The organism is Clostridium sp. JN-1 (genome assembly GCF_003718715.1).
Lineage (GTDB): Bacteria > Bacillota > Clostridia > Clostridiales > Clostridiaceae > Clostridium_AV.
Window position 1 is genome coordinate 1,557,131 of sequence record NZ_CP033465.1, and the last position, 57,671, is coordinate 1,614,801.

Annotated in this window: 47 protein-coding genes, 2 riboswitches and 1 other annotated feature (1 of these 50 cut by a window edge); of the genes, 11 read left to right on the forward strand and 36 right to left on the reverse strand. The window is 31.7% G+C overall.

Translation table 11 applies throughout. The features are described 5' to 3' along the window. Window positions 1-146, reverse strand: a riboswitch (Lysine riboswitch); it reaches 31 nt to the left of the window's first position. Window positions 147-238: 92 nt separating this feature from the next. Further along, window positions 239-3,445 carry a carbamoyl-phosphate synthase large subunit gene (gene carB / locus EBB51_RS07400; RefSeq protein WP_123053872.1) on the reverse strand — a complete coding sequence of 1,069 codons (3,207 nt, stop codon included), beginning with the start codon at window positions 3,443-3,445 and terminating at the stop codon, window positions 239-241. Window positions 3,446-3,471: 26 nt separating this feature from the next. Beyond that, complete coding sequence (locus tag EBB51_RS07405; RefSeq protein WP_123053873.1) at window positions 3,472-4,521, reverse strand: carbamoyl phosphate synthase small subunit; 1,050 nt, start codon at window positions 4,519-4,521, stop codon at window positions 3,472-3,474. 470 nt (window positions 4,522-4,991) lie between these two features. Here EBB51_RS07405 and EBB51_RS07410 point away from each other — a divergent pair, with 470 nt between their 5' ends. Both EBB51_RS07410 and EBB51_RS07415 read left to right on the forward strand, forming a co-directional pair. Further along, a complete protein-coding gene (locus EBB51_RS07410; RefSeq protein WP_123053874.1) occupies window positions 4,992-7,157 on the forward strand; it encodes a YhgE/Pip domain-containing protein in 2,166 nt (721 codons plus the stop codon). A gap of 11 nt (window positions 7,158-7,168) precedes the next feature. Continuing rightward, window positions 7,169-9,328, forward strand: coding sequence for a YhgE/Pip domain-containing protein (locus EBB51_RS07415; RefSeq protein WP_123053875.1), 2,160 nt, complete (start codon window positions 7,169-7,171; stop codon window positions 9,326-9,328). A 57-nt stretch (window positions 9,329-9,385) separates the two neighbouring features. Here the strand turns inward: EBB51_RS07415 and EBB51_RS07420 are convergent, their stop codons facing one another. Beyond that, window positions 9,386-10,123, reverse strand: a complete 738-nt coding sequence (locus EBB51_RS07420) for an alpha/beta fold hydrolase (RefSeq protein ID WP_190285244.1) — start codon at window positions 10,121-10,123, stop codon at window positions 9,386-9,388. 269 nt (window positions 10,124-10,392) lie between these two features. Between EBB51_RS07420 and EBB51_RS07425 the strand changes: the two genes are divergently transcribed. Then, window positions 10,393-12,372, forward strand: coding sequence for a methyl-accepting chemotaxis protein (locus EBB51_RS07425; protein ID WP_123053877.1), 1,980 nt, complete (start codon window positions 10,393-10,395; stop codon window positions 12,370-12,372). A gap of 65 nt (window positions 12,373-12,437) precedes the next feature. On the opposite strand, the gene EBB51_RS07430 is transcribed toward EBB51_RS07425, so the two are convergent. The 3 genes from EBB51_RS07430 to gap all read right to left on the reverse strand — a co-directional run bounded on the left by EBB51_RS07430 (window position 12,438) and on the right by gap (window position 15,750). Continuing rightward, on the reverse strand, window positions 12,438-12,710 hold the full coding sequence (locus EBB51_RS07430) for a hypothetical protein (RefSeq protein WP_123053878.1): 273 nt from the start codon (window positions 12,708-12,710) through the stop codon (window positions 12,438-12,440). A gap of 38 nt (window positions 12,711-12,748) precedes the next feature. Beyond that, window positions 12,749-14,422, reverse strand: coding sequence for a glutamine--tRNA ligase/YqeY domain fusion protein (locus tag EBB51_RS07435; protein ID WP_123053879.1), 1,674 nt, complete (start codon window positions 14,420-14,422; stop codon window positions 12,749-12,751). A 275-nt stretch (window positions 14,423-14,697) separates the two neighbouring features. Continuing rightward, window positions 14,698-15,750, reverse strand: coding sequence for a type I glyceraldehyde-3-phosphate dehydrogenase (gene gap, locus EBB51_RS07440; protein ID WP_123053880.1), 1,053 nt, complete (start codon window positions 15,748-15,750; stop codon window positions 14,698-14,700). A gap of 337 nt (window positions 15,751-16,087) precedes the next feature. Between gap and gltX the strand changes: the two genes are divergently transcribed. After that, the gene (gltX, locus tag EBB51_RS07445; protein WP_123053881.1) at window positions 16,088-17,548 is read left to right on the forward strand and encodes a glutamate--tRNA ligase; all 1,461 of its coding nucleotides are present in this window, start codon (window positions 16,088-16,090) and stop codon (window positions 17,546-17,548) included. A gap of 139 nt (window positions 17,549-17,687) precedes the next feature. Here the strand turns inward: gltX and EBB51_RS07450 are convergent, their stop codons facing one another. The 8 genes from EBB51_RS07450 to EBB51_RS07485 form a co-directional block, all read right to left on the reverse strand. Next, a complete protein-coding gene (locus EBB51_RS07450; protein ID WP_123055013.1) occupies window positions 17,688-19,094 on the reverse strand; it encodes an FAD-linked oxidase C-terminal domain-containing protein in 1,407 nt (468 codons plus the stop codon). 41 nt (window positions 19,095-19,135) lie between these two features. After that, complete coding sequence (locus tag EBB51_RS07455) at window positions 19,136-20,335, reverse strand: electron transfer flavoprotein subunit alpha/FixB family protein (protein ID WP_123053882.1); 1,200 nt, start codon at window positions 20,333-20,335, stop codon at window positions 19,136-19,138. A 13-nt stretch (window positions 20,336-20,348) separates the two neighbouring features. Then, window positions 20,349-21,137: an electron transfer flavoprotein subunit beta/FixA family protein gene (locus EBB51_RS07460; RefSeq protein ID WP_123053883.1), complete on the reverse strand. Its 789-nt coding sequence runs from the start codon at window positions 21,135-21,137 to the stop codon at window positions 20,349-20,351. Window positions 21,138-21,184: 47 nt separating this feature from the next. After that, complete coding sequence (gene larA / locus EBB51_RS07465) at window positions 21,185-22,459, reverse strand: nickel-dependent lactate racemase (protein ID WP_123053884.1); 1,275 nt, start codon at window positions 22,457-22,459, stop codon at window positions 21,185-21,187. A 31-nt stretch (window positions 22,460-22,490) separates the two neighbouring features. Then, window positions 22,491-24,020, reverse strand: a complete 1,530-nt coding sequence (locus tag EBB51_RS07470; protein WP_123053885.1) for an L-lactate permease — start codon at window positions 24,018-24,020, stop codon at window positions 22,491-22,493. Between the two features lie 433 nt (window positions 24,021-24,453). Beyond that, window positions 24,454-25,149: a FadR/GntR family transcriptional regulator gene (locus EBB51_RS07475; protein ID WP_123053886.1), complete on the reverse strand. Its 696-nt coding sequence runs from the start codon at window positions 25,147-25,149 to the stop codon at window positions 24,454-24,456. 54 nt (window positions 25,150-25,203) lie between these two features. Further along, on the reverse strand, window positions 25,204-25,866 hold the full coding sequence (locus EBB51_RS07480; RefSeq protein ID WP_123053887.1) for a ribonuclease H-like domain-containing protein: 663 nt from the start codon (window positions 25,864-25,866) through the stop codon (window positions 25,204-25,206). A gap of 88 nt (window positions 25,867-25,954) precedes the next feature. Further along, window positions 25,955-26,677, reverse strand: coding sequence for an HAD-IB family hydrolase (locus EBB51_RS07485; RefSeq protein ID WP_123053888.1), 723 nt, complete (start codon window positions 26,675-26,677; stop codon window positions 25,955-25,957). Window positions 26,678-26,883: 206 nt separating this feature from the next. Between EBB51_RS07485 and EBB51_RS07490 the strand changes: the two genes are divergently transcribed. Together EBB51_RS07490 and feoB are read left to right on the forward strand one after the other, a co-directional pair. Continuing rightward, the gene (locus EBB51_RS07490; protein WP_123053889.1) at window positions 26,884-27,111 is read left to right on the forward strand and encodes a ferrous iron transport protein A; all 228 of its coding nucleotides are present in this window, start codon (window positions 26,884-26,886) and stop codon (window positions 27,109-27,111) included. A 23-nt stretch (window positions 27,112-27,134) separates the two neighbouring features. Then, window positions 27,135-29,048 carry a ferrous iron transport protein B gene (feoB, locus tag EBB51_RS07495; RefSeq protein ID WP_123053890.1) on the forward strand — a complete coding sequence of 638 codons (1,914 nt, stop codon included), beginning with the start codon at window positions 27,135-27,137 and terminating at the stop codon, window positions 29,046-29,048. A 92-nt stretch (window positions 29,049-29,140) separates the two neighbouring features. Here the strand turns inward: feoB and EBB51_RS07500 are convergent, their stop codons facing one another. The 13 genes from EBB51_RS07500 to EBB51_RS07560 all read right to left on the reverse strand — a co-directional run bounded on the left by EBB51_RS07500 (window position 29,141) and on the right by EBB51_RS07560 (window position 42,743). Beyond that, entirely contained in the window at window positions 29,141-29,518 is a 378-nt protein-coding gene (locus EBB51_RS07500) for a CBS domain-containing protein (RefSeq protein WP_123053891.1), read from the reverse strand. Between the two features lie 88 nt (window positions 29,519-29,606). Further along, window positions 29,607-31,298, reverse strand: coding sequence for an arginine--tRNA ligase (gene argS / locus EBB51_RS07505; RefSeq protein ID WP_123053892.1), 1,692 nt, complete (start codon window positions 31,296-31,298; stop codon window positions 29,607-29,609). Window positions 31,299-31,362: 64 nt separating this feature from the next. Beyond that, window positions 31,363-31,576 (reverse strand) — a binding site (T-box leader). Between the two features lie 62 nt (window positions 31,577-31,638). Further along, window positions 31,639-33,666 (reverse strand): thioredoxin domain-containing protein, encoded by a 2,028-nt coding sequence (locus EBB51_RS07510; protein WP_123053893.1) that lies wholly within the window; start codon window positions 33,664-33,666, stop codon window positions 31,639-31,641. Between the two features lie 171 nt (window positions 33,667-33,837). Further along, window positions 33,838-34,839, reverse strand: a complete 1,002-nt coding sequence (locus EBB51_RS07515) for an electron transfer flavoprotein subunit alpha/FixB family protein (protein WP_123053894.1) — start codon at window positions 34,837-34,839, stop codon at window positions 33,838-33,840. Between the two features lie 13 nt (window positions 34,840-34,852). After that, the gene (locus EBB51_RS07520; RefSeq protein ID WP_123053895.1) at window positions 34,853-35,641 is read right to left on the reverse strand and encodes an electron transfer flavoprotein subunit beta/FixA family protein; all 789 of its coding nucleotides are present in this window, start codon (window positions 35,639-35,641) and stop codon (window positions 34,853-34,855) included. A gap of 13 nt (window positions 35,642-35,654) precedes the next feature. Then, complete coding sequence (locus tag EBB51_RS07525) at window positions 35,655-36,791, reverse strand: acyl-CoA dehydrogenase (protein WP_123053896.1); 1,137 nt, start codon at window positions 36,789-36,791, stop codon at window positions 35,655-35,657. Between the two features lie 125 nt (window positions 36,792-36,916). Next, window positions 36,917-37,702 carry an enoyl-CoA hydratase-related protein gene (locus EBB51_RS07530; protein ID WP_123053897.1) on the reverse strand — a complete coding sequence of 262 codons (786 nt, stop codon included), beginning with the start codon at window positions 37,700-37,702 and terminating at the stop codon, window positions 36,917-36,919. A gap of 175 nt (window positions 37,703-37,877) precedes the next feature. Then, on the reverse strand, window positions 37,878-38,102 hold the full coding sequence (locus tag EBB51_RS07535) for an OB-fold domain-containing protein (RefSeq protein ID WP_123053898.1): 225 nt from the start codon (window positions 38,100-38,102) through the stop codon (window positions 37,878-37,880). A 3-nt stretch (window positions 38,103-38,105) separates the two neighbouring features. Next, on the reverse strand, window positions 38,106-39,269 hold the full coding sequence (locus EBB51_RS07540) for a thiolase domain-containing protein (RefSeq protein WP_123053899.1): 1,164 nt from the start codon (window positions 39,267-39,269) through the stop codon (window positions 38,106-38,108). An 18-nt stretch (window positions 39,270-39,287) separates the two neighbouring features. Continuing rightward, a complete protein-coding gene (locus tag EBB51_RS07545) occupies window positions 39,288-40,055 on the reverse strand; it encodes a 3-hydroxyacyl-CoA dehydrogenase (protein WP_123053900.1) in 768 nt (255 codons plus the stop codon). 85 nt (window positions 40,056-40,140) lie between these two features. Beyond that, window positions 40,141-40,926 carry an enoyl-CoA hydratase-related protein gene (locus tag EBB51_RS07550; protein WP_123053901.1) on the reverse strand — a complete coding sequence of 262 codons (786 nt, stop codon included), beginning with the start codon at window positions 40,924-40,926 and terminating at the stop codon, window positions 40,141-40,143. A 14-nt stretch (window positions 40,927-40,940) separates the two neighbouring features. Continuing rightward, the gene (locus EBB51_RS07555; protein ID WP_123053902.1) at window positions 40,941-41,906 is read right to left on the reverse strand and encodes a CoA-transferase; all 966 of its coding nucleotides are present in this window, start codon (window positions 41,904-41,906) and stop codon (window positions 40,941-40,943) included. Between the two features lie 24 nt (window positions 41,907-41,930). Further along, window positions 41,931-42,743, reverse strand: coding sequence for a CoA-transferase (locus EBB51_RS07560; RefSeq protein ID WP_123053903.1), 813 nt, complete (start codon window positions 42,741-42,743; stop codon window positions 41,931-41,933). A gap of 387 nt (window positions 42,744-43,130) precedes the next feature. Here EBB51_RS07560 and EBB51_RS07565 point away from each other — a divergent pair, with 387 nt between their 5' ends. Further along, window positions 43,131-44,036, forward strand: coding sequence for a LysR family transcriptional regulator (locus EBB51_RS07565; RefSeq protein WP_123053904.1), 906 nt, complete (start codon window positions 43,131-43,133; stop codon window positions 44,034-44,036). 138 nt (window positions 44,037-44,174) lie between these two features. Here EBB51_RS07565 and EBB51_RS07570 read toward each other — a convergent pair whose 3' ends face one another. Next, window positions 44,175-44,981 (reverse strand): LysR family transcriptional regulator, encoded by an 807-nt coding sequence (locus EBB51_RS07570; RefSeq protein ID WP_123053905.1) that lies wholly within the window; start codon window positions 44,979-44,981, stop codon window positions 44,175-44,177. Between the two features lie 165 nt (window positions 44,982-45,146). Between EBB51_RS07570 and EBB51_RS07575 the strand changes: the two genes are divergently transcribed. After that, window positions 45,147-46,127, forward strand: coding sequence for a D-isomer specific 2-hydroxyacid dehydrogenase family protein (locus EBB51_RS07575; RefSeq protein WP_123053906.1), 981 nt, complete (start codon window positions 45,147-45,149; stop codon window positions 46,125-46,127). Window positions 46,128-46,186: 59 nt separating this feature from the next. Continuing rightward, a complete protein-coding gene (locus tag EBB51_RS13665) occupies window positions 46,187-46,342 on the forward strand; it encodes a hypothetical protein (protein WP_190285245.1) in 156 nt (51 codons plus the stop codon). Window positions 46,343-46,613: 271 nt separating this feature from the next. On the opposite strand, the gene EBB51_RS07580 is transcribed toward EBB51_RS13665, so the two are convergent. Beyond that, complete coding sequence (locus EBB51_RS07580; RefSeq protein ID WP_123055014.1) at window positions 46,614-47,561, reverse strand: L-lactate dehydrogenase; 948 nt, start codon at window positions 47,559-47,561, stop codon at window positions 46,614-46,616. Between the two features lie 401 nt (window positions 47,562-47,962). Between EBB51_RS07580 and EBB51_RS07585 the strand changes: the two genes are divergently transcribed. Beyond that, window positions 47,963-49,102: a hypothetical protein gene (locus tag EBB51_RS07585; protein ID WP_123053907.1), complete on the forward strand. Its 1,140-nt coding sequence runs from the start codon at window positions 47,963-47,965 to the stop codon at window positions 49,100-49,102. Window positions 49,103-49,308: 206 nt separating this feature from the next. Here EBB51_RS07585 and EBB51_RS07595 read toward each other — a convergent pair whose 3' ends face one another. Further along, a complete protein-coding gene (locus tag EBB51_RS07595) occupies window positions 49,309-49,452 on the reverse strand; it encodes a DUF5050 domain-containing protein (RefSeq protein WP_123053909.1) in 144 nt (47 codons plus the stop codon). Between the two features lie 156 nt (window positions 49,453-49,608). On the opposite strand from EBB51_RS07595, the gene EBB51_RS07600 reads away from it, so the two are divergent. Then, a complete protein-coding gene (locus EBB51_RS07600) occupies window positions 49,609-51,027 on the forward strand; it encodes a LysM peptidoglycan-binding domain-containing protein (protein ID WP_123053910.1) in 1,419 nt (472 codons plus the stop codon). Window positions 51,028-51,136: 109 nt separating this feature from the next. On the opposite strand, the gene EBB51_RS07605 is transcribed toward EBB51_RS07600, so the two are convergent. The 6 genes from EBB51_RS07605 to EBB51_RS07630 all read right to left on the reverse strand — a co-directional run bounded on the left by EBB51_RS07605 (window position 51,137) and on the right by EBB51_RS07630 (window position 56,982). After that, window positions 51,137-51,487, reverse strand: coding sequence for a PqqD family protein (locus EBB51_RS07605; protein ID WP_123053911.1), 351 nt, complete (start codon window positions 51,485-51,487; stop codon window positions 51,137-51,139). Then, a complete protein-coding gene (locus EBB51_RS07610) occupies window positions 51,477-53,414 on the reverse strand; it encodes an oligopeptide transporter, OPT family (RefSeq protein WP_123053912.1) in 1,938 nt (645 codons plus the stop codon). The genes EBB51_RS07605 and EBB51_RS07610 overlap by 11 nt, the downstream gene beginning before the upstream one ends. A 407-nt stretch (window positions 53,415-53,821) precedes the next feature. Further along, window positions 53,822-53,903, forward strand: a riboswitch (glycine riboswitch). Beyond that, window positions 53,884-54,654 (reverse strand): DUF559 domain-containing protein, encoded by a 771-nt coding sequence (locus EBB51_RS07615; RefSeq protein WP_150131722.1) that lies wholly within the window; start codon window positions 54,652-54,654, stop codon window positions 53,884-53,886. Its footprint overlaps the riboswitch before it by 20 nt. Further along, window positions 54,645-55,430: a hypothetical protein gene (locus EBB51_RS07620; protein WP_123053913.1), complete on the reverse strand. Its 786-nt coding sequence runs from the start codon at window positions 55,428-55,430 to the stop codon at window positions 54,645-54,647. The genes EBB51_RS07615 and EBB51_RS07620 overlap by 10 nt, the downstream gene beginning before the upstream one ends. Before the next feature lie 6 nt (window positions 55,431-55,436). After that, entirely contained in the window at window positions 55,437-55,745 is a 309-nt protein-coding gene (locus EBB51_RS07625) for a hypothetical protein (RefSeq protein ID WP_123053914.1), read from the reverse strand. Between the two features lie 77 nt (window positions 55,746-55,822). Further along, window positions 55,823-56,982 (reverse strand): IS3 family transposase gene (locus EBB51_RS07630; RefSeq protein ID WP_123053915.1). Its coding sequence is split into 2 segments (ribosomal slippage): window positions 55,823-56,724 and window positions 56,724-56,982, totalling 1,161 coding nucleotides; the frame shifts between segments, so codons are not numbered across the junction. Window positions 56,983-57,671: the final 689 nt, after the last annotated feature.

Sequence of the window (57,671 nt, forward strand, 5' to 3'; positions counted from 1 at the left end):
GTGACAGTTTTACAAATATTCTCTGTAAACCCAGCTGTATGACATTAAAGCATTTGTCGTACGCTTCGGCAAAATTTCCTTTCGAATTGTCTCATAGTGCTTACCTCAACAATTCTACTATTAAATTCTGCACCTCTATCCCAGCTATTCACTTATAATTTAGTATTATACACTAAAATTTTAAATTAGTAAAGATGTAATCTTAAATTTATTTATGTCTTAAGAGTACACTTTAACCTTAATTTGCTAGATCAAAAACATTTAACTTTTGTTCATCTATATTTCTTATTCTTACATTTACCATGGCATTAAATGTATCTAATGCAGTTATTACTCCTATATTTCTCTCAATAGCAGCTCTCCTTATAATAAAACCATCTCTCTTTGAATCATTTCCTTTGGTTGGAGTATTTACTACTAAATCAACTCTTCCATCTTGAATTACATCTATTATATTTGGATGTGGTTCTTTAAGTTTTCTAACTTCTTCAACTTCTATATTGTTATTTCTTAAAAGTTCTGCCGTTTTTGAAGTTGCCATAAATTTAAAACCTGTTTTACTTAAGTTTTTAGCCATAGGTAAAAATTCTTCCTTATCATGATCATTTATAGTTGCAAGTATAGTTCCCTTATCTTTCTTTATGAACATACCTGCAGCCGTAAATCCTTTATATAATGCCTCATATATATCTTTTCCAACACCGAGTACTTCTCCGGTTGATTTCATTTCAGGTCCTAAACAAATTTCAACGTTTGGAAGCTTTTGAGTAGAAAACACAGGTACCTTTACCGACACTAAATCTGGTGTCTTGTATACACCTACACCATAACCTAAATCCTTAAGCTTTTGTCCAAGCATAACCTTTGTTGATATATCAACTATTGGGACTTTACTTACTTTGCTTATATACGGCACAGTTCTTGAAGCCCTTGGATTTACTTCTATAACATAAAGCTGTCCTTCAAATTCTATAAATTGAATATTTATCATTCCCTTTATGCCTATAGCTAGTGCAAGTTTTCTAGTATATTCAAGAACTTTATCCTTTATAACTGAACTTATATTTTGACTTGGATACATGGTTATACTATCTCCAGAATGTACACCTGCCCTTTCCAAATGTTCCATTATTCCAGGTATCAATACATCTTCTCCATCGGATATAGCATCAACTTCTATTTCTCTTCCCATAAGATATTTATCTATAAGTATAGGATTTTTCTTGTCATTTTTAAATGCATTAGTTAAATAATAAACTAATTCTTCTTCATCGTAGGTTATCTCCATTCCACGTCCGCCTAAAACATATGAAGGCCTTACAAGTACAGGAAATCCTAATTTTCTAGCTTCATCAAGTCCTTCTTCTACAGTCCATACTCCGCGTCCTTTTGGTCTCGATATATTTAACTTTTCAAGCAGTTCATCAAATTTTTCCCTATCTTCTGCCATATCTATTTGGTCAGCTGTAGTTCCTAATGTAGGTATATTTTTTTCTTTCAAAAATTTAGCAAGTTTGATTGCAGTTTGACCTCCAAATTGTAGAATTACACCATCAGGTTTTTCTTTATTAATTATATTTAATACTTCCTCTTCAGTTAGAGGCTCAAAATACAACTTATCTGATATATCAAAATCAGTACTTACAGTTTCAGGATTATTATTTATTATTATAGTTTCTATTCCTAGTTTTCTAAGAGCTTTTACACAGTGTACAGAAGCATAGTCAAATTCTACTCCTTGGCCTATTCTTATTGGTCCAGAACCTATTACCACAACTTTCTTTTTATCTGATACCTCTACTTCATCATAATCATCATAAGTAGAGTAATAGTATGGCGATAGTGCTTCAAATTCTCCACCACATGTATCTACCATTTTATATACTGGTTGTATGTCCCATATATTTCTAAGTTTATATACATCATCAGGTGAAATTTTAAGTATATCTGCTATACCCTTATCGGAAAATCCTTTTTTCTTTAACTTGTAAAGCCAATCTTTATCTAATTTATCTACCTTACTCAATTTTAATCTTTGCTCTTCTTCAACTATCCATTTGAACTTTTCAACAAAGAACTTATCTATACCTGTTATCTCAACAATTTTGTCTACTAGGTAATCTCTTCTAAGCATCTCTGCAAGTGCAAACATTCTCTCATCATCAGGTGACATTACTATCTTCTTCAAGTTAGAAGTACTTAATTCCTTAAACTTCTTATCTTCAAGAGAATATTTTCCAATTTCTAAAGATCTTATACCCTTTAAAAATGCTTCTTCAAAATTGCTTCCTATGGCCATAACTTCTCCTGTTGCCATCATTTTTGTTCCAAGAGATCTATCTGCATCCTGGAACTTGTCAAAAGGCCATTTAGGTATTTTTACTACTACATAATCAAGAGATGGTTCAAAACAAGCATATGTCTTTTGAGTTACTGCATTTTTTATTTCATCCAAGCCATATCCTAGAGCTATTTTAGCTGCAACTTTTGCTATTGGATACCCAGTTGCCTTTGAAGCTAAAGCTGAAGAACGACTAACTCTTGGATTTATCTCTATAACTGCATATTCAAATGAATTCGGATTTAATGCAAATTGTACATTGCATCCTCCTTCTATTTTAACTGCATTTATTATATCTATGGATGCAGTTCTCAGCATTTGATATTCCTTATCTGAAAGTGTTTGACTTGGTGCAGTTACAATACTATCTCCAGTATGGATTCCAACAGGATCTATATTTTCCATGTTACAAACAGTTATACAGTTTCCAAAGCTGTCCCTCATTACTTCATATTCTATTTCTTTCCAGCCCTTTACACTTTTCTCAACAAGCACTTGTCCAATTGAGCTAAGCTGAATTCCAAGTGTAAGAATTTTTTCAAGTTCTTCTTCCGTTTCTGCTATTCCACCGCCAGTTCCACCTAAAGTATATGCTGGTCTTACTATAACAGGATATCCTATTTGTTTTGCAAATTCTTTTCCACTTTCAACATCGGTTATTATTTCACTTTGTATTACAGGCTGGTGAATTTCATTCATCATATTCCTAAAGAGTTCTCTGTCTTCTCCTTTTTTTATTGATTCTATTGAAGTTCCTATGACATTTACATTGTATTTATCTAATATTCCCCTGTCATAAAGTTCAACTGCTAAATTTAATCCGGTTTGACCGCCCATTCCAGCCAGAAGACTATCCGGTCTTTCCTTTTTTATAATCTTTTCTGCAAATTCTAAGGTTAAAGGCTCCAAATAAATTTTATCTGCTACTTCTTTATCAGTCATTATTGTTGCTGGATTGCTGTTTATTAGTACAACTTCGACTCCTTCTTTTCTAAGGCTTTCACAAGCTTGAGTTCCTGAATAATCAAATTCAGCTGCCTGACCTATAACTATTGGCCCCGATCCTATAACTAAAACTTTTTTTATATCTTTATTCAATGGCATATTGATTACCTCCTATTATTATGCTTTTAAAGTGAATACTTCATAAATTCATCAAAAATATAATTACTATCTTTAGGTCCTGGACATGCTTCTGGATGAAACTGCACAGAAAATATAGGTAAATCCTTGTGTTCCATTCCCTCTATTGTTCCATCATTTAAATTAACATGGGTTTCTATCATATTTTCAGGTAAATCACTTACATAGTATCCATGATTTTGAGAAGTTATATACACTCTGTTTTTTCTAATGTCTTTTACAGGATGGTTGCATCCTCTATGCCCAAATTTTAACTTTGCAGTTTTTCCTCCAAGGGTTAGTGCTAAAAGTTGATGTCCTAAGCATATACCAACTATTGGGACCTTTCCTACAAGCTGCTTTATATTCTGTACAACTTCTGGCAAATCTTCTGGATTTCCAGGTCCATTTGATAAAAATATTAAATCTGGTTTGACATCTAGTACTTCTTTTGCACTTGTATATGCAGGGAAAATAGTTACTTTACATTTTCTCCTTAAAAATGAATCTATTATATTTTGTTTTATTCCAAAATCCATAATTGCAACATGCTTTCCTATACCTTTAATTACTCTTTTTTCTTTAATTGTAACTTCCTTGACAGCATCTTTATTAGAATAATCTTTTAATTGTTCTTTTATTTCTTCATAAGATATGTCTTCTAAAGTTATTATTCCCTTCATTGTTCCATTTTTTCTTAAAATCTTCGTAAGAGCTCTAGTATCAATACCTTCCATTCCTATTACTTTATTTTGTTTTAGGTAATCATCAAGTTCAATTTCTGCTCTAAAGTTACTTGGTATATTGCATTTTTCCCTAACTATAAAGCCTTTAACTTTTGTTGAATTTGACTGCATATCATCTAAGTTTATGCCATAGTTACCTATTAAAGGATAAGTCATAGTAACAATTTGTCCATAATATGATGGATCTGTAATTACTTCTTGATATCCTGTCATTCCAGTATTAAATACAACTTCACCTATACTATCTTTAAGGTACCCAAATGCCTCTCCACTGAATGTCATTCCATTTTCCAATATAAGATTTGCTTTCATAAAAAGACCTCCTTTAAGTTTTCTGAGTAAAAATACACTTCTTTTATTGAAGGTCTAAATTTAAAAAAGGTAATAGTTAGGCTGCTAAAATAAGAGTCTATCCATTACCTTTTTATCTTCAATATTAAAATATAATTCAACAATAGTATTTATAAATAATGATTTCATAAACATCATACCTCTTTCTGGCCTCTCTGGACCAAATTAAAGTGTATTTTTTTACATCAGTTCTATCTAGTAACTAATTATAGTATGTTCTTTTGAATATGTCAATATAATTAAAATTTCTGAAATTTGTATTACCGAAAGTTTTTATATAATAAATTAATATAAACTATTGACATGCAATACAAAAAATGTTTCAATAATACTGACCAGTCAGTTAGCAAATAAAATTATATGCAATACAAATCAAAGATTTAAATTCTGCAAACAAATACAAGTATTTACAATAGGGAGGGGAGCTATATATGCTTAGAAATGTTAAAAAAGTTTTTAAAAGAGATATGAAAAGTATTTTTAAAAATCAAATAACAATGTTAATTGCTGGAGGTGTATGCATTCTTCCAGCTCTGTATGCATGGGTGAATATAAATGCGTGCTGGGATCCTTACGGAAAGACAAGTAATATTCCTATAGCCATTGTTAATGAAGATAAAGGCACAAATCTTGGAGGAGAATATTTAAATGCAGGAAACGAAGTTGTAGAAAATTTAAAAGATAATCATAAAATGGGATGGAAATTTGTAAATGCAAAAAATGCAGATATGGGTATTATAGATGGTACATACTACGCATCGATAAAAATTCCAGAAGATTTCTCAAAGGATCTTACAAGTATAAAATCAGACAACCCTAAAAAAGCCCAAATCGTTTATAAATTAAATACTAAAAATAGTCCTGTAGCCCTTAAAATAGCTGATGTAGCAGAAGGTACTCTGGCAGAAGAGATAAAATCAAATTTTACATATACAGTAAATAAGACTATATTTTCTTATTTAAACGTCATCGGTAAAGATGCAGGTGAAAACAAGCAAAACATTATAAATTTAAAAGATGCAATAATAATGTTAAGTGATAACATGGATATTATCACAGATGTTCTTTCCAATACAGGTAGTGCTTCAAATGATTTGAATTCAATGCTTTCCCAAGTTAAGTCAGGCATTCCCATGATAAATTCACGAATAGACACTCTAGAAAGTGGTAATGAAAGCAATAATTCATCTATATCATCACTTCAGTCTTCAATGAACAATACCTTTGACAACATTGGAATTGATTTAGGTACTTCAAAAGCTGATATATGTAAAATTCAAGGTCTAATATTAAGTTTAAATTCAGCAGCTTCAAATGCTAAGTATTATGATATAAACAGCACTGTAAGTAAAATCAATTATGAAATAGACTTAATAGATAATAAACTTAATTCCATCATTAAATTTCTTAGAAAAGTTGATGATTTTAAGAGAGATGACAATACATCTGAACTCATAAATTCATTAGAAAATACTAGAAACTCGTTAAGTGCAGAAAAAAGCAAAATAAACGATATTCAAAAACAACTTAACAATTCAAATAAGGTAAATGAAGAATTAATAAATTCAATAGCAAATGATACTGCAAATTTAAATCAGCAGTTAATAGATGAAACCAATAAATACAATGAACAAGTAAGAAAAAGCTTGAATTCTATATCAGCTGAACTTATTGAGTCTACAAAAGAAGCTTCTTCTGTTTTAAGCTCTGTGCAGAATCTTAATTCACAAGGAAGTAATTCTATAGATGTGCTCATAAATGGAAATAAACTAGCAGCAAATTCATCAAATAAATTGAATAATAGATTGCTTGAATTCAAAAGCTCTATTGATGATCTGGCAGATAAACTTAAACTAGTAAGTGATGATGACATAATACAGATAATTACTATATTGCAAGGTGATCCTAGCCTCATAGCAGGTTTTACATCGAGTCCATTTAATATTAAAACACAAGACATATATACTATTTCAAGTTTTGGCTCGGCTATGGCTCCAACCTATACTACGCTTGCAATATGGATCGGTTCTATTATACTTGTATCTATTTTTAAAACAGATGCAGATAGATTTGAAGGGGATAAAGGTTTAACAGCAAGGGAAAGATATCTTGGCAAAATGAGTACATTCATAGCTTTTGGATTAGTACAAGGATTCATAATTGCTGTTGGTGATAAACTTTTGGTAAATGTCCAAATGGCAAGTACATTCTTGATGATAATGGTGGCATTAGTTTCATCTTTAACTTTTACTATAATAACATATACCCTGGTTTCCATGTTTGGAAATGCAGGAAAGGCCATATCCATCATTTTACTTATAACTCAGATAGCTGGAAGTGGAGCTATTTATCCAATACAACTTTATTCTCTTGTTTTTAGAATAATACAACCTTTGTTTCCATTTACCTATTCGATAAGCGGTTTCAGGGAAGCTATTGCAGGACCTCTTACAAGTACTGTAGTTTTAGATTTTGTATGTATGCTTTTGTTTTCAGTAGGTTTTGTACTACTTGGGATGTTTTTAAAGAAACCTTTGCAGGATAGAACCTATAAATTTAGAATGAAACTTAAAGAATCTGGCATAGGAGAATTTTAGGAGGTAACATTTTGAAAATAATATTTAAACTATTAAAAAGAGATTTTAAAAATATAATAAAAGCTCCATCTGTACTTGCTTTAATTTTATTATTGTGTTTTCTGCCATCTCCTTATGCTTGGATTAGCATTAATGCTGCATGGGATCCTTATTCCAAGATAGATAACCTGCCAATAGGTGTAGTAAACAATGACACCGGTGCAAATTTCAACGGGAAAAATATAAATGTTGGAAATGAAATAGTTAAAAACCTGAAGAAAGACAATTCCATACACTGGATTTTCGTAGATGATTGGCAGGGAAATTATAATCTTAATTCGGGAAAATATTATTCCCTTATAGAAATACCTACTGATTTTTCTAGTAAACTTTTAACCTTAGTTACGTCATCACCTGAAAAACCTAATATAATCTTTAGGTCCAATGAAAAGTTAAATGGTATAGCCACTAAAATTACAGATTCGGTTAGGGATTCCCTATCAAATAATATAAGAAGCTCTTTTGTAAAATCAGCCAATGAAGAATCCTTAAAAGTACTGAATTCTACAGGTAAGAAAATTGAAATAAACAAGCCTGTGATTTTACAGATGAAGGATACATTACCTGAAGCTATATCCACTATAAGTGATATAAAAAATCATCTATCAGAAGAAAATTCTAACTCAAAAGATTTTCAGGATTGTCTAAGTAAAATTCAAACTGATTTACCTAAGTTATCCAAGAAGATAGGTAATCTTCAAAATATTGTAGGAGAAAGCAGAACACTCACTTTATCCACTAAACAATCTGTAAGTTCTATGCAAAATGATTTAAATAAGGATATAAGTGAAATTGAATCAAAAGAAAATCAGGTTCAACTTTTACTCAATAATTTGGAAAATATAAATAATGAAGATGTCGGTAAAAGTTCAGCTAGCAATACTATAGACAATATTACTAAATTAAATAATTCTTTAATAGACAAGCTTGATACTGATATTAGGATTTTAAATAGGTTAAACGAAATTATACATACTAATATAAAAAATCAGCTTATAGATTCGCTGCAGTCATTAAAAGATTCAATAAATACTGAAAACAATTATTTAGCTGAATTAAAAACCTTAGTGAATAACAATTCTTCGCAAAATAACATTAATGAAGTTATAGATAAACTAATAACATTAAGTAGTGAAATATCTACAGATATGATTGATGTATCAGATAACTTTTATTCAGGAGTATATCAATCCATGAATTTATTATCAGATAAATCGAACTCTGATTTAGATAGTATTGATTCAATACTTAATGCAACACAACAATTGGTACCTGAACTAAATCTTATAGCAAGTTCAAAAATATCAAATGATAAAAATTTGGATAAGCAAAGAGATAAATTAAATAAAAAATTAACAGATATTCAAAATGACCTAAACAAATTAGTCGATAAAACGAAAGGCTTAAGTGCTCAAAACTTAAACTCAATAATAAACTTAATGGAAAAGGACCCTAATGAAATATCAGAATTTATATCATCACCTATTGATGTAAAAAGATCTGAATTATATAATTCAAATCTTTTTGGATATGGAATAACACCTTTTTATACTACTCTTGCAATATGGGTGGGAGTTTTGTTGTTATGCTCCATGCTGACAGTTAAATGCAAGGATCTTGAAAGCGGTGAAAAAGTAAAATTATGGCATGAATATTTTGCTAAGTTAATTTTCTTTTTGATAATATCACTTATACAAACTATAATTATAACTTTAGGTGATATATATATAGTAGGAATAAAACCTGTAAATCCGCAGCTCATGATTGGATTTGCACTTATCTGCAGCGCTGTCTTCACTATTATTATAGTCACACTAGTATCTGTGCTTGGAAATGTTGGAAAAGGAGCTGCAGTAGTAGTTTTGGTCTTCCAAATTGCAGGTGCAGGAGGATTTTATCCTGTAAATATCCTGCCAAAAATATTTGGAGTACTTGAACCACTTTGGCCTTTTACATATGCTATAAATGGATTCAGAGAAGCCATAGCAGGACCTATTTGGAGTAATGTTTTTAAAGATATTTTTGCCTTAATGTGCTTTGCAGGTGCATTTTTAATTATTGCTGTTTTAAAAAAGCCTTTTCACAAATTAATTAGTTGGTCAGAGAGCGAATTTAGAAAATCTGGCTTATAGCATAAAAGGGGTATTTTAAAACTAACTACTTAGTTTTAAAATACCCCTTTTATAAAATCAAACATATAAATTCATCCACTCAATCGATGATTTAAGCATTCCAATTGTAACATAATGATTCAATCTTGGTATTTCATCAAATTTTAAAATTTGCGGTGATTTTTTATATAATGGTGAAACTTTTTCATAAAAATACTTTTGTATGGAAATTGGAACTATCTCATCAGATGCTCCATGTAAAATAAATATAGGTCTTAAATCATCTTGTTTTACTAGCTTTGCAAGTGGATCATATTTTTTTATTTTATAATCATCTTCCTTTGAAATTTTATAATCCTTGTCTGGTTTACTAAGTTCCTCTACTGCCTTTTCATATGATGTTCCACCATTAAAACAAATCATTGTCTTTATCTTTTTATGTTCTGCAAATATACCCGATGATATAAATCCCCCCATTGAATGACCCATAACAGCCATTTTTTCAGTATTTATATTAAATTTGTCCTGCACTCCTTTAAGAATTTTAGGGAATTCATCTATAGAATTAAATATCGTTTCAAAAAAGTACTCTTCTCCAATGTTAAAGTCGTCATAATCTAAGCTTCCTCGTTCACCATGATGTATAGAGTCAGGAATTATAACCCTATATCCAAACTTTGAAAGTATTTCACCTGTAAAAGAATGATTATCTTTACAAGAACTCCAACCATGGTATAAAAAGACAGTTGGTGTATTTGTATCTTCTTTACTTGGCGAAAATACAATACATGGTATATTATTAAGTAATATTCTCATTATATTCCTCCTATAATTTATCATAATTCTTTTTAAGACAATCTTATCATACTTTTACAGTATATATTTTGGCGTCTTTACTAATTTTACATATCATTAATAATTTCAAATTAGCTTTTAACATTATATTACCATATATGTAATTTACTTATATTTATAGATTTATATGAGCATCTATGCTAAAATTATATATAATTATATTTTGATTATATCTTTTATCATACAAAATAATTATATAATATCTTAATTTAAGGGAGGTAATATTGTTTATGAAAATAAAAAACATATCATTAAAAACCAAGTTAATAACAATACTTATGTTATTTATTATCGTACCACTCTTAGTAATATCATTTTCTTCTTCTCATGCTGCATTAAAACTAGTAAATAATAAGGCAAACGAAATAACTCTTCAAATATCAAATGAAAAAGCTTCGTACATAGATGTGTATAGCAATTCTTTAAAACATGAACTTGAATCATTATCAATGAATAATGATGTACTTGGAGGAAATAACGATAGTGTTATCAATTCATTAAAGAGTATAACAGATACAAATAAGGATATAATGCACTCATACTTATCAGATGAAACTAAACAAATAATTTTATATCCTGAAGTACAACTTCCAAAAGGATATGATCCAACTGAAAGACAATGGTATAAAGATACTATGAATGCAAATGGTAAAATAATTATAACAAAACCTTATAAGGATGCAATCACAGGTAAAATGGTTATAACCCTTTCAAAAAAAGTAAGACTCGACAGTGGTAAAATTGGAGATGTATGTTTCGATGTTGATTTATCAACATTGCAAAACAAATTGACAACAACTAAAATATCAAAAACAGGATATGCTTTATTGATCTTGCCAGATGGAACTATAATTGCTGATCCTGATAAAAGTAACTTACTTCTCAATATAAAAAAAGAAATACCTTCAGGACAGACAATTTTAGATGAGAAAAATGGTAACTTAACTTATGGAAGTGGAAAATCTAAAAATATAGTTGGTTTTTCTCAATCAAAACAAACTGGGTGGATAGTTGTAACTATACTTCCAAGAAGTGATTATGTAATGGAACTCAACACAAGTAAAGTTGTACTTTATATTATATTGGTTGTTATGATAATACTTGCATTTATATGCGGCTCACTTATCACAAGATACATAGTTAAACCATTGTTTAAAATTGAAAACTTTGCAAAAGGATTATCAAATTATGATTTTAGTACTCCTATACAATTAAATAGAACTGACGAATTTGGACAAACTGCTGATTTACTTAACACTGCACAGAAAAATGTAAAATCATTAATTAAAACTATAATTGAAAACTCCAAAAATATGAGTTCTTCAAGTGAAGAGCTTTCTGCAACGGTCCAAGAAATAACATTAAAATTTGAAAATATAAATGATTCTATACGAAATATAGTAAGCGGCTCCCAAGAAACAACTGCTTCAGCAGAAGAAGTGACAGCCTCCGTAGAAGAAATAGATTCAAATATAAATGAACTTTCAAATAAAACTATAGTCGGGAATGAAAATGCTTCTAAATCAAAAAAAAGAGCTCTTTCTGTCCAGGAAAATGCACAAAGTGCAATAAAAGAGTGTAAGGATATTTATAAAAATGAAGAAGAAAAAGTACTAGAAGCTATATCCAACGGTAAAGTTGTTTCGGAAATAAAGAAGATGGCAGATATAATTGCAAGTATTGCAGAACAAACTAATCTTCTTGCATTAAATGCAGCTATAGAAGCTGCAAGAGCTGGAGAACATGGAAGAGGATTTGCCGTGGTTGCAGATGAAGTAAGAACTTTAGCAGAACAATCTTCTGAAACAGTTTCAACAATTCAAAACACTGTTATAAAAGTACAAGATGCCTTTAAAAATCTTTCAGATACAAGCCACGAATTATTAAAATTTATTAATGAAAATGTAAATATGCAATTAGATAATTATTCGCAAACTGGAGAAAAATATTATGTATATTCTGAATTTACATCAAATACTTCAAATGAACTTGCTGCAATGGCAAGTGAAGTAGCGGATACAGTAAACGAGGTAACTAAGGCAATTAGCAGTATGGCTCAAATAGCTAATTCATCTTCAGAAAATACCAATAAAATTCAAAGTATTATGCAGGATACAACACAGAGTATGCTGCAAATTAATAAAACTTCTCAAAATCAAGCAGAACTCGCACAAAAGCTCAACGAAACAATTCAAAAATTTAAAATTTAATGTAAGGAAAGCTGCTCCAAATATAAATTTTGAAGCAGCTCTTTATTATAAAGATCTATCTATATTCATTTTTTTTCATCATGTAATTCTTCTATTACAAATTTATCAAATTTTATTTTTTCAATAAAATTATTTTGGTTGAATATAGTTTTATGTCTTCTATTATACTCTTCTACATTATATGGGAGCCAATATGGTTTTTCTATATCAAATTTATTACACAAATCCGCAATACAAGACTTTAGATTTTCTTGATAACTATCGTCTAAATCAGATACAATTACATCATCTTCTAAAATTTTATTATTTTTAACGATTTTACCCCATATTCTAAGCATTTTATTCTCCTCAAATCATAATTATTTAAATCAACATTTTATTTCTTATCAATTTTAAAAGAACTCTTTAAAGGTACTATTCTATTAAATACAAGTTTATCTTCTTTAGTATATTTAGGATCTACATTGAAAAATCCAATTCTAACAAACTGAAATTTATCTTGCGGCTTTGCATCCTTTACGTATGGTTCAACAAATCCATGAAGTACTTTAATAGAATTTGGATTAACAAAGTCAAGGAATGATTTACCCTCATCTTGTGATTCCTGTAATTCTTCATCCAATATCAAAGGTTCATATAATCTAAATTCTGCTGGTACAGCATGAGATGCTTCTACCCACTGAATTGTTCCTTTAACTTTTCTTCCTTTAAATCCAGATCCGCTCTTAGTTTCTGGATCATAAGTGCAGTGCAATTCTACTATATTTCCATCTTTATCCTTAATAACATCATTACATTTAACAAAATAAGCATTTTTTAATCTAACTTCGTTACCTTTATACAATCTATAATACTTTTTAGGAGGGTTTTCCATAAAATCATCGCTGTCAATATATATTTCTCTTGAAAATGGTATCTCACGTACTCCTGCATTTGGGTTATCAAGATTATTTTCTGCCGTAAGCATTTCAGTTTGACCTTCAGGATAATTTGTTATAACAACTTTTATTGGTTTTAAAACAGCCATGGTTCTTGGAACTTTAGGGAGCAAGTCTTCTCTTACAAAATGCTCTAACATTCTTTCATCAACTATACTGCTTGCCTTTGCAACACCAATTTCCCTGCAGAAATTTTTTATTGACTCTGAAGTATATCCTTTCCTTCTCAATCCTGCAATAGTTGGCATACGCGGATCATCCCATCCATCTACATAATTTTCATCAACTAATGCTTTTAGTTTTCTCTTGCTCATAACCGTATTTGTCAAGTTTAGTCTTGCAAATTCATACTGATGAGGTTTATTTTCCATTTCACATTCACTTATCATCCAATCATACAGTGGTCTATGGTCCTCAAATTCCAATGTACATATTGAATGAGTAACACCTTCTATGGCATCCTCTATTGGATGTGCGAAATCATACATAGGATATATACACCATTTGTCTTTAGTATTATGATGCAGTATGTGTGATATACGATATATAATAGGATCTCTCATATTTATATTTGGAGATGCCATATCAATTTTTGCTCTGAGAACTTTTTCTCCATCTTTAAACTCACCTTGCTGCATACGATTAAATAAGTCTAAGTTTTCATCTATTGATCTATTTCTATAAGGACTTTCCTTACCCGGCTCAGTAAGTGTTCCTCTATATTCTCTGATTTGTTCCGATGTTAAATCACATACATAAGCTTTTCCTTTTTTTATTAAAAGTACTGCTCTTTTGTACATTTCATCAAAATAATTTGAAGCAAAACACATATTATCCCAATTATATCCCAGCCACTTTACATCTTCTTTAATAGCTCTAACGTATTCATTACTTTCTTTTAATGGATTTGTATCATCAAAACGTAAATTAGTTTTCCCATTAAATTCATCTGCCAATTCAAAGTTTAATATTATAGATTTTGCATGACCTATATGTAAATAACCATTTGGCTCTGGTGGAAAACGAGTTACTACTTGCTGACATCTTCCTTCCTTCAAATCGTCTATAACAATATTTTTTATAAAATTCGTTCTACCTTGTTTGTTTTCCATTCTTGTCCTCTCCCTTTATATTTAAGTTATTTATATTTTCCAACTCTATTGAAATAAATATATCATAAAACAACAACTTTTTCTATAAGCTGCATTTTAAGTCGATAATACCTTGTTATATTTATTTCCAATATATTTAATATTAATTCTAAAAATCTTCCAATTTACAACTATTATTATATCACATAAAAATGCGATATAACTAAATTTAAGTTATATCGCATAAGTCTTAATATTTTTAAAATTACATTGTAAGTTTACATATAATCCATGTTTTAAGCAATATTCATATCTTTTTTTCTACATTTATAATTAACTTTCATCAAATTAGCTGTATAATTTACTAAATCAACGGTTCTGCAGGAATATCCCCATTCATTGTCATACCATGAAATAACCTTAACCATATTATCACTTATGACCATGGTTGATAGTCCATCTACTATTGATGACCTTTCATCTCCCCTGTAGTCTATCGATACCAAAGGTTCCTCTGAATATCCTAGTATTCCCTTCATATATCCTTCTGATGCTTCTTTAAAAGCATCATTTACTTCATCTCGAGTTACATTTTTGGATAATTCACATACTAAATCTGTAAGTGAAACAGTTGGAGTAGGAATTCTAACCGAGAATCCATTTAATTTTCCCTTAAGTTCTGGAATAACCTTTGCAATAGCTTTTGCAGCTCCTGTAGTTGTAGGTATAATAGATTCTCCTGCCGCCCTTGCTCTTCTCAAATCCTTATGGGTTTTATCTAAAATTCTCTGGTCATTAGTATAGGAATGTATTGTTGTCATAAGACCTTTAACTATTCCAAATTTATCATTTAATACTTTAGTAAAAGGTGCCAGGCAATTTGTAGTACATGATGCATTTGAAATTATATTATGCTTTTCAACATCCAAACTATCCTCATTGACACCCATAACTATTGTTACATCCTCACCTTTTGCTGGTGCAGTCAATATAACTTTTTTAGCTCCTGCCTTTATATGTTTATTTAAACCTTGTCTACTTTTAAATTTCCCTGTAGATTCTATAACTATATCTACCCCAAGTTCATTCCATGGTAACATTTCTGGATCATTTTCTCTATAAACTCTTATTTTATTTCCATTTATTATAAGATGGTCATCGTCTGCATCCACACTGCCGTCAAATTTACCATAGCAAGAATCATACTTAAATAGATGTGCTAAAGTTTCATTATCTGCTCTAGCATTTATAGCCACAATTTCACAATCTTTATCTAATTTATTTTGTGCTATTCTAAGCACTGTTCTCCCTATTCTTCCAAAACCATTAATAGCAACTTTTATAGACATACTTTATTACCCCCACATTAAATATTATATAACATTTACTTATTTATCACTCATATATGCATCATTTTTGATATATATGCTACACTATTTATAACAATAATAATCATACATGTCAATTTTATTTAAAACTATTAAAAGTAGAATAGCCTTATTTTTCATCGTATATCTTTAATTTTCAATAGCATACATAAACATATTGAATTCATGGGAAAATATTCAGATTTGCCTTGACATAGATTACCCATTATTATATTATTTAATAGGAATATAATTTTGTATTTATACCTTTCATCAATAGATGAGAGGTTTTTATTTTAAAACAATAGGGGTGAACAATATGACTAAAGTTAGAACTAGATTTGCACCAAGTCCAACTGGATATATGCATGTTGGAAATTTGAGAACAGCTTTATACACTTATTTAATAGCAAAACATAATGATGGTGACTTTATACTTAGAATTGAAGATACAGACCAAGGTAGATTTGTAAAGGATGCTTTGGATCTTATTTATGATACTTTAAAGATTACTGGACTTAAACACGATGAAGGTCCTGATATAGGAGGTCCAGTAGGTCCTTATGTTCAAAGTGAAAGAAATGCAAAGGGAATATACCTTGAATATGCAAAAAAGCTTATAGAAAAGGGAGAAGCTTATTATTGTTTTTGTTCTAAAGAAAGATTGGATGAACTAAAGAGTGAATCTGAATCATCTGATAAAGTTTATAAATATGATAAACATTGTTTAAGTTTATCAAAAGAAGAAGTTGAAGAAAAATTAGCTTCTGGAATTCCATGTGTAATAAGGCAAAATAATCCTGAAACTGGAACTACAACTTTTAAAGATGAGATTTATGGAGATATAACAGTAGACAATTCTGAATTAGATGATATGATACTCATAAAATCAGATGGATTCCCTACATATAATTTTGCAAATGTTGTAGACGATCACTTAATGGGTATAACTCATGTTGTTCGAGGAAGCGAATATCTTTCATCAGCACCAAAATACAACAGACTATATAATGCTTTTGGTTGGGACATTCCAGTATATGTTCACTGTCCTCCAATAATGAAGGATACACATCATAAATTGAGTAAGCGAAATGGAGATGCTTCTTTTGAAGATCTTATGAAAAAAGGTTACTTAAAAGATGCAATATTAAATTACATAGCTTTGCTTGGATGGAATCCTGGAACTGAAAAAGAAATATTTAATTTGGATGAATTAGTTGAAATATTTAATTACAAAAACATAAATAAGTCACCTGCTATATTTGACAATGTAAAATTAAAGTGGATGAATGGAGAATATATAAAAAAGTTATCCCTTGAAGAATTTAATGAACTTGCAATCCCATACTATAAACAAGTTATAAAAAAGGATCTTGACTTTTTAAAGATAAGTGAATTACTTCACACAAGAGTTGAAGTATTAAGTGAAATACCTGAAATTGCAGCTTTCTTTGAAAAGCTGCCTGAATACTCAGCTGACTTATACGTTCATAAAAAGATGAAGACAAAATTTGAAAATTCACTAGAAAGTCTTGAAAAAATACTTCCAAAATTTGAGGCTATTAAGGACTGGTCATTTAAAAATATAGAAAGTGCTTGTATGGAGTTAGTTGCAGAGCTTGGTGTCAAAAATGGAATAGTTTTATGGCCTGTACGAACTGCTGTATCAGGTGAAAAAGTATCCCCAGGGGGAGCTTTTGAAATAGCTGAAATACTTGGAAAAGAAGAAACTTTAAATAGAATAAAAATTGGAATAAAAAAATTAAGATCAGCTCAATAAAATTATATTAAAATAACCCCTAATGTTATAGATATCATTAGGGGTTATTTGACTTTATATATTACTCTTTTCTAAATATTTATCAATTTTACTTCCCATAATAAAATAAAATTGCCGCCTATCTAATTATAATTATACTTTATTCACATACCTTTCCTGGATTCAATATATTCTTAGGATCAAATGCAAGCTTTATCCTATTCATAAGTTCTTTTTGATTTTCACCTATAGATTCAAATAAATATGATTTTTTAGCATATCCTATTCCATGTTCTCCAGATACTTTTCCACCTAGTTCTATAGATTTTTTATACATACAATTAAATACTTCAGATAATTTTTTATTCCACTCTTTTTTTGAAAGTTGATCTCTTAGAACGTAAATGTGTAAATTTCCATCCCCAGCATGGCCAAAATTTTTAATTCTTACTTTAAACTTGTCCTGCAATTCATAAGTGTAGTTTATAAATTTAGCAACATCATTTCTAGGTACACATACATCACATTCATCTATTTCAGTTGTAGATGCTTTTACAGCTTCAAGGAATGCACCTCTAGCTGACCAAATACCTTCTTTTCTTTCATCAGTATCAGCTATGAGTATATCAACAGCGCCTCCTTCAAGACAAATTTTAGCAACACTTTCATAATCCTTTTCTATATCTTCTTTACTATTGCCATCAAATGTAAGAAGTAAATATGCATCAGCTGAGTTATCAGGAAACTTTTTGCCTAAAAATTCCTCTGCTGCAAGTATAACATCTCTTTCCATAAATTCTATGGATGTTGGTATTGATTTTGATTTTATAATCTTAGGTACAGTTTCAATAGCTTTATCAAGATTTTCAAATGGTATTAAAAGACTTATTGATTTCTTTGGCAGCGGCAGTAATTTTAATATTGCCTTTGTAACAATTCCCAATGTTCCTTCTGAACCACAAATTAAATCTTTTAAGCTGTATCCAGAACTACTTTTAACTGTCTTTCCACCCAATTCTAATATACTTCCATCAGATAAAACTACTTCAAGTCCTCTTATATAATCCCTTGTAACACCATATTTTACAGCTCTCATACCGCCAGCATTAGTACTTATGTTTCCACCTATTGTTGCTGATTTTTCGCCTGGATCTGGCGGATAAAATAAATCATGTTCTTCTACAAACTTTCCTATTTCCATTAAAAGTACACCTGGTTCTAATGTTAAAGTTAAGTTTTCTTCGTCAATTTCTAATATTCTATTCATTTTGCATAAGTTTATCATTATTCCACCATATATTGGAACAGACGCACCAACCAATCCTGTTCCTGAGCCTCTGGCAACTACCGGTATATTATTTTCATAAGCATACTTCATTATCTTAGAAACTTCTTCCGCTGACAAAACTTCTAGAACAATATCAGGCATTTTGTTTACTCCACCTAATTCGTCATGGCTAAAATCCTCACTTATATCTTGTCCTGTAAAAGCTCTTTCTTTACCTACTATTGAAGTCAAATAATCTATATCATTTGCATCTATCTTTTTATACTTTACATCGCACATGCAAGCCATTTTTTTTACCCCCTAATACAATAAAAATTTAATTACAAAATGTTTTTACCAGACTTTATATTTTCAATCATCATTGGCACTATTTCGTATATATCTCCAACCACAGCATAATGTGAAACATTGAATATTGAAGCATTTTCATCTTTATTTATTGAGATTATACAATCAGAACCATTCATTCCAGCTGCATATTGAACAGCACCAGAAATTCCAAGATTGATTATTATCTTTGGTTTAACAGTTCTTCCAGACAAACCTATTTGTCTCTTTGGATCTATCCAGCCAGCTTCAATCATAGGTCTTGTGCCTGCAATTTGTGCTCCAAGTAAATCTGCAAGCTCACGTACCATTTCCATATCTTTTTCAGATTTTAATCCTCTTCCTACAGATACTATAACTTCAGCATCTGAAATACTAACTTCCTTCTTCTTTTTTGTAATTTCAAGAACTTTTATATTTGAATTTAATTTTTCTTTACCTATATTACATAAAGTAACTTTTCCACTTGTTTCACCGTTTCTTTCAGGTGCAGAAAATATTTTATATCTTACAGTACAAAATTGAGGTCTGTTATTTGGTGTAACTATCCTTGCCATAATATTTCCGCCAAATGCCGGTCTTATCTGAACTAAGTCAGTATTTTCCTTCATATCAAGTATAGTACAATCTGCTGTTAGTCCTGTTTTAAATCTTGCAGCTACCCTAGGTGCAAGTGATCTTCCAATAGTAGTTGCACCAACTAAAATTGAAGATGGTTTAACTTTGTTAATAAAATCTTCAAAAACTGCAGTATAAGGTTCTATTCTAAACTCCTCTAACTCTTTATCACTATATACAAATACTTCATCTACACCATAGTGTAAAAGTTCTTCAGCCTTATCCTTTATATTATTTCCTATAAATAGTGCATATACTGGATGATTTATTTTTTTAGCCAATTCTTTTGCCTTTCCAATCAACTCAAAAGTTACAGGGTGTATTTTCCCCTCTACATGGTCGACATATACTGTTACACCTACCCATTTACTCTTATCAATGCTTTTCTTCTCACCTTCTACAAACTCCACAACTCCTGAAGGACCTTTTTTAACACATAATTTACACATTTTACATCCTGCATTTGTTTCAAGTTTGCCGTTTCTTTCTTCCATAGCCCCAAATGGACAGATATCAACCAATTGTTTTATATATTCTTTTGTCAATTTTTCTTGATGTATCAATAGCTTACCCATATTCGATTACCTCCTACACAAATTTCAATTCTTTAAGTTTGTTTACAACTTTATCTGCTAATTCCTTAGATGATCCCTTCCAAACTTCTTTATCATTATTGGCTTCAGGAGGGAATATCTTTTCAACTTGAGTAGCTGAACCATTTAAACCATAATTATTTTCATCTTTATCTTCAAAGTCTTTAAGTGAAAAAGCTTTAATTTCCTTGTCTTGAGTTGTTATTTTACGCTTATAAGATGGAAGCCTTGGAGTAAATATATCCTTTTCAACAGTTATTAGACAAGGATACTTTATTTCTTGTACTTCAACTGTCTCTGCCATATCCATAACAACTACAATTGAGTTTTCTTTTAATTCTTTTATTTCCATAACATTTGCAACATGTGGTATTCCAAGATATTCAGCCATTTCTGGTCCTACCTGTGCCGTATCACCATCAGTAGTTTGTTTACCGCATATTATAAGATCCGGATTACCAATCATCTTAACTCCCTGAGAAATTGTATATGATGTTGCAAGCACATCAGCTCCAGCAAATTTTCTATCTGAAAGTAATCCACCATCATCAGCACCCATCATATACGCTTCTTTTACTATTTCAGCAGCCTGAGGCGGTCCCATAGTTATAACCTTGACTTCAGCACCCTTTTTCTCTTTGATTTTAAAAGCTGTTTCAAGTGCAAATAAATCATATGGATTCATTTTAGAATCTATTCCATCTCTCTTTAAAACCCCTGTAACAGGATCTACTTCAACCTTTGAAGTTCCTGGTACCTGTTTTATACATACTAATATCTCCATTTATGCTACCTCCAAATTTTTATATGAATTTAAATATTTTAAATGAATTAGCTTACGATAACTGAAACTCCATCAGGAATAACGGCTACCTTTGCATCCTTTCCCATAATGGCATAGGCTTTAGTTAATGCTTCAGAAACAGTTGAAGCATGCTGCATATGAATGTTTTTTATCATTTGGGGATCACACATGTCTGTAACCATTATTACAGTACGTGTACTTAATATTCTGGCAAGTATTTGAGATTCCCACTGATCAGGTGCTGTTTCTCCCCTAGGCACTTTTGAGACTTTGTCCAAAAACTCTTGTGGAGAATTTACACTTACCAAACTATTATAAAATCCTTCTCCACCGTGACCATCATTGCAGGCAGCTACCATTATTATTACACCGCCTTCTTTACAAGTGGCTTCAGCTGCAGTCATACCTTTAACTGATTGATATATATTTTGGTCTAGTGGATATCCCCCATTTGTTGAAATAGCAATATCAGCCTGAACTTTATCTACTTTAGATAAATCCATTACAAATTTGCATCCCTCTTCATGGGCAATTTTACTGTCTCCCGCAAAAGCATTTATTATCTTCTTATCTCCATCTATGACTACATTTATTATAAATGCAAGCTTTGCTTTCTCTGCAGCATACAACATGTCTTTGTGTATAGGATTACTATTAAGCTTGCCTGTCCTTGCGTAAGGACTCGCTATGAATTCAGAACAATGGTTTGCCATTATAGTTTTTGCTGAAGCTATTCCAGGTAAAACACTCTTTCTTCCCCCTGAAAATCCTGCGAAAAAGTGAGATTCTATAAAACCCTCTGCAATTAAAAGTTCAGTTTCCGCAGCAATTTTGTTTATTATAAGATCACCACCAGAAGGAAGTGTTCCAATTTTAACAAGATTCTTTTCATCCCTGGAATCGTGTACTACTATATCTTCTTTTTCAACTATTTCCTTACCAAATTTATCTATGAGCTCCTCTTTAGTTGTAAGTCTGTGAAATCCCGTTGCAATTAGTATCTTTATATTAATGTCTGGATTGACCTTTCTTATCCTTTTCAAAAGTATTGGTGTTATTATTTTACTTGGTACAGGCCTCGTATGGTCGCTGGTTATTATAACCATATCCTTTTTATTCTTTACTAACTCTTCCAGCTTAGGTGAAGCAATTGGATTGTCAAGTGCCCTCTCAACTATTTCTGACTCCCCAAACTGGGGCTTGTAATCTTCTGCTTTTGATGACAAAACTCCTGCTAAGTTTTTATCATCTATTTCAACTTCAATTGTTCTTTTATTATAAGGTAAACCTATTTTAGCCATAATCAAATTCCCCTTTCTTAAAGTTACAAATCTAAATAAATCCAAACATTGGTCCTACAAAATAAGCTATTAATCCTAAAACGATTACATACACTATGCAAAATTTTAATGTAGCATTTAATATTTTACCTTCCGCTCCAGCAAGTCCAGTTGCCGCTGTTGCTACAGCTATACTTTGAGGTGAGATCATCTTTCCTGCTGTTGCTCCACAAGTGTTAGCTGCTGCAAGCCAATATGGATTTAATCCAAGTGATTTAGCAGCCTCAACTTGAAGTCCTCCAAAGAGTATATTTGCAGAAGTATCACTACCTGTTACAAATGTTCCAAGTGCACCTATTATAGGCGCTATTATAGGATAAAAATGTCCAGTTATTGCAACTAATACAACTGCTATAGCTTTTATCATTCCTGCATATCCCATAACCTTAGCAAGTGCTACTATTGAAAGTATTGTAATTGCAGATTTACTCATCTGTTTTATAGTATTTAAAAGTACCAACGCTATTTCTTTGAATTTTGCACCTTGAATTAATCCTCCAATAAACGCTGCTATTATAATAAGCGTACCAGGGTTGCCAATCCAAGCAAATGATATAGGCTTTGCACCTTTTCCTGTGTAAATTTGAACTGAGGTTTGTATTTTAGCAAGACTGCTGTTTATAACTGGGAATAATGAACTTGTACATATTATAAATACAAACACTAATATAAAAGGAATCCATGCCAAGAACAGCTTATTAAATGGTATTTTTTCTGCATCCTTAGCTGCTGTATCCTTATAAAATACTTTTGCCATAAATATAGTAACTGCTAAACAAATAACTGAACCAAGTATTGCTGGAAGTTCTGCTCCCATATATTTAGCTGCTAAAACTTCAGGTATTGCAAAAGAAAGTCCAGATGCAAGTGATATTCCAAATACACCTTTTATCGATTTTACACTTTTTCCAGTAAGCATAACTAGGATTATTGGAACAATAACTATCAAAACTGCCAATTGTAATCCTACTGCATAACTTAATGTAGTTACATTTATCCCTGTAACTTTAGCAAGTGTTGAAACTGGAAGTCCTATAGCTCCAAATGCTGTAGGAGTTGTATTTGCTATCAAGCATATGATTGCAGCAAATATAGGATCAAATCCAAGTCCAGCCATTATACTAGCAGGTATTGCTACAGCTGTTCCAAATCCTGCAATAGCCTCAAGAAATCCTCCAAACCCCCATGCAAGTATGAGAACTAGTATTCTCTGGTCTGTTGTAATACCAGTCATCATCTTCTTAATGACATCCATACTCTTAGTATGAATTGAGAGATTATAAGTAAATACCGCGGCAACGATTACAAGCATTATCGGCCAAATTGCCATCGCTGCACCTTCAAGCGATGCTGTTATTGCTTGTCCTAAAGGCATTTTCCATACTGCAATAGCTAAGATTATTGTGATAACAAGTGCTGCCGGACACGTTTTATGTCCCGCTATTTTGAGTACGCCTAAAGAAACCATTAACCATACAATTGGTATAAGTGCAATAAAGAAAAGTAAATACGTATTATTCATAAACACTCCCCCTAATTATCATACATATAGTGGTATGACCAATTTATGATTTTATGTTATCATAGTTCCTTCAATATTTCTATAATAATTATTATTTTAACAACTTCTATAATTCATAAAATATATAAAGAACATTTATACAGCGGCGCTTACAGCGAAAACCTTTTCATTAAAATTATTTTATTTATTACTTTACCTTTTATTATATTTAGATATTTGGTTACTTTTTTAACACAAAACTCAGATAGGTTAAATTTTAAAATATTCCACTGGTAATATGGTATGACCAGTTGTTGCATTTATTATAACATATAATTTCAAAAAATTCCAGCATTGTTATTAATTATTCTTTATATTTGTCAAAATATAAAGGTCAGTAATTTTTAATATTGTATAAAAAAAATTACTGACTATATAATAAAATAAATCTCATTTAATCTTCCATCATATATTTACCTGCAAAATCCAAGTGTTTTTCCATGGCCTGTGATGCTTTTACAGGGTCTTTTTCCTTTAAAGCCATATATATATCTTTATGCTGCTTTACAAGTACATCAACATTTTCCTTATCTGCAAGTATTTTTCTTCTAGCATCCTTTATAAAGGAATCTATTAATGATGATACAGCATTTAATATACTAACTATTAAAAAGTTTTTAGAAGCATGTGCTATAGTATAATGAAATTTTTTATCTGCTTTAACCCTCTCTTCTTCATTTTCAGAATCTTTTAAGACATCTATTAAAAATTTCATATTATTTAGTTCTTCTTCATTCACTTTTTTTGCTGCTATCGATGCTGTCTCAATTTCTATAATCTTTCTAAGCTCTATTATTTCGCTTGTATCACTTTTTTGAAGCATAAACATTATAGATAATGGCTCAAATAAATTATTTTCAAAGCTCTGCTTTATAAAATTACCTTCACCTTGCCTACACTCAACTAGTCCTATTACTTGAAGTGCTCTTAATGCCTCCCTTATGGAAGTTCTACTCACTTGCAGGTGTTCAGCTAATTCCCTTTCAGATGGAAGTTTATCCCCTTTTTTTAATGTTCCATCTATAATCATATTTTTAACTTGTTCTATTACTTGTTCGTAGACTTTAGTACTTTTTATTGGGCTAAACATTAAATCAAACTCCTTTTTATGCATTTTCTATATGCTGCTTATAAAATAACCAATTTACATAACCTCGTCCTTTTTCATAACGGAATTCCATTGTATAAATATATAAAACAAACTCACTACATCCTGCTGATTATACAGTAATATCTTATCTTTTTTTTCATAAGGCATCCTATCTATATATGTACTATCCTTTACTATTTTACTAAATGTCTTTGCCAAGTTGGATCCACTTATGACTTCTGTATCACGAACTATATTAAATTCCCTTTCTAGAGCCTTTAGTCCTATACATATATTTTTTTCACCTTCATACTCTTTTTGTATATCTATATGCTTAAAATATTGTTCAAAGTCAAACTCTATATTATTTTGTTTAAATAAATAGTCAATTACAGTAAAATCATTATTTCCAGAAAAAGTTACTATATATTTCTTTTTATGATTTTTAGAAACTTCCTCAAAATACTCTTTAGCCATAAAAACTATATCTTTAGCATCCTTTTTATTTTCTATCATATACTGGGTTACTTTAAGCTTGCTATCCTTATTATCCAGATAACAACATCCAAAAACTCCTATACATATTGGTTTTTTATATATATAATGTTCTAAATCAAAAAATATTGCATCTTTGAATAAATCACCTTTTCCATCAATAATCAATGAATTTTCTTGAGATATATCACATATATTCAAGTTAGTATGCTTTTCTATCACTCTCTATCACTCTTTTCCACAAACTATACACCATTCATAACATTATTATATCACTTTTAAATTAATATAAGAAATACACAACATAAGTTTATATATCGTTTATACATTCAGGAGTCAAATTATAAATCACATCTTTCCTTTCTACAATTATCTTTATCTTATTTCTAATCTCTTTATCTTCCATAACTTTTTTTAAAATTTCTTTAGTCGGATTAACACAGATTGGATTTTCCACCATCTTAAACATAGAAAAATCTCCTGCAGTATCACCATAAGCATAACTTTCTTTAAGATCTATATCATATTTTTGGGTTAGTTCATAAATAGCATTTTTTTTACTTTCACTATCCCACATTGGTATAACTTCACCTGTATATATATCGTTTTTTAAAGTATATACTGCCCCTTTGTAATCATCGAATCCATACTTTAAAGACATTTCTCTGACAAGTTCAACTGGACTTCCTGATACTGTTATTATTTTATATCCATTTTCCTTATGCCACTTTATTCTATCTCTTGTATAAGTATAAACCCTGTCACCTTTTTGTGTTATAACATTTTTAGCTATAAACTCCACTTGGTATCTATGTAATCCTTTTATTGCTTCAATATATATGTCAGCCATTTTCAATAAATAGTTATCATAATTTCCCTGACGTTTATCCCATTTCTCATATTCAGGTTTTACTTCCTTATACCATCTCTCTGGTGGAATTATTTCATACTTAACTAGTTTTTTAAATACTTCAGTAATTAGTCCTTCACGATACAGCGTACCATCAATGTCAAAAAACGCAGCTTTATTCAATATTTGTCCTCCTCATCTATCTTTATATTATCAAATATTATCATATTTAAGATTATATTTTATTATTAACTTAAGTTAATTATATCATGAAATTAAATTACTATTACATCCAAAAAAACTTTGATAATTTTATTGACACTTTTGCTATAAGATAGTATTATTAATATATAGTAAATGATAATGATTTTCATTGTGAGGTGATATTAATGAGCATTTGCGATTTAAAGATTGGTCAAAGAGCTCTTATAGACAACTTATCTGGAGATAAAAAATTAGTAAAAAGACTTTTAGCACTAGGATGTACAGAAGGTACTGAGGTATCATTAAAAACATCTGCTCCTTTAGGTGATCCTATAATTATAAGTTTAAGAGGTTTCAATTTAGCTATTAGGAAAAAAGATGCAGAAAATATTTTTATTAAAAATGTATTATAAACTTTCATAAAAGGAGAATAATTATGATCACAGCAGCTTTATTAGGAAATCCTAATGTAGGAAAGACTTCACTTTTCAATCTTCTTACTGGTTCAAATCAATATGTTGGAAACTGGGCCGGAGTAACTGTAGATAGAAAAGAGGGTTATCTTAATGACCAAGTAAAAATTGTAGACTTACCTGGAATATATGCTATGGATACTTATTCAAATGAAGAAAAAGTATCAAAAGAATTTCTACTTACAGGTAATCCTGATGTAATAATAAACATAGTTGATGCTTCAAGTTTGGATAGAAATTTGTATCTTACTTTACAGCTAAAACAATTTAATAAGCCAATAATTTTAGTGTTAAACATGATTGATACAGCAAAAGCAAAAGGTATAAATATAGATTTATCAGTTTTATCACAAGAATTAAATATTAAGGTTTTACCCATTGTAGCCTCAAAAGGCATAGGCATTGACAAGCTCAGAAGTATCCTTTTAGAAGGCAATTTTTCATCATATAATTGTGATAATGAATATCAATTTCACGACGAAAAAGAAACTTATTCATATATTAATACAGTTTTATCAAAAGCAGTTAGTGTAGACTCAGAGAAAGCAGCCTTTAAAAGTGAAAAAATAGATAAAATAGTTTTAAATAAATTTTTAGCCTATCCAATATTTTTTGGAATACTATTTATTATATTTAAATTTACATTTAGTTGGGTAGGACAGCCATTGTCTGATTTGCTTCGTAACTTAATAGATTTTGACTTGATTCCACTGCTCCAAAAGTTCTTATCAACTTCAAGTCCATGGTTTAAATCCTTACTAATAAATGGTATCGTAGGAGGCGTAGGTTCAGTTATAGTATTTTTACCAGTAATTATGTCGTTATTCCTAGGTATATCATTTCTTGAGGACAGCGGCTATATGGCAAGAACAGCATTTATAATGGATAAACTAATGAGAAAGTTAGGTTTATCTGGTAAGGCATTTATTCCACTTATAATAGGTTTTGGCTGCTCTGTACCTGCAATAATGTCTGCTAAGACTCTAGAAAGTGAAAAAGATAGGAAACTTACAGCTTTACTTGTACCGCTTATGTCATGTAATGCAAAATTACCTGTATATGCTATGTTTACATCAATATTTTTTCACAGCAATGCAACTACTATCATATTTTCATTGTATTTATTAGGAATTATTATGTCATTTATAATAGGTATATTATTTAAAAATACTATATTTAAAAAGGATGAAGAACCATTTATTATAGAACTTCCAGAATATAAAATGCCAGAATTCAAAAACTTAATTTTACATACTTGGGATAAAGGCAAAGGATTCTTAAAGAAAGCAGGAACTATAATATTTTCAATATCAATAATAGTATGGTTTTTATCCAACTTTAACTTTGGCGGAATGACTGACATAAATAATAGTATTTTATCCTATATAGGAAGAGCTATAAATGTTATATTTGTACCTTTAGGATTTGGTTCATGGCAAAATTCAGTTTCATTACTTACAGGACTTATGGCAAAGGAAGTAGTAATTGGTACTATGGGAGTACTCTATGCAGGAAGTTTAAAAGCATCATTATTAAGTCATTTTACACCAGCTTCAGCATACTCCTTCTTGGTATTTGTTCTGCTTTATCCTCCTTGTATTTCTGCAATTGCCACAATGAAAAAAGAATATGGAAAGAATATGGCATTAGCCTCTATAGTATATCAATCTTGTCTAGCTTGGATTGTATCATTTATAGTTTTTAATTTAATCAAAATATTTAATTACAAAGGTGTGATATATATGTTAGAGATATCTATTACTATTATTTTAGCAGCACTAGCAGTTTATATACTTTATAAAAACCTAAAAAAGCAGGCATCTGGTAAATGCAATTGTGAGTGCTGTTCTAATCATTGTGAAAATTATAAAAAGTAAGCTTGTTATTTTTAGCAAGCTTACTTTTTATAATTTTATGTTCTAAATTAATAAAAGTACTTGATGCAATTATTACTCTAAAATAATTTACATTAAATGTTTTTACTTACATAATGTTTCAACACTTCTTCAATAGAAGCTAATCCTACAACTAAATCACCATCAACTACAGGAATTGCAACTATCTCATTATCTATCAACTTCTGAGCAACTGAATCTATTGTTTCAGACTTAGAAGCAGTTATAACATTCTTAGTCATAACCCAGTCAACAGGACAAGTATCATAATGACCATCTTCCATTAAAAACCTATATATATCTGCTTTAACAAGCATACCAACTAATTTATCATTTTCACCAACTACAGGAGCACCATTTATTTTATTACTGTCCATAATGGACAGAGCTTTTTTTAAATCTTCCTCAGGTTTAAGTTTTATTACATCGCAAAGCATTATATCTGAAATCATAAAGTAACACCCCCATACAATTATATAACAAATTATAAAAAAAGTCTAAATATTGTCATCTGCGCAGATTTTCATATAAATAGTTATCTTACATTTTTTCTACAACTTCTATTCCAAGTAAACCAAGTCCATTTTTCAAAACTTGACATGTACTTTTAACTAGCTTAACCCTTGCAGCTTTCAGTCCTTCATCTTCTTCATTTATTATACTGTGTGAATTATAAAATTTATTAAAAGCCTTAGCTGCTTCTATCACATATCTTGTTACTATATAAGGTTCTAATTTATTTATAGCATTCATTATGGACTTATTAAATCCTTCTAGAGTCTTTACGAGTTCAAACTCTTCTTTTGAATTCAACTTACCGTAATCAGCATCTGCTTTTGCGCCGCCTACTTTTCTTAAAATACTCTTTCCTCTTGCATAACTATATTGAACATATGGACCAGTCTCACCGTCAAAGCTTAACATATCCTTCCAATTAAATACAATGTCTTTTTCCCTATTATTTTTCAAATATGTAAATATAACAGCTCCTATTCCAATCTTCTTAGCTACTTCTTCTTTGTTTTCTAAATTTGGATTTTTTTCATTTATTATTTCTAAAGTTTTTTCTGTAGATTCATTTAATAAATCATCAAGGAATATGACATCACCTTTTCTTGTTGAGAGCTTTTTATCTGCAAATCTAACAAGCCCAAATCCAACATGTATACAATCATCAGCCCATTTATTTCCCATTAGTTTTAAAGTCGTAAATACTTGCCTGAAATGCAGAGATTGATCCATTCCAACAACATATATGCTCTTGTAAAAATCATAAGTATTTTTTCTATAAGTAGCAGCTGCTAAATCTCTAGTAGCATATATTGTTGCTCCATCTGATTTTTTTATTATGCATGGAGGCATATTGTACTCATCAAGCATTACAACTTTTGCACCATTACTTTCAACAAGTAATCCCTTTTTATCTATATCATCTATTATTGCATCCATTTTATCACTGTAAAAACTTTCACCAGCATATGAATCAAATTCTACATTTAATAATTTATATAACTTTTTAAATTCTTTAAGGCTCAAATTTTTAAATTCCTGCCAAAGTTCAGTTTCTTCCTTACATCCATCTTCTAGCTTTTTAAAATACATTCTTCCTTCATCTTCTAGTGCTGGATCTTTTTCTGCCTCTTCATGAAACTTTACATATATCCTAAGCAGCTCTTTTATTGGTTCTTTTTGCAGCGCTTCTTTATCACACCATCTTTTATAAGCTGATATGAGCTTACCAAATTGAGTCCCCCAATCACCAAGATGATTTATTCTAACACAACTGTAGCCTTCAAAAGATAGTATCTTGTATAGTGAATTACCTATTGAAGTACTAAACAAATGTCCTACGTGGAAAGGCTTTGCTATGTTAGGTGATGAATACTCAACACATATATTTTTGCCTTCACCGATTTTTGACGAACCATAGTTATCTTTTTCATTAAGTATCTTTTCTATTGTATTTTTATTGAATACAGCCTTATCTGCAAAAAAGTTTAAATATGGCCCAGCAGTTGTAACTTTTTCAAAACCATCTTTATTTATTTTTTCTTGAAGTTCTAAGGCTATCATATTAGGAGCTTTTCTCAAAACTTTTGCCAATTGAAAACATGGGAATGCATAGTCTCCCATATCTGACTTTGGCGGTATTTCAATTAACTTTTCAATGTCATTTAGATTTAAATCAACATGCTCCTTTATTCTTTCTGCTATTAACTTTTTATAATTCATAAAAAACCTCCATATATTTATTTGTATATATTTGCAAATTACATAAAAACTCGCCTCTTTTTAATAAAGAGACGAGATATTCGCGGTACCACTCTAATTGACTAAAATTAAGTCCACTCATGATCTTAACGCGATCAACGTACTATCTTTCGGTTCAAAATTGAACTTTTTAAAGCAATCTCCTAGACTCTTTTCCCCTTTACATTCCTGCAGCCTTTCACCATCTACTGCTCTCTTTTAAGAATAATAAAGAGTACTCTCCTATTCATTGAAAACTAATATATTAAGCTATATAAAATTATATTATTATTATCGTTTTTTTGTCAATACATAAATCGTATTATTTGCCAATTAAATTTTCAAAATCACTAATATTCGTGACTGGACTTTGACATGCAAAATTTTCACAAACATAAGCTGTTGATTTTCCTCCTACTGCAGTATAATTTTCAGCAGATGAAATTATCTCATCTAAACTGTTATTTTTATTACGTACTAATGAAACAACAAATGGTCTAAATTCTCTATTTATACTATTAATCATTTGCTGAGAGTTATAATCATCTCCAGATGCTATAATTATTTCCTTAGTAGGTGTCATTTCAAATAACAATGCAATCATAGAAAAAGAATGTCCAATGCCAAAGTCTTTGAACTGATTTGAAAAAGCGTTTAATATTTCAACTGCTCTGTCTTCAAATTCGGGATTTGATGTCATACGTGAAAGCCTAAGCAAATTAAATGCTGCTGCTGAATTACCTGATGGAATTGCACCATCATATATTTCCTTTGGCCTTGTAATGAGACTTTCGCCGTCACTGCCGCAGACAAAAAAACCTCCTTTTTTACTATCCCAAAAGTATTTAAACATATCCTTATTGATATCAAGTGCCTTTTTTAAATAATATTCATCATAAGTTGTCTCATATAATTCAATTAATCCCCATATTAAAAACGCATAATCATCTACGTATCCTAAAAGTGCAGCATCACCATCTCTATACCTTGCTAAAAGACGCCCATCATCCCTAGTTAAGTTGCCAAATATAAAATCTACTGCTTTTTTTGCAGCATCAACATATTTATCATTTTTGAGTACTCTTCCACCAATTGCCATAGCTGTAATCATAAGTCCATTCCACGATGTTAAAATTTTGTCATCTTTATATGGGCAAACTCTTTTTTCTCTATATTCAAATAATTTATTTAAACACGATTCTATAAACTCATCTTTTTGCTTAAATAGAGGATTGTCAATTAAATTAAGTATGTTTTTACCTTCAAAATTACCATGTGAAGTTATATTAAAAAACTCACAAAATTTTTCACTATTTTTACTGCCTAGTATTCTTTCTACTTCATCCTTGCTCCAAATATAAAATTTGCCTTCTTCACCTTCTGAATCTGCATCTTCAGCGGAATAAAATCCGCCTTCCTTAGAAGTCATGTCTCTTAAGATATATGTAAAAATTTCATTAGCTATTTTGGCATACTTTTCGTCTTTAACTATCTGGTACATTTCAAGATATACTATTGACAGCAGTGCATTGTCATATAACATTTTTTCAAAATGAGGTACAAGCCATTTCCGATCAGTTGAGTAACGACTAAACCCATAACCTACATGATCATATATACCGCCTCTATACATGGAATCCAGCGTTTTTTCAACCATTTTAAGTGCATCTTCATCTTTAGCTGCGTACCAATACATTAAAAGAAACATTAAATTATGTGGAGCTGGAAATTTAGGTGAAGTCACAAAGCCCCCATATGATTTATCAAAACTGTATTTAAAATGTGAAAATGTGTTTTTTATGAAATCATATGATAATTTTTCTTGCCTTCCTTCTCCTCTGTCATTAAGTATATTAACTATACTATGGCTCATCTTTAACAAATTTTCTCTATTTCTTTTCCATCCTATTTTTACATTTTCAAGTGTACTTATAAGACCTTGAATTCCCCTCCTATTATCTTTAGGTATATAAGTTGCTGCAAAAAAAGGGGTTTGATCAGGTGTCATTATAATTGTAAGAGGCCATCCACCGCCTCCCGTAAGTCCTTGACACACTGCCATATATATACTATCTATATCAGGTCTTTCTTCCCTATCCACCTTAATTGACACAAAACTTTCATTTAAAATCTCTGCCACTTCTTCACTTTCAAATGACTCTTTTTCCATCACATGACACCAGTGGCAAGTGCTGTAACCTATAGATAAAAATATAGGTTTATCTTCTTCTTTTGCTTTCTTAAAAGCTTCTTCTCCCCATGGATACCAATCTACTGGATTATAAGCATGCTGCAAAAGATAAGGAGATTTTTCATTTATCAATCTATTTGGTGTGCTTGTTAGCTTCATAATTTCACCTTCTCTTAAAATTTATATACATATATATAATACCCTTAATTCTATTTATATATGTTCAAAGATGAAAAAAATGGTGCTGCAAAACCAATTACTTAGTTTTGCAGCACCACCTTTGTAAGTAAAAAATTACACGCTCTTTGTAATTAACTACAAAGTTTTTTATTATTTATTAGTTTTCAATGCTTCAATCATCATTGGAACAATCTGATAAATGTCTCCTACAATACCATAGTCGGCTGCCTTGAAAATAGGAGCACCAGGGTTTTTATTGATTGCAATTATACAGGTAGAGCTTTGCATTCCAGCCACATGCTGGATAGCTCCGGAAATACCGCAGGCAATATAAATCTTTGGATGAACAGTCTTACCTGTTTGACCAACCTGATGGCTGCTAGAAATCCATCCTGCATCCACAGCACCGCGGGAAGCTCCAAGTGTTCCTCCTAGTTTATCTGCTAGCTGCTTTAGAAGCTCAAAACCTTCAGTGCTGCCAACACCGCGGCCGCCTGCAACAATAACTTTAGCTTCTTCAAGGTCTACTGCATGACTTGCTTCATGAAAAACTTCTTTAACAATTGTACGAACTTGAGTGGTGGTGTCATACTTAACCTTAACCACTTTACCAGTACGATTGTTATTTGGATCAGCTTTCCTCATTACCCCAGGTCGAACAGTAGACATTTGAGGGCGATTATTTGGACAGATAATAGTAGCCATTATATTGCCGCCAAAAGCAGGACGAGTTTGCATAAGAAGTCTGGTCTCAGGATCAATATTAAGTTGAGTACAGTCAGCAGTCAAACCGGTGTGTATCCTAGCAGCTACACGAGGTCCCAAGTCCCTACCAATATTAGTGGCACCAATGAGTATAATTTCAGGTTTATATGTTTTAACCAAATTTTCAATTACAGCTGTGTAAGTTTCAGTTCGATAGTTCTTTAGAGCAGAATCCTCTACCAAATAAACCACATCTGCTCCATAGGCTATAAGTTCCTTAGCTTTATCTGCAACATTGTCACCAATTAAGACAGCCCCAAGCTCTACACCTAAAGAATTAGCCAACTTTTTACCCTCGCCGAGAAGTTCAAAGGCTATATTCATTAATTTACCTTCTCTTTGCTCAGCAAAGACCAATACACCCTTATTATCAACAATAACTGCCATGTCCTTGCCTCCTTTATAATATATGTTTCTCACAGAGTTCTTGTATTAAAGAAGATACAGCTTCTTTAGGGGTACCACCCAATATCTTGCTTGCACCTTTAATCGGCGGAGTGAATGTTCTTTTTACCTTGGTTGGAGAGCCCTTAAGTCCCATTTCTTCAGTATTAGCTCCTATGAATTCACCATTCCAAACAGCAATCTTATCAACATCAAAAGCATCCACAATGCCGCAAGCTGTAGGAAAACGCGGGTCATTAAGTTCTTTAACAGCTGTCAAAACTGCAGGAAGTTTACACTCAATTACTTCATGCCCATCTTCCATGACCCTTTCTACAGTTACTTTATCATCATCAATAGATATGACTTTCTTCACATAGGTAACCTGAGGCAAATTTAAGTGTTCAGCTATTTCAGGTCCGACCTGAGCTGTGTCACCATCAATGGCCTGGCGGCCAGTAAATATAAGATCAAAATTTTCAATTTTTTGAATTGCCTTAGCCAAAGCCAGTGATGTAGCCCAGGTATCTGCACCAGCAAATATCCTATCCGAAAGCAGTATAGCTTCATCTGCACCCATGGCTAGGGCTTCGCGCAGTGCAAAATCGGCTTGGGGAGGACCCATAGTCAAAACGGTAACAGTACCGCCTTTCTGTTCCTTAATTCTAATAGCTTCTTCAAGAGCACTTTTATCATCAGGATTTATGATACTTGGAATACCTTCCCTAATGAGAGTACCAGTTTTAGGGTTAATTTTAACTTCGTTAGTGTTAGGTACTTGTTTCATACATACGATTATTTTCATTGCCATTCCTCCCCTACTTCAATGCTGCTCTAGCGATAACCATACGCTGTGCCTCTGAGGTACCTTCGTATATCTCTGTTATCCTAGAATCTCTTAGCAATCGCTCGACCTTATATTCCTTCATGTATCCATAACCGCCGTGAATTTGAACTGCTTTGTTAGCACAGAAACTAGCTGTTTCAGAAGCATAGAGTTTAGCCATCGCTGATTCTTTGCCATAAGGTTTATTGTTATCCTTCAGCCAAGCGGCATGATAAACTAACATTCTGGCACACTCTACTCTAGTAGCCATATCAGCTATCATCCACTGAATAGCTTGGAAACTGGCAATTGGTTTATTAAACTGCTGGCGCTCATTTGCATATCTAACCGCCTCATCTAAAGCAGCTTGAGCTAGCCCTAATGCTTCAGCGGCAATACTTATACGCCCTCCGTCTAAACATTTCATGGCTATTTTAAATCCGTCACCCTCTTTTTTTAAAAGATTTTCCTTTGGAATTCGGCATTCTTGAAAAATCAATTCAGTAGTACTGGAAGCCCTAATGCCCATTTTATTTTCCTTTTTACCAAAAGAAAATCCAGGTGTCCCTTTCTCAACAATAAATGCACTAATACCTTTCAAGCCTTTGCTTTGGTCAGTCATGGCAGTGACAATATATGTATCAGCATAGCCACCATTTGTTATAAATATTTTTGTGCCGTTTAATACATATTCATCTCCCTCTAATACCGCTGTTGTCTGCTGGTTGGAAGCATCAGTTCCAGCATTTGGTTCAGTAAGGGCGAAAGCGCCAAGAGATTTGCCTTGAGCCATGGGAATTAAATACTTCTTCTTTTGCTCACTATTGCCAAATAAATATATACCAAAGCTTGATAACATATGTACAGCTAAGATAATTGATGTAGTTGCACAAGCTTTAGCAATTTCCTCAATTGCTAGGATATATGTTATGTTATCAGCTCCCGCTCCGCCATATTCTTTAGGAAATGGTATTCCCATGAAGCCTAACTTTTCCATCTTTTTTACAGTATCTAAAGGAAATTCTCCACTTTCGTCTAACTCACTAGCCAGCGGACTAACTTCTTTTTCCGCAAATTCACGAAACAATGTTCTGAACATTTCATGTTTTGATGTTAATTCAAAGTCCATTTCTTACCTCCAATAAATAATATTATTAAAATCTATGATTTTTGGGGTTTTGGTCACTATCACAAGTCAAACGTTCAATAATAAATATATAAAACTTGTGTGTAAGTTAATTGTTAAATAATTTTTTACTCGCCAGTAAAGTTGGGTTTGCGCTTCTCAGCAAATGCATTCATACCTTCCTTCTGATCGGCTGTTGAAAAGCATGATCCAAATACTTCAGCCTCGTAAGCAAGACCAGATTCAAGATCTAAATCAAGTCCCCTATTGACAGCTGTCTTGCATAATGATACTGCCAGTGTGGAACGTGACATGATTTGCTCCGCCATAGTTACTGCCTCATTCATTAAATTACTTGCGGCAGTAACCTTATCAACAAGCCCAATTCTAAAAGCTTCTGCTGCATCAATCATTTCACCAGTAAACAACAATTTTTTTGCTCTTCCCTTACCTATTAGTCGAGGTAGGCGCTGGGTACCACCAAAACCTGGAATTACACCAAGTGTAACTTCTGGCTGACCAAACTTTGCTTTTTCCGAAGCAATTCGAATATCACATGCCATTGCCAGCTCACAGCCGCCTCCTAATGCAAAACCATTTATTGCAGCTATAACCGGTTGAGACATGTTCTCCAATTTACTGAATACAGACTGCCCCATTTTGCCCCAGTTACGTGCCTGTAATGTAGTCATGTTCTGCATTTCAATGATATCTCCCCCTGCAGCAAATGCCTTATTTGTGCCCCCAGTTATTATTATTACCTTTACAGCCTTATCTTCAGACAGGTATTCTAAAAGCTGACCCAGTTCTTTTACTGCTGCATAATTCAATGCATTTAATTCCTTAGGTCTATTTATTGTAATAATTCCTATACCATTTTTATCTTCAAAGGTAACATTTTCATACTGTGTCAATACAATCACCTCCAAGCATAAACACACAACTAACTAAATAAGTTTAACCTTTTTAGAATCAAACCATATGACGCTCATTTGAAAACCTATTTCCCTATAAAGAGATTTACTCTTTATAGGGAAAGTGCTTCAATTATACAGAAATGTTAAGATTATCAATAACTATCTCCAAATACTAAATAAACTTATAAATTTTATTTTCCAGCTTATCTTCCTTTAAGAACTCAACATCCATACCAATAGATACATCCATTCCCTCTTTGTATCCTTCTACATAAGAAGGAAATCTAGTACCAGCTGCATCTTCTAAAATAGCAACAACATATGGAACTTTATCAACAAAATCAGCTGAAGCAGAGTTAATCACAGTATAAGTGTATATTTTCGCTTTATTCGTCATACTTTACAACCCCCTAAAGATATTTACTGTACAAGTTGCTGCTGTACCGCCAATATTATGAGTCATACCAATATCCGCTTTTTTAACTTGTCTTGCTCCTGCATCTCCGCGCAATTGGGTAACAATCTCATAAATTTGGCTGATACCAGTACCACCGATAGGGTGACCCTTAGACTTCAAACCGCCGCTAGTATTAATTGGTATGCTGCCGTGGAGTGTTGTCTTGCCTTCGGCTACGGCATCGCCGCCTTTACCCTTTGAGAAGAAGCCAAGGTCTTCAATATTAATAATCTGAGTTATTGTAAAACAATCATGAACTTCAGCCATGTCAATATCATTAGGAGTAAGACCTGCCATTTTATATGCCTGCTGTGCAGCCATCTGTGTAGCTGCAAAACTAGTAAGACTCTTCTTTGTTGCTGCGGTAAGAGTGTCACCTGCATGGCCTAAGCCAGCAACTTCAATGATTCTCTTCTTACTAATTGATTTTGCAATGTCAGTTGCAGCTAGAACAACAAAGGCTGCACCATCAGTAACTAGTGAACAGTCAAAAACTGTAAGTGGTGAAGCAACAGGAAATCCGTTCTTAACCTGATCCACAGTAATAGCTTTTTGCATTTGTGCATCTGGATTTAACAATGCATTATTGTGGTTGCTTACAGCACAAAGAGCCATCTCTTCTCGAACATTTCTATACTCATAGAAATAACGATTAGCAATCATAGCAAATATGGAAGGAAACGTTATTCCAAGACTTGCTTCCTTTTCATAATCGGAAGCACTTGCAATGCCTGTGGTTACGACTTCAGTAGGCTGATGAGTCATTTTTTCTACACCACCTACTAAAACAATATCATACAAACCAGAAGCAATAGCCATATAGCCCTGGCGAAAAGCTAAACTTCCCGAAGCACATGCTCCTTCTGTCCTTAATGCAGGAATATTTTTAAGTCCTAAAACCTCTGTAACCATAGGACCTATATGACTCTGATAAGCCAAAAAGGAACTGTTAAAGTTTCCTACAAAGACAGATTGGATCATTTTTTTTTCTATTCCCGCATCAGTAATAGCTTTTGAACCTGCTTCTTCGATGAGACTCCTCAGTGATCTATCAGGATGTTTACCCATCTTAGTTTCACCTATACCTATTACAGATACATTTCTCACTTATATCACCTCCTATTATTATCTTGGAGTCATGCGTAAAGCTCCATCTAACCTAATGGTTTCTCCATTCAACATTGGATTTTCAATAACATGCTGAGCCAACATTGCATATTCTTTTGGATTTCCCAATCTTGATGGGAATGGAACATTTTTCGCAAGCTCAACTTTTACAGAATCAGGCAAATTAGACATCATTGGTGTGTCAAATAGTCCTGGAGCTATTGTACAAACACGTATACCTTCTGTTGAAAGGTCACGTGCCATACAAATTGTTGTTCCGGCAATACCTGCCTTACTTGCAGCATATGCAACTTGCCCTATCTGGCCTTCAAAGGCTGCTGCTGAAGCAGTATTTATAATAACTCCACGTTCACCTGTCTCACAAGGCTCGTTACTGATCATTTTAAATGCTGCAAGACGGCAAACATCAAAAGTTCCAACTAAGTTAACATTAATAGTTAGCTTAAAGAGATCAATATCATGGGGTGCTTTCTTACTTGCTGTTTTCATACCGCGTGCAATACCTGCGCAGTTTACTACAATATCTAATCTACCAAATTTATAGACAGCAAAATCAATAGCAGCTTGAATTTCCTCAGTTCTGGTAATATCTGTTTTGTAAAATGCCAAGTTAGCTCCTAATTCTTCAACTAAATCATTTCCTTTATCACTGTTAGTATCCAGAACTACTACTTTCGCTCCAAGGCTTAAAAGTCTTCTAGTTGTAGCCTCTCCTAATCCAGAAGCCCCACCAGATACAATGGCAGTTTTGTTTTGGATAATCATATTCATCCCTCCCTAAACAAAATATTAATGTTTTGAAACCAGCAGCTGTGACATTGCTAGAATCAAGCTGCTGATTTTACACAAACTACTTTCCTTTAAATACAGGCTTTCTCTTCTCTTTAAATGCCTTTACACCTTCCTTATTGTCCTCTGTCTGCAAGCAGACGCACTGCATTCCTGCCTCTAATTCTAATGAATATTCAAGTTCTTGACTTTCCTTTAAATTTAATATTCTCTTTGTTAAAGCTAGAGCAATTGATGCTGAATTTGCCAGTCTTTCTGCAAATTTAACGGCTGCCTCTTTTAGTTCAGCATCATCAATTACTTGATTGACTATTCCAAGTTGCAGTGCTGTATCTGAGTTTATTAAATCTGCTGTAAACATTAATTCCTTTGCCTTATGCAGCCCTACTGCCTTGGTCAGAAAATATGTTCCACCGCAGTCTGGAACAAGACCAACCTTGCTAAAACTCTGTGCAAACCTAGCTGATTTAGCACAAAGAACAATGTCACAAGCTAAGGCTATGTTAAATCCTGCTCCTGCAGCTACACCATTAACCATACCTATTACAGGTTTGCTCATTTTTGTTATAGTGCTTACTATTTGTGAAGCATGCCTGATGTATTTACGTCCATCAACAGCAGTCTTAAGTTCATTAATATAAGGCAAATCACCGCCTGCACAAAATGCTCTTCCTGCACCTGTTAATATTACTACTCTAATTGAAGCATCATTTTCAACTTCATTTAAAGTATCAACTAGCTCAGTAATCAAATTTGGATGCAGCGTATTAAGTACCCTAGGTCTATTCATGGTAACAGTTGCAATACCATTTTCTTTCTCCAATAGGACAGATTTTTCTTCTATCATTACAAAACTCCTCCTTAATATTTAATCCACTGCTTAAATGGTTCAGCCAATACATTAGCTGGATTATTCTCAAGCTTTTCCTTATTATCTATAAGTTTTAAATACTCCTCATGAGTATTCCAAGAATATACATACTTATCAAGGTACTCGCGAAGAGCTGCCTTGTCACGGCAAGTTTTAATAAAGGAAGTCATATGTTCAATGTCCTCACCATATATTCCTGGGGAATTTGTAGGCCAAGCCCCCATATACCAAGGTACAACTGCATCGACTCCTGCTCCAGGTATTGTTACAAGATTAGGATACTGGCGGCACATTGCAGTATCTACAATATGGTCAGCTATTAAAATAATATTTTTCCCGCATCGTCCCATCCAATAGTCATAATAAACTGATCCTAGAATAATTCCGTTACCTTTTTCATCGGCAAAGTTTACATGAACTACTGTCACGTCAGGATTAACTGCTTGAAGTAAAGCAACCTTCTTTCCTGAACCATAAGGATCCTCCATAATAATATCCTTTTGATACGGCAATTTTTGATCCCATAGTCCTGGTTTTCTAAGATCGCCCCAGACACAGGAGTTAGAAGGAATAAATGGTATATTTAATGCTCCTGCCATAATCTTTAAATTTAAACTTAAATTAGTTTCATCTTCCCATTTAATTTTTCTTGGAATGCCTTTTTCCAAGGAATCTCTAGTAACTTTACTAAGACCTGGTCTCTCATGACCGGTAAAGGTAGATATAACTGAGTCAATTACTCCTTCGGCTATAAGCATATCTCCACCAAAACCTATACCAGGTTCTACCCAAAACAGATCATTGACAGCAATTTTTCCTGCCTTCTTCTGTCTTAGAATTTCCTTACAAAATATTGTGCTCTGCCTAGACATTGGAAAACCACCGGATGCAACCATTGATCGATCTTTTACATATTTTTGTACAGCATCACTTAAAGAAATTATTTTACTTTTCATAACTTAGTAACCTCCTTTCAAGACCTATTTAAATAACTTTTTCCAGCCTGTAAAATCTCCAGATGTATCAAGTTGTTCTCTGATAATTTTAATCTGTTCATCAGTAGGAATACCTGTAATCTTAAAATCCTTAGCTGCCTTGATGTCAAAACCAGTCTTTTCCTTAACTTCTTCAATAGTTGTAAATGGATAAATCTCAGCAATCTCCAATTCATAAGTAACAGGATTAGGTTTCAAAACTGCTAAATCAGTAATAATGGCTGCAGGTCCGCCTCCTGAAAGATTCCAAACATCCCATCTAGAACGCCCACCTTCACAAAATCCAGGACTCGTTCTATAATCTAGTTTATCAACTATTCTATCTGCAGCATGATTCATAATAACCACAACTTTTTTTGAACCAACTGCCAAATCATGTCCGCCGCCGCTTCCTGATATTCTTACTTTAGGACTTGTGTAATCGTTTCCTCTTATTGTAGTATTTAAGTTTGCATATTTATCACATTGTGCTGCTCCAAGATACGTTACATCAACCCTTCCTGATTGAGCTAGACATCCTAAGGTTGTAACTAAATCTGTCTGACATTCAGCATTAGATTGAATGACAGTATCATCCACACCCCAAGGTACTCGACCTACTGGAGTTGAACCAATTGAACCGCCTTCATAAACAATAGCAATATCTGGTGCAAATGTTCTTTGAGCCAATTGGGCAGGCAGCAGACTCAATCCAACTCCAACAAAAATATTTGTTCCACCTTCACAAAATTCAGCTGCTTTACAACAGGCAAATTCCATAGGTGTGTTCTTTTTTAGGAGCTCCTTATTTCCTTCCATTTTTTAACCCCTTTCTAAATTTAAATATATTTGACTGCATATTATTTATTAAAGCAAGAGTATACCCTAATATTCATTTATGCTTTTCTTCATTATTGACTTAGATATACACATTGCATTTTACAGAAATAATAATTTGTAACTCTTTTAATTAATGATAATTTAAAGTACATTTTAATTTTTCCTTCTTTAGATATGCTTATTCTAACTTTTCAATATTTCATTTATTCTCTATATTCACACAATAGCATAACTCATTAGTAATATCTATTTCGTAAATATCAACAATTTATTGCAAATAAATCAACAATTAATTATAATTAATATAACCAACAATAAAAAAAGGTATACTAAAAAAAGATACACTCTTAAAATGGAGGATGGTATATGAATTGGCAGCATTTAATATATTTTCAGGAAGTTGCAAAAAATGAACATCTTACTAAAGCTGCAGAAAACTTATTTATCACAACATCAGCTTTAAGTAGGGCTATCAATAGTCTTGAGGAAGAAATAGGCGTCGTTCTTTTTGAAAAAAAAGGAAGAAATATTAAACTAAATAAATATGGAAGGGTTTTTTATGGTTATGTAAACAATTCCATTAGAGAGATTAAAGAAGGTATTCTAGCAACTCAAAATTTAGCTAATATTAAAACTGGAACAATTCATGTAAGCAGTATATTTTCAGTTGGTGCTTACTATGTGCCTGATTTAATTAGAACATTTCACGAAAAAAATAAAGATATAAATATAGAACTCACTCAAAAAACTACTCAACATATACTCCATGATGTATTAGATGGTATAACAGACATAGGATTTTGTGGAGAGTTTAAAGATGATGATGAATTTTCACTTATTAGTAAAGAACCTATATATAATGAAGAAATGATATTAATAGTCCCTGACTCCCATCCATTAGCTCAAAGGGAACAGGTAAGCTTTGAAGACATTAAAGATGAAACTTTTATAGGCTATAATAATAGTACTGGTATAGTTCATACAATTTACAATGGAATTGCAAAAAAAGGATATCCTGATTTTAAGTTTAAAACTGCCTTTAAATCTAATGAAGGTAATAATGTTACTGGTTTAGTAAGAGCTAATCTAGGAATTGCTTTTGTTGTAAATAATCCAAGCATATATACCGGCGGGGTAACTGTATTAAAATTATCAGATTTATATTTTATTCGAACCATATATATGGTATGGAAAAAAGATATATACCTGTCTCCTGCGGCAAAAGCTTTTAGGAGCTTTGTATTATCTAATATTAATGAGCCTTCAAAATAATACTTTCCCAAAATGCTATTTTTCTTAACTAAAGTTTCAAAATAATCAATAATATATTAATTATCATTTGCCCCATAATAAAAACCTAGTGTTTTCAATGTTTCATTGTGGGGCTGCTTTTCAAATGTTATTTTCTTATTAATTCTTAATAATCTGAGTTAATTTAGGCAGTGCTGGATTATAGTTTTCTCTATTCCATATAGCCATAATATTGACATATTCATTACCATCTTCCAGCGATATTATCATAAGATGTTGAGATTGATTTAAATACCGTACACAATAAGAAGGTAATATAGCAATTCCCATATTAGCAGATACCATTAAGAGAATAGATTCGATATCTTGAATTTCACTATATCTGAAAATAGTTTCATTTGTTAATTCTTCAAAACGTACTGATTTTCGAGATGCTAATGGATGTGTTGGATGTACGATAACATTCAATGAATAAGCTTTGATTAAATATTTATCCAATAGTGATGTCATTTCTTTTTCATTCCAAGTATTAAAAACTATATCCAATTCGAGGTTAGAAACTTTATCATATAATTCTTTTTCATTTCCTCTAACAAATATAATTGAAATATTAGGATACTTATTGTGAAACTGGAAAAGCAAATCTGAAAAAGATGTCTTTTCATAACCCATTACAAATCCAATACGTAATACACCAACAAAACCAATAGTAGTTAAATGCACTCTTTCTGCAGCTTCTTCAATCTTGAAAAGAATAATTTTTGCTTGTGTCAAGAATACACTTCCAGCTGGTGTCAATTCCACATGATGATTATTCCTAATAAATAATTTGGTGTCTAACATCTGCTCTAATCTTTTAATTTGCTTGGTTACTGCAGTCTGGGATATATAAAATTTCTGTGCTGTTTTAGTAAAATTTAACGTTTCAGTTAAAGATACAAAATACTCCAATTGTTTAGTATTCATAACATTTCTCCTATTTTATATATTATCTTATTATCTTGTTAGCTTGTTAACTTGTTAATTATAATAACCTTAAGTTATTATAACTAAAAGAAATGATATTAGCAATCCTTGTCGTAATTTGTTATAATTTTAACTAACTATTAATGAACTCAAGGAGGCTTATTTATGAAACTTCTAGCTTTTGAAGTACGTAATGATGAAAAAGCATATTTTAAAAAATATGCATTAGAATATCAGTGTGAAATTACATGTATCTCTGATCCTCTGACTCATGATAATTTACCAATGGTGCAAGGTTATGACGCAGTTTCTATTTTAGGAAGAAGCTATATAACAGCAGATTTGCAGGATAAATTAGCGGAACATGGAATAAAGTGCTGTGTCACAAGAACAATTGGTTATAATCAAATTGATGTAGAACATGCTCATGAAATTGGTTTAAAGATTGCAAATTCAAATTATCCACCTACAGGTGTAGCCGATTATACGGTAATGCTTATATTAATAGCTTTAAGAAATTATAAACAAGCAATGTGGCGTGGAAATGTAAATGACTATTCTTTGAATGGTTTGCAAGGACGTGAGCTCCATACATTAACTGTAGGGATCATCGGTACCGGAAGAATCGGACAATGTGTTATTAAAAATCTTTCTGGATTTGGTTGTAAAATACTTGCATATGATATGTATGAAAATGACACAGTAAAAAAATATGCTGAATATACAGATTTAGATACAATTATAAGTTCATGTGATATTATTTCGCTGCATACACCTTTACTAGAAAGTACATACCACATAATTAATCAAGAAAAAATTAACCATATGAAAGATAATGTAGTTTTAATAAACTGTGCGCGCGGCGAACTAATGGACATTGATGCATTAATTTATGGAATTGAGTCACAAAAAATAAGTGCATTAGCACTAGATGTTATCGAGGGAGAAGATGGTATCTACCACCAAGATAAACGAAGCGATATTATCAGCAATGAGAAGATGGCATATTTGCGTCAGTTTCCAAATGTTACAATGACACAACATATGGCTTTTTATACTGACACTGCAGTATCAAGCATGGTAAACTGTGCAATAAAATCCGCTCGTGATCTTACTGAAAAAGGTATCTGTGATACAATTATTTAAAGTTTAATTATTCTACATATATAGTATATTAATAGATATATGTTAGGAAAGGTGACAAAGTGCAAATGATATATTCCATAGATCCTAATGAATTAGCTCTTCTATCAAGCATTATTGCTATTGCACTAGCACAGTATAAAACAACTTATGAGTTAAACATACTTGGCAGTCTTATATCATCAATAGGAGATATATTGTCAACAATTGCAGCATAAAGAGAAGCTCTAGAATCTTTAGATGAAAGAAAACAAAATTTTAAAGGTACAAAGAAGAAATCAAAATCCTAATATATCCTATCGTGAACCTCCCCTGCCACAATGGTAGGGGCTTCGTATTAATAAATAAAAATTAGGTTGTGCCTAAAATTGATATGCTCCCTTCCAGGTAGACAAGTGAAATAATAAAAACTTGTTTACTTGGGAGAGAGCAGTTCATTTAAATGCACAACCTTTTTATTAAATAGGAAATTGGAAATATGAATAAAATTTATCCAATATTGCTTTTATCAATATGTTCCTTTAAAGTTTTAGCTGATTCACATAATTTTGAGAACTCATCATCATCTAAAGGCACTTCTAATATACGTTTAACACCTTCTCTACCTACTATAGAAGGAACTCCCATATATATATCATTTATATTATATTCACCAGAAAGTAAACTTGAAACTGTAAGTATAGCATTTTCATCTCCCAAGATAGCTTCAACTATCCTCTTTATTGCTAATCCAACTGCATAGTTTGTACATCCTTTTTTCTCTATTACATCATAAGCTGCATTTTTAACATCTTTTGCTATAGATTCCTCGAAGGAATCATCACATTTCTTAAATGCAGCACTGCAAAATTCATCTACTTTCATTCCAGCTATGCTTGTTAAACTCCAAGCTGCTATTTCTGAATCGCCATGTTCACCCATTATATAAGTATGTATATTTCTTGGGTCCATATCAAAGTGTTTCCCAAGCATGTATCTAAATCTAGATGTATCAAGTACTGTACCTGAACCTATAACTCTATTAGCTGGGAAACCTGACAGCTTGTAAGTTATATAAGTAAGTATATCTACAGGGTTTGAAACTACAAGTAATATACTATTTGGACTGTATTTAACTACATCTGGAACAATCGACTTAAATATTTTAAGGTTTCTGCCTATAAGATCTAATCTTGTTTCTCCAGGTTTTGAAGGTGCACCAGCTGTTATTATAACTATATCTGAGTCTTTTGTATCTTTATAATCTCCAGATTTTATTTCTACAGGTTTCACAAAGCATGCTCCGTGGGACAAATCCATCGCTTCGCCTTTGGCTTTTTCTTTATTTATATCAACTATAACTATTTCTGTTGCAAGTCCTGAGTTCATTAGTGCATAAGCAGTAGTGGAACCTACAGCACCAGCTCCTATTATTGATATTTTTGTATTTCTTTTCATCATGTTATTTTCCTCCTAGAAAACATCTTTAGTTATTATTATTTAAAATTTATTTAACTATTAATCATTAGTTCGGTAAGTTTTGGAACGTTTTAATTATATAGTATTCATAAAAAACTGTCAATATTTAATATTATATGATATTAATTATTTAAATGAAATTACCAGAAAAGGACGTTCTGTGCTAGTTAAATGGCTATGTCCTAAATCTAAATCTACTGCCAAGAGCATAAATACAATAGGATGAGTTTTAACTACGTTTATTCTCATAACTAAAGGCAAGTATTTTTTATTTTAATTATTGGGTCTATTATAATTAATTTTTAAGTTTGACACAAATATATATCTACTTTATAATTTATTAAGTAATAATCGGAAAAGTGAGGAAGCGAAAATTAATTATGATGAATGTTATTAAAACTGCAGTTGTAACTATAATGATATCAATTATATCTGGATTACTATTAGAGTATTTTAAAAATTTAGCACCTAAAATACTATGTACTGTAGGAAATGGTGTACCTATGAAAAAGAATGGTAAAAGAGTTTATGCATACGTTGTTACCGTTAGGAATCTATCAAATAAAATAGTTCACAAAATAACTTTAAATATACAAAGTCTAAAAAGTAACTTAACTATTAAGGATACTAAAATAACAGGCGGATTAAAATTTGATTCTTCAAGGGAAGAAGATACCTCTATAGATATCCAGATACCTTTTTTAAGTAATAATGATGAATTTTCTGCTAAAATATATGTAGAAAATCAATATGGAGCATATGACAAACCTGCTGTTGTAATCAGATCACCTGAAAAATTTAAAAAAGTAACCTCTGCAGAGCAAAATGGAATCTTTGCATCATTGTTTAATATACCTAAAAATATAAATCAGGAAATCTCGAGCAAAATGGAAAATACAAAAGCAGGAGTTCCTGATGAAAAAGATGATTTTACAATGGCTATGGATAAGCCAGCAGGTGCCAAAAAAACAATAAATAAAAGAAATAGGGAAGCACTCCATAGAAATAAGAAAGCTAATAAGAGTAAACAGGCAGCCATGGTTATTGCATCAATTATTGTATTTATGATTGCTGGTGTCTCTGTAAAATCTTATTTCAAAAGGAATTCTACTAATACACAATCTCCTGCTGTAGAAAATACTGTTCCCAAACAATCTACTGATACAACAGAATCAACAAGAGGGACAACTAAAAATACAGGTTCAAAAGCATCAATAAAAGGAACATCTGGAAATACACGTTCAAATACATCACCAAGTGGGACAACCAAAAATACAGATACAAAGGCACCAACTGGTGAGACAACTGGAAATACAGATACAAAAGCATCAACAGAAGAGACTAATGGAAATACAGATTCAAAGGAATCAACAGGAAAAACAACCGGAAATACAGATACAAAAACTTCAACTGGCAGATCAACTGGAAATACAGATTCAAAAACTTCAACTGGCGGGACAACTGGAAATACAGACTCAAATACATCAGCTGGAGAAACAACACAAAATACAGGTAACTAACACAGTAATAATAGAAAGCAGCCCTGTTGCAGGCTGCTTTCTGAGATTTTAATTTTATGGGTTTCACCAAAATCAAGATCAGTTTTATAATAAATATAGCCGCCAGAGATGTTTATATTATATGCCTTTTCATCTGTTACTTTCTTTCTATCTGTTCCATCTATTCTAATGATGTACATACTGCCATTATCAGAGTTATTCTTGTACTATATTCTATCTCCAGAGATATTAATGAAGTAACTCTCATCATTAGTCAGCTTAGTTACATTTAAACCATCAGTATTCATTTTGTATAAACCATTACCATCTTGCTCATCTGTAAAGTATATAGAACCTTCATATACATTCATAAACCCATTGTTTCCACTTTTGAGAAGCTTTTTTAAGGTATGTCTTCCTCACTTTCCTTGTAATGGTATCATTCAAACATATAATATATATTTGTAACATTCTTTAATCTCTCACATAGAATGTAATGTGTGAAATAAAAATTCAGGAGGCAGCCTGTGATTATTCATGTAATTAAATCAGGGGAATCACTTTGGCAAATATCAAATTATTATGATGTATCCATTAATAAAATAATAGAAGTTAATGGACTTCCATATGCTGACCGATTAGTTATTGGTCAAGCGTTACTCATCCCAACAGAAGACTTTTTTCATAATGTAAAAGCCGGTGAAACTATATGGAGTATTGCAAAGTCTTATGGAATTTCACCGCAGTCAATTATTCAGGCAAATCCAGCAGTTAATCCTGATAGTATTTATCCAGGACTTAAATTATATATTCCAGCACCTAAACATATCGTAAAACCAGGAGAAACTCTAAGCGAAATTGCTGACTTATATGGTATATCTTTACAAAGTCTTATGACAGCAAATGATATTAAAAACCCCAGTATGATCCAACCTGGAGAAACATTAGTTATTCCAGTTAAGCGTGAGCGACCTAATATAGATGTGAATGGTTATATATATTTTTTAGGCAATGAAGCAGTACCTATTGTTAAAGATGAAGGTAAATACTTAACTTACCTAAGTCCCTTTGCATATAGAATACGAGAAGATGGTTCTCTTCAACCGATAGATGATACCCCTGCAATTAATGAAGGGATCAATCAAAAAGCTGTTCCAATGATGGCCATTACAAATTTTACATCAACTGAACTGGGGCAAAATCTTGCCCATGTTGTTTTATCTAGCCCTAGTGTCCAGCAAACTTTGTTTACAAATATAATTAATACCATGAAACAAAAGGGATATAAAGGAGTAAATATTGATTTTGAGGGTGTACTTCCTGCAGATCGTGACCTTTATAATAGATTTCTTAGAGAAGCAGTACTGCGTTTGCATAGAGAAAACTTTTTCGTATCAAGTGCCTTAGCACCAAAAACAAGTGAACAGCAGCAGGGATCGCTATATACGGCCCATGACTATAGATTTCATGGAAGAATTCTTGATTTTGTTATACTTATGACTTATGAATGGGGATATCGACTTGGTCCCCCACAGCCAATTTCTCCATTAAATCAAATTATACGTGTTTTAGACTACGCAGTTTCTGTCATTCCAAGAGATAAAATCTACTTTGGCTTTCAGCTTTATGCAAGAGATTGGTTGATTCCTCATGTAAGCGGTCAGCAAGCTGAAACCTTTAGTATGCAGGAGGCATTGACAAGAGCTATTAACCATGGGGCAGCTATTCAATACGATCCCATTTCTCAAACACCATTTTATCAATATAAAGATAAAGATGGAAGAATGCATGAAGTGTGGTTTGAAGATGCTCGCAGTGCCCAAGCAAAGTTTGATACAGTAAAAAGATATAATTTGAGAGGTATCAGTTACTGGGCTTTAGGTTTCCCATTTCCACAAAATTGGGCTTTGCTTGAAGATAACTTTAGTATTAAAAAACTAATTTAAAATAACAGTAATTTATTAAGATAAAGTCTAAATTAATAACTACCAATAAAAATTATGTCTATTTCAATAAATAAAGATGGCAGCTATAATATAGTGCCATCTTTTATAATTATAAATTTGTTTTTTCTATATAGTGACAATTAACATCAATATGATTTAAGAATAACAATAATCTTTCATAAAGAGGGTGAACTTCATCACCAAACTTTGCTTCTAGATTTTCGCCAATCTCTTTTATAGTTTTCTTGCCATCTATTTGTAACAATACGTAACTTCCATATTCATCCAAAGTAGTTTTCTTATATTCTGGAATTCTAAATTTAAGTTTTCTAAAGAACCTTTGGATCTTATGATCTTGTTTTTCAAGTATAGTCACAATATTGTCTTTATCTGTTTCATATTCTAAGTTATCTGAGATTTTAAATATTATATTTAAAACCTCTTCGTTGTTATTCAGCATCTTTTACTTTACTTTTTAATATAGGTATTATAGTAGCTATTACTAGAACTGCTAATATTATATATGCCATTCCATTGGTAGTAGCAAATCCACTTGGTCCCTTTCCTTTTATAACACCTGTTACTTGAAGTATTATACCAACAAGTCCTATTATAGAACCACCAGCAACAAGTCCAGATGATAAACTTATACCATTAGAAACCTTAACTTCTTTTTCTTTTTCAGTTTTAGAAACTTTTTCTACAAATACACGAATCAATGCACCTATTAATATTATAGAAGTTGTAGATACTGGTAAATAAAATCCTATAGCAATTGTCATTACAGGAAGCTTTAATAAGAATAAAAAGATTCCGATAACAGCACCAGCAATTATCATAACCCAAGGTAATTTACCTGACATTATACCGCCAGTCAATGTTGACATTAAGTTAGCTTGAGGTAATGCAAATGGCACATTATCACCAGTCATAGAAAGTTGGCTTGAGAGTAATAATATAACACCAGTAACTACTGCAACACCAACTATACCAGCTATAGCAAAGTATTTTTGCATTTCATTTTTGTCACCACCAACTATGAATGTAACTTTTTGTGATTGGCAATAACCACCAGCTACAGATATAGCAGTAACTATAAATGTACCAAATAAAAGCAAAGATCTATTGTTTTCAGGACTTTTCCATCCCATTGCAACGAATAATAATGTTACAATAACTATAGAAGCTATAGTCATACCTGATACAGGAAGATTTGAAGTTCCTATAGTACCAGTTAAACGACCAGAAACTATAACAAATAAAAGTGATAAGAATAATGATAAAATAGAAGCAATTATTGCCATTGATATATTACCACCAGATATTAAGAATCCACCTATAAATCCTACTATTATACCTCCAAGCAATATTATATTTTCAGCAGATGAACTACCAGCAGTAGATGAACTACCAGCACCACTTGAAGACTTGGCATTAACAGTTTCCTTTATAGAAGCTATTATAGTAGGTATAAGCTTTATAGCTCCTATTAAACCACCAGAAAGCATCATACCAGCTCCGACATATTTTACATAACTACCAGCTATATTTTTAACTTGCATAGCGTTTGTAGCAACATTCGGATCATTCCATACAGCTGGACCGCCTTGTCCAAGGGAAGCAAAGTAACCTATTAAAGGCATAATAGCAAAATTAGATAATATAGCACCGGCAAACATAGTTATAGAAACATCTAAACCAACTATGAATCCTATACCTAATAATAGAGGGTTAGCTTCAATTTCAAATTTCCACTTGTAGAAGGACTCATTTACATAGCTTATAACGCTATTAGCTACATTTAAAAATGAACTACCTAAAACAGTTATACCTCCACCTATTCCAAATCCTATTCCCATGTACTTCATTGATTCTCCAGCACCTTCTGAAGCAACAAGTGTCTCAGATATAGCCATTGACTCAGGGTACATTAGTTTACCATGTTCTTGAATCATTAAGTAATTGTAAACAAGAGAAGCTATTCCTATACCGAATAAGACTCCACCTACACCAACAGCAAAACCTTCTAAGAAAGTAACTTTTGAACCTATTAGAAGTACTGCTGGTAAAACAAATATTATACCACTAGCAACGGATTCTCCGCCGCTTGACATACCTTGAACTAAGTTTTTGCCAAGGATACCTTTTTGTTTAGCAAATATAGCTATAAATGCAGAACCTATTATAGAACCAGGTATACCCGCTGCAACTGTAAGCCCTGCTTTCATACCTGAATAGGCAGTAGACGCTGCAAATAGTGCAGCTAAAATAATACCGATTATTAATACAGCACCATTTCCACCGGATTTAGAACCGCTGGAAATGTAAGGAACGTAGTCTTTACCCGCTACGCCGCCATATGCATCTTTAGATAATTTTTTATGCATACTATAAACCCCCTTTTATATTTTTACAAGAACTATTATAACATAACTATTTTCAAAAATGAATTTTTTATAATTTCATAAATAAAAAGATTAATTCATCAAAATAGTCAAAAAACAACTGAGTTGATTAATGAATTTCAATAGTGTGACTAGTTAGAATTATCTGTTTTGCATTTATACAGGTGTGAAATTTAATATTTCAATAAACTCATCACCTAAAAACACGATGCAAGGAGCCTTTTTCTCAGCTTATTTAAATAAATCTCTAACTTTTGAAGCACCAACCCCTACAAATATTTTTACAAAAAAAAGGATAATTGTTGATTTTTATTTCAATGAAAAAATCAAGAAATTGCTGCAACTTTATTAAATATATATTAATATACAACATAAAATTAATAGTTCAGATGAAGATAGTGGGAGAGTTATGGCTATGACCATTCACCGAAGAAGTAAATCTTTCAGGTACTTATTTACTACTGTCCCATTCCCGTAAAATTTCTTCACCTCTTGCAACAACCCTATCTTTTAACTCATATGAAGGCGAGTATTCAATTGCAACTTCAGAGTCATCACAGAATATTTCCATATCATTAAGTTTTTTATAAACTGTTCCCATAGTACCAAGTTCATCCTTAAAAAATTCGCTGCCTCTTATTCTTATAAATCTCCATCCTAATCTTTCAAGAATTGCTTGCCTATTCATATCCTCTTCAAATTTATCTTCACCATGCCACTTTTCACCATCACACTCAATGGCAACTTTCTTATCTTTATATACTGCAACCATATCAATTCTATAGGCTCCAACTTCCCACTGAGGTATTATTTTATATCCCTTATCAATTAAATACCTCATAACTCTTTTTTCAAATTCAGACTCTGCCTTAACTACATTTAGGTTATATTCGTTATCTTTTGAATTAGGATTCTTAAAGTAATCCAAAAGCTCTTTTCTAATATCACCCATCTTCAAATCATTTTCAGAGTCTATTGAGTGTATTAACCAAATTTGGTCTTTCGCCCTACTTACTGCTACATTATATCTCTTTTTATATAAGTTATCAGTTCCATAACCATTTAACCTTAATGGACCATTACCGTCATTCGTATCTACCATTGATAAAAAGATTATGTCCCTTTCATCACCTTGGAAATTTGCTGAGTTACCACATAATATTTCTCTTTTTCTGTATTCAGCAGGCTCCATTTTGGATTGAAGAAATCTATCTATAACCATGCCCCTTTTATATTACCAGGAGTTTTAGCATTACCACGTATTCTTCTTCTTAATTCAATCTCCTTTGCCCACTTAGGAGCAGTTTCTTTTAATCTATTTAACAGCTCTCTTCTTCTTTCAATAATTGGTGAAACCTCTTTAATATTTACTAAATACTCATAGAATTGGCTATATAGATTGCTATCATTATTAATTACTGCTTGTTGTAATCCTCTTACTATTACACTACCTTGGCTGCTGGAATATTTACTAACAATATCTGCTAATTTATCCGTAGAGTCCTTATATTTATCATAATCCAATCTATAAATTTCAGATTTAATAACAGCAGCCAGCCTCTCTCCTAATGTCCCTTTTATAAACTTCAAAGCACTAAATTTATCACTTGATAAATCTATTTTATTATCTAAATCATCTATATTTACATCACAGGATTTTATTCTTTTTATGATAGGTTCCCATTGGTCCTGATACCATCTCATATTTTCTTCGATTACATTGCAGTATTTTTTGCAGGTATTTTCAAAGTTGCCGCCCATTGTTTCTGTATCCTCTGCTCCAAGTGGAGCAATTTGTCTATTCCATCTTAGTTTCAATTTATTTTTTACTAAACTTAAGTTATAGAAACTTAATAGAGCCTTAAATTCATTTAAAGCCTTAGGAGTAGCACCATTAACTCTGCATAAATTTATGGTTGTTTTCATATCTGAATTAAATAATAGGTTCAATCTAGTTATCTTTCCATTATGCTCAATTTTTGCGATTATATCTTCCAATTGCCTCTATATATCAATTTTTTCTTTTTTGCCTATAAACTCTGGATTATACTTTAGTATTTGCTCAGAAGTATCCATTGACATTTTGTACACATGATTTATTTCATTTACAAGGTTTACCCACTGCTGTTTTACTGCTTCTTCTTTTGCTGCTTCAATAGTTGCAAGAGTCCATTCTTTATCTAAACTTATGTAATCTAAAGCTTTATTTAAGTCACTAATTAGGTTATTTAAATCATCTATAGTATAACTACTATTTCTATTCCAATAATTGATATATTCATTTAGCTGAGCTTTTCCCGAAAAAGTGGACACTTGAGAGTTAAGTATTCTTTTAATATCGCATATTTACTATTCTATCTGATTCAAGAAAATTTTCTATATAAAATTAATTATGATGCCATTAAAATTCTAAATTCTTTTCTAAATTGAGATGGTACCTTATAGCCAATTGCCTGGTTCCTTCTCTGGTTGTTATAATATATTTCTATATACCAGAATATATCTCGCCTTGCCTCTTCGCGTGTTCTATATTCCTTCTGGTAAAGCAATTCACATTTTATAGTACTGAAAAATGTTTCGGCACATGCATTGTCATAACAGTTACCCTTGCGGCTCATACTGCATATTATTTTGTTCGATTTCAAAAATTCTTGATATTCACTGCTGCAGTACTGTATTCCCCTATCTGAGTGGTGTATTAATCCTGGTTCAGGTCTGTATCTTCTTATAGCATTTTTAAGTGCAGTTATACACAATGATGTCTTCATATTATCAGCTGTAGCCCATCCTACTATTTCTTTTGTACATATATCTTTTACAGTTGAAAGGTATAACCATCCTTCTTTTGTACTAATATAACTGATATCAGTTACCCAAACAGAATCTGGACTATTAACTTTGAAATTTTGATTCAAGAGATTTTCTGCTGCTGGAAGTTTATGATCAGAGTATGTAGTTGCTTTATATTTTCTTTTCCTTATGGAATAAAGCTTATTTTCTTTTTGTATCCTGTAAAGTCTCTGTATGCTGCAATGTGGGAACTCTTCTCTTACATCATAGAGAAGTTTATCAAGTCCGCAAATTCCATGATTTTTAAAATAACTGGCCTGTGCTGTCTTAAGTATTTTTTCATTTTCGTCTTTTATCTTGCTCTTTGACGGCTTATTCCATAAATAATATCCACTGCGTGACACATTGAATAACTGGCACATCTTTGCAACCGAATGAACGTCACGCTGGCTTTTTATAAAGCTATAAATTACCTTCGGCTGTCCTTGGCAAAGATGGCTGCAGCTTTTTTTAATATATCAACTGATTCCTCCAGATCATCTATCTTTTTCTGCTTTTCTCTAAGTTGTCGTTCAAGTTCATCTATACTGGACTTTTCTGGATCTTCTTTTCTTTTTATATTATTTATCCAGTTCCTTAAAGTCTGATCATTTACCCCTAAATCCTTTGATACACTGATTATAGATCTGCCTTCTTCTAATACAAGTCTTATAGCATCAGCTCTAAATTCTGCATTATACCTTCTACCATTACCTGACATTTCTTATCTCCTCCATATGATTATTATATCTAACTCATATGTGTTCATCAATTCGAGTACAGGTCAGGAGATATTATACATCAATATTTACTAATTTGGTTTCCCGTTAAGGAAAAATAGAAAACTAAGTTAGATTAGAAACACACCCTATCGGGTAAAGATTTTACGAATAATAAAGAAGAAGTGAGTTGTAATGTTTATTAGAAATATAGATAGTTTTCTATTGAATGCTACGACTACATTATACAAGGATTTCTAATGTTGTTATATTGTTTTAAAAACTGAAAAAGCCACACTACTTTTTCTTTAGAACCATTGCTTTCCAAACTTTCACCTTCTCTTATATTAGTTAAATAAGTATTATATATAAAGTCATAATTTATATTTTAGAATAACTTAAAAATTATTTCTATAATAAGTGTATAAATATATTTTGGTAAGTATTTCATGTATACTATTTATAAGCACCAATGTTAACTTTATGAAAGTAGGATTTAAAGTGAATGAATTTATTAAACTTTTAGATAAAAGCCTTGATTTATCCTAATATAAAAATATAATCTTAATTAGCTTTCTATCTAAAATTTCATTGAAATCATTGCTTTAACACTAGTAATAGATACTGGTATAGGATATATTATAAATAGATAAAATCCATTCACAATGTAAGATTTTGCATAAATGCTTTA

Coding starts and splice junctions, on each gene's coding strand:
- EBB51_RS07435 (WP_123053879.1), bottom strand. CDS start 14,422: ATGGAAAACAAACAAGGTAGAACGAATTTTATAAAAAATATTGTTATA.
- gap (WP_123053880.1), bottom strand. CDS start 15,750: ATGTCTATAAAAGTTGCTATTAATGGTTTTGGAAGAATAGGGAGAACA.
- argS (WP_123053892.1), bottom strand. CDS start 31,298: ATGAATTATAAAAAGTTAATAGCAGAAAGAATAAAGGAGCATGTTGAT.
- EBB51_RS07565 (WP_123053904.1), top strand. CDS start 43,131: ATGAATTGGCAGCATTTAATATATTTTCAGGAAGTTGCAAAAAATGAA.
- EBB51_RS07510 (WP_123053893.1), bottom strand. CDS start 33,666: ATGAAGCTAACAAGCACACCAAATAGATTGATAAATGAAAAATCTCCT.
- EBB51_RS07450 (WP_123055013.1), bottom strand. CDS start 19,094: ATGTGCGATGTAAAGTATAAAAAGATAGATGCAAATGATATAGATTAT.
- EBB51_RS07420 (WP_190285244.1), bottom strand. CDS start 10,123: ATGAGAATATTACTTAATAATATACCATGTATTGTATTTTCGCCAAGT.
- feoB (WP_123053890.1), top strand. CDS start 27,135: ATGATCACAGCAGCTTTATTAGGAAATCCTAATGTAGGAAAGACTTCA.
- EBB51_RS07475 (WP_123053886.1), bottom strand. CDS start 25,149: ATGTTTAGCCCAATAAAAAGTACTAAAGTCTACGAACAAGTAATAGAA.
- EBB51_RS07545 (WP_123053900.1), bottom strand. CDS start 40,055: ATGATTATCCAAAACAAAACTGCCATTGTATCTGGTGGGGCTTCTGGA.
- EBB51_RS07430 (WP_123053878.1), bottom strand. CDS start 12,710: ATGCTTAGAATATGGGGTAAAATCGTTAAAAATAATAAAATTTTAGAA.
- EBB51_RS07610 (WP_123053912.1), bottom strand. CDS start 53,414: ATGCATAAAAAATTATCTAAAGATGCATATGGCGGCGTAGCGGGTAAA.
- EBB51_RS07605 (WP_123053911.1), bottom strand. CDS start 51,487: ATGCTGAATAACAACGAAGAGGTTTTAAATATAATATTTAAAATCTCA.
- larA (WP_123053884.1), bottom strand. CDS start 22,459: ATGGCTAAAATAGGTTTACCTTATAATAAAAGAACAATTGAAGTTGAA.
- EBB51_RS07405 (WP_123053873.1), bottom strand. CDS start 4,521: ATGAAAGCAAATCTTATATTGGAAAATGGAATGACATTCAGTGGAGAG.
- EBB51_RS07525 (WP_123053896.1), bottom strand. CDS start 36,791: ATGGACTTTGAATTAACATCAAAACATGAAATGTTCAGAACATTGTTT.
- EBB51_RS07555 (WP_123053902.1), bottom strand. CDS start 41,906: ATGAAAAGTAAAATAATTTCTTTAAGTGATGCTGTACAAAAATATGTA.
- EBB51_RS07615 (WP_150131722.1), bottom strand. CDS start 54,654: ATGGTTATAGATAGATTTCTTCAATCCAAAATGGAGCCTGCTGAATAC.
- EBB51_RS07580 (WP_123055014.1), bottom strand. CDS start 47,561: ATGAAAAGAAATACAAAAATATCAATAATAGGAGCTGGTGCTGTAGGT.
- gltX (WP_123053881.1), top strand. CDS start 16,088: ATGACTAAAGTTAGAACTAGATTTGCACCAAGTCCAACTGGATATATG.
- EBB51_RS07515 (WP_123053894.1), bottom strand. CDS start 34,839: ATGGCAGTTATTGTTGATAATAAGGGTGTATTGGTCTTTGCTGAGCAA.
- EBB51_RS07585 (WP_123053907.1), top strand. CDS start 47,963: ATGATGAATGTTATTAAAACTGCAGTTGTAACTATAATGATATCAATT.
- EBB51_RS07535 (WP_123053898.1), bottom strand. CDS start 38,102: ATGACGAATAAAGCGAAAATATACACTTATACTGTGATTAACTCTGCT.
- EBB51_RS07570 (WP_123053905.1), bottom strand. CDS start 44,981: ATGAATACTAAACAATTGGAGTATTTTGTATCTTTAACTGAAACGTTA.
- EBB51_RS07410 (WP_123053874.1), top strand. CDS start 4,992: ATGCTTAGAAATGTTAAAAAAGTTTTTAAAAGAGATATGAAAAGTATT.
- carB (WP_123053872.1), bottom strand. CDS start 3,445: ATGCCATTGAATAAAGATATAAAAAAAGTTTTAGTTATAGGATCGGGG.
- EBB51_RS07500 (WP_123053891.1), bottom strand. CDS start 29,518: ATGATTTCAGATATAATGCTTTGCGATGTAATAAAACTTAAACCTGAG.
- EBB51_RS07460 (WP_123053883.1), bottom strand. CDS start 21,137: ATGGAGATATTAGTATGTATAAAACAGGTACCAGGAACTTCAAAGGTT.
- EBB51_RS07490 (WP_123053889.1), top strand. CDS start 26,884: ATGAGCATTTGCGATTTAAAGATTGGTCAAAGAGCTCTTATAGACAAC.
- EBB51_RS07455 (WP_123053882.1), bottom strand. CDS start 20,335: ATGGGTAAGCTATTGATACATCAAGAAAAATTGACAAAAGAATATATA.
- EBB51_RS07560 (WP_123053903.1), bottom strand. CDS start 42,743: ATGGAAGGAAATAAGGAGCTCCTAAAAAAGAACACACCTATGGAATTT.
- EBB51_RS07575 (WP_123053906.1), top strand. CDS start 45,147: ATGAAACTTCTAGCTTTTGAAGTACGTAATGATGAAAAAGCATATTTT.
- EBB51_RS07425 (WP_123053877.1), top strand. CDS start 10,393: ATGAAAATAAAAAACATATCATTAAAAACCAAGTTAATAACAATACTT.
- EBB51_RS07520 (WP_123053895.1), bottom strand. CDS start 35,641: ATGAAAATAATCGTATGTATGAAACAAGTACCTAACACTAACGAAGTT.
- EBB51_RS07470 (WP_123053885.1), bottom strand. CDS start 24,020: ATGAATAATACGTATTTACTTTTCTTTATTGCACTTATACCAATTGTA.
- EBB51_RS07550 (WP_123053901.1), bottom strand. CDS start 40,926: ATGATAGAAGAAAAATCTGTCCTATTGGAGAAAGAAAATGGTATTGCA.
- EBB51_RS07595 (WP_123053909.1), bottom strand. CDS start 49,452: ATGAATGTATATGAAGGTTCTATATACTTTACAGATGAGCAAGATGGT.